Below are 46,148 nucleotides of genomic sequence, written 5' to 3'. Positions count from 1 at the left end.
TTCACCGGTGTGGTCAACGAATTCGCCCGCGGTGATTCTGGCCACCGCCGCACCCGCTACGAACTCATCATCCAGCCCCCGCTGTGGCGCCTGGGCCTGATGCACAACAGCCGCATCTTCCAGACCCAGACCACCGACGCCATCGTACGCACCCTGCTGGAAGAGCGGGGCATCGTCGATACCGTGTTCGATCTCAAGCGTAACCCGGAAGAACGGGAATACTGCGTCCAGCACCGGGAAAGCGACCTGGATTTTGTAGAGCGACTGGCCGCCGAGGAAGGCTGGCATTACCGCTACCACCACGGCTCGGTCGACGGCGAAGAACAGCCGGCCCTGATCATCGCCGATCACCACGGCGACGCCCCCAGGCTCGAGTCCGTGACTTACAACGGCAAAGCCGGCGGCAGCACCCAAACCCCCTGCGTGTTCCGTTTCGCCCATCAGGAGCGGGTCCGCGCCAGTGCCGTGGCCATGAAGGATTACACCTTCAGGAACCCGGCCTATGCCCTGATGCACGACAGTGCCGCGGGTGATGTCCAGCACCGCGAGGATTACCAGCACTACGACTACCCCGGCCGCTTCAAACAGGACGCCAGCGGCCAGCCCTTCACCGAAGCCCGGCTGGACGCCCTGAGAAACGACGCCAGCACCGCCAGTGGCAAGAGCAACCGCGCCGATTTCACCGCCGGCGCCAAAGTGGCCCTGACCGACCACGACAGCGAGACCCTGAACCGGGAATGGCTGCTGACCGCCATCACCCACACCGGCAAACAGCCCCAGGCGCTGGAAGAAGAGGGCGGTTCCGAACCCACCAGTTACAGCAACAGCTTCAATGCGATCCCCGCCGACCGCACCTGGCGCTCGCAAATCAAACGCCGTCCCAGAATGGACGGCCCGCAGATCGCCATCGTCACCGGTCCGGAAGGCGAAGAGATCCATTGCGACGAACACGGCCGGGTGAAAGTGCGCTTCCCGTGGGATCGCTACTCAAAGAATGACGAACACAGCAGCGCCTGGCTTCGAGTCAGCCAGGGCTGGGCCGGTGGCCAGTACGGTTTTATGGCATTGCCGCGAATCGGCCACGAAGTCATCGTCTCCTTCCTGGACGGCGACCCCGACCAGCCGATTATTACTGGCAGAACCTATCACGCGACCAATACACCGCCGTATGCGCTGCCGGAACACAAAACCCGAACCACATTGAAAACCCAGACCCACAAGGGCGAGGGCAGCAACGAACTGAGATTTGAGGACGAGGCAGACAAAGAGCAGATATACGTCCATGCCCAGAAAGACCTGGACCTGCTCACGGAAAACAACCGTACCGAAGTCATCAAGAACGACAGCCACCTGACCGTGGACAACCACCGTAAGGCCCACACCAAGGGCGATGACCACGCCACGGTGGATGGCGAAAAGCGGGAACAAACCGGCAAGGACCACAGCTTCAACGTCACCGGCACCCTGCACCTGAAAGCCGGCACCGCCTGGCTCAGCGACTCCGGCACCGAACTGCACATCAAGGCCGGCCAGAAAGCCGTGATCGAAGCGGGCGCCGAAATTACCCTCAAGGCCGGCGGCAGCTTCGTGAAAATCGACCCCAGCGGCGTTGCCATGGGTGGCGCGGCCATCAAGATGAACGCCGGCGGTGCTCCGGGCAAGGGCGGTGGGCAGAAGGTTCAGGTGCCTGAGATGCCTGGGTTGGTGGATAAGAATGGTGGGACTGTGTCGCCTGTGCAGATTGCGGAGGTTGGTCAGCGGGCGAATGCCGAACCGAAACCTGTGGTTGCTCACCGGCTGAAACAGGCGCGAATGAACCGGACGGCAGTGGTGGAGCAATGCCAGGAGCGGCCTGATGGTTCCTGCCCACTGAGTGACTGTCCTTGTGGAAAAGCCCAGAAGGCATAAAGGGAGGCCTTATGGCAAGACGATCAAAGCAGGGCGACGACACCCTTTATCTGATACTGGAAAGTGCGGGAAGTAAATCGTTGCTGCAATCGCTTTACGAGCAATGCGAAGCGCCAGTATGGCAGCTGCTATTCAGTGAAACGCAGTGGGCCCCCTATGAAGATGAGAGCCCGCTAGTCATCCAGACAACCCGGGACAGTGACCTATACCGGTGGGCTCTGAAAGGACTTGGAAAGACGGGTGAACTAAGTGGTTTGATTGTCGAGTCGGATGAAAACCTTGAGACATTGCTGCACTGGGCGAGAGAGCGTCTTACGGTGACGTTGGATGGAGTAAGAAAAGGCCTGTTGCGATTCTACGATCCATTGGTCTGGCATAGCCTTAAGCCTGGCGATATTGGCCAGCAAGGCATAGTAAGCTGTGTGGTTTACTTACACGGCAGCCCCGAAGAGGGTGAATGGCTGACCAACCAAAATCCGGAACCGGTAACCATGGCGGAAGTCCCCATGTTGGAGCCAGAGCAACTCCGTAACCTGAGTCTGGCCCGTGTTTAAGCATCAAAATAGCGGTTATAAAACTAAGGGATGACAAGGATGTCTGAAACAGAATCAACCCAAAATTCAGGAAGCTGCGGTCCCGCCTGTGAGGGTGACTCGCTCATAGTTGAAGTGCTGGGTAAGGGTCACCCTGAGGGCCAGCAACTCCGCATACTGCGCCATGGAGATTCAGCTCCTTACACCGCCGTTGATGACAAGCGGGGGAAAGAGGCCCTGGACTCTAGCGTCCTGCATGTCTGGTCCTGGGAAAATAGCCCGCAAGCGGATGTAGCACTGGAAATTGAAGCGGATGAAGGTGACAACCCGTTACGAGTGCCCCTATACAGCCTTCCCGAGGTAACTCCGCGGGAGTTGATTCGTCAGAGACTGATTCTTGCTCCGATTGTGCCGCTCACTTTAGTGGAGCGGGAGGAGCCAATAGCGGGAGTGCCGGCACAACAGATTGTCTCGGCAAGATCGGGTTATCTTTACCTGTTCCGGGATAACCGGTTGTGGCGTGAGATACATATATCCCAAGATGATGAAGGTCGCCTCCTTTTTCGGGACGTTGCGTTGAGTAATTACAGGGAAGCAGGGCAGCAACGTCTGACTGCGAACACGCGCCCGCCCACGTCGGTGCCCCTGGAAGAGATCTGGGTGCCCGTGAATTACTACCGTACAAGTGCCACCTATGCCAGTGATGTCAGGATGGCCTGGTCCGAGGTCCAGTGGTCTGCTGCCCGCATAGACTACCTGGAAAACGATGGATCAGCCTTTAGCGAGCGCACCCAGAGGATTGTGCAGCGGCCGGATGCCCGCTGGCACCCACGGTTCGCGGAACTGGTTTCACTGGATGAAGTGGAGCCTCAGCGTGGTCGGCAACCTCTACTAGAAGAACAGTTACCGTGTACTTTCGACTTTCTCACCAATCTTGACGGCGGGTATGGGCTGGATTGTTACAACCTGGCTGTCGAGGAACAGCAAAACTTCTTTGCCGGTGGCGAAAATGCCGAAAGTGCATGGCGTGAAAGCCAGTACCTAAACACAGACCTCGGTCCTACCGCAGCAATCCGGGATATGGTGCTTCGGGATCTGGATAGCAAGAAGGGTGAAAGCGAGGCTGCGGAGGATAGCAGCTGCACCGTGTGGGAGAACATTGGCGAATCGGCAGATATCTTTGAGGACTGCCGCACTCGGGGCATATTGGGAATCGTCGTTTACGATGAACTCTATGAAGTCCGTAAGGCCATGGCCCGAACCAATGCGGGACTGCAGTACCAAAAGAGCATCCGTGAGTGGGTTAGCCGCCAGCCCCATTACCAAAGCGCCGAGCTGGTGGAGCAAGCGGTAATGCCGGAGGTTCTTGGCGGGCAGCCAAACCCCCTGAACAAGCATACCGAACACCTCGACCTGTCCCTGACGGGTAAGCTCGAGCTCGCTCTGCACCGGGCCTACCGGGCCCACGGGATCAATGCCATCAAGGCTGCCCAGAGGAGGCTGCTGGCCCTGATGCAGGACACCCATAATCAGGCCCGACTGGCTGACCTATTCTCTCTGGAGGGCGGAGACTACCAGAGTGGCTTTGTGCTGGCAGGGCAGTTGTTCAACGCCCTGCAGCACGATGCTGAGACCGTTGACAAGCCCTGGCTGGCTGGCAGTAATCCTGATTGCGACACCCGATGCAGCGGCCGCCTGAGCGACCCGGACGATAGCCCGGCCCGGGAGGGCTCCCAGCTTGTCCTGGATATCGCCAGAGAGGGGTCGGGCCAACCATTGCACGCCATGCTTTTCCCGAAACACGACGCCGTGCCGCTGGACCAATCCTATGTCCCACCGGAGCCGGAAGCCAACCCCGGAGATGGCCTGTTCCGGCCCACGGCCTTTGCTGAACTGGACAAGGACAGCAAACTGCCCGCACAGGAGGACCTTCAAACCCTGGAGGTTGCCTCAATAGTTGCTTTGACCGAAGAGGGTGCCTTCGACTCCCTCAGCCACTTGAGGGCTGTAACCAAGGCCCTCGATGGGATCAGTGGCCAACTGATGGATCAGTTCGGCAAGGCTCAGCGGCGTATACTTGGTGAAATGATGCGCATCGACCTGGACATTCACGGCCCCATTGTCCGCGCCCTGAAGGCAATGAATCCCTCTTTGCTCGGCGAGATTCACCTCCTGCCCCAAGGGTCGCAGGGGCTGAAAATGGTCCTGCTGGGCGTGGAGGATCTCGAGATCGGGTTGCGCAATGGCCTGACGGAAGCGGAACGCGACTACTTTAACCGCAACAACCGTAGCGGCCGTTTTCTGGGAGAAATCGAGGATGGCGAAGGTCGCATCATCGGCAGCACCAACCCCAACCGGGTGCCCGGCGGGGTGGATGTAGAAGATTCTGGCCGGTTCTACGCCTTCATGGCACCCGCTGATTCGGAGTTGGTGAAGAACTACCGAGAGGTGCGGGAACAGTTAAGCCGGCAGCGTAGTCTGGGCAAAGCCCTGGATCGGCTTGGGTTGCCTTATGTGGTGTTGGGGTTTGAGTTTTGGAACATCATGAACGAAAACGCTCGGTATGATGAAGTTCTTCGGTCACGCGGACAGGTTCGTGCGAACGCAGGGGATTATTCTGCAAAAGCGGATCTTACAGTCGCTGTTATTGCAGTCGCGGAGCAACTGTCCAAGAAGCTAATGAACAGCACAGCCATTGCTCGCCAAATGAATCGGGTTGTGTTTGACCTTGAGAAGGCCGTAGCTGCTGGCCGAATCTCCCAGGCGTTTGGGAGTCGCTTGCCACGAGCGGTAACCCTGCGTATGGCGTCGGTTTCTGTATTGGCCATACTGGACGCTGGCATCCGCGCGGCAGATGCTATTCACTACCTGAGAACAGGGCAAACCGCTTCTGCGGTGGCTATGGGGGGCTCCAGTGTTGGCGCCCTGATGACGGGATGGGCCAGCGCGGCGTTGATGAGTCCCGGTACCGCTGCGGCTTCCAGTACCGGGGCGGTATTGGGGCTGAGTACCCCGGCGGGCTGGGTCATACTGGGTATCGGCCTAACACTGATCGTTGGCGGATCGCTGGCGGCCAGCTTACTGGAAGACGATGAACTGGAGTCCTGGCTCAAGAACGGGCCGTTCGGAGACTACCGCAACTCATCGTATGAGCACCTGTGGGGAGAGACTCCAGAAACAGATGCACTAGCCGAAGATGATGAGGAAACGGAATCCTCAGGTGGTTTCTGGTCCTGGCTCCCCTGGGTGGACGGTACCCCCGAGGATCCAGCACCCAAGCCAGTACCGGAGCGGGAGGCCTTCTACAGGCTTGCCAATATTCTTGCGGGTGTCCGGATCGAGGAATCGCTGCACCATGTAGATTCGGAGGAGGCGTACCGGTTGGCTGAAGCTCGCCTCAGAGACAGCGAGTCACCGCCTTCCCGGAAGGAGGTAGATGCTTTACATGAGGAGTTGATGAAGACCAATTTTCGGGTGGTGGTCAAAAGCAATTTGGTGAGTGTTTTGGGGGATGCCGCACTCAAGGTTTACATTCGTCGCCTTAAGGAAAAGCGCCGGCCCAACCCACCGGCGGGTGGCACCACCGTGGTCAGTCGTGAACTGCAGGAGTCCCCCGATGACGAATGGTGGCTCCACCAAAAGCCCTTGCCGGATGGTGTAGAATACTGGCTGCATACGCCCCAGGCGGAGGGGCTGGTGTACTACGAGTGGAAGATAAGGACGCGGATGGTCGCGAGTCTGGGCACGGACCGGGAGTACGTCTTCCCGGCCCCGCCAGTCAGCGACCCGCTCGTCTACCAGGCGGGCGAGCATGGGGATCACGATGCCCCGGATTTTGCCCAAGACGGCGCCCCTTTCTGGGCCAGCCTGACCACCAACCGGGTAGCCTTGAATATCCGGGCCTATCGTCACTTGAACACTGTGGAGGAAGCCTCCAATGGCTGAGAGTACCTACTACAGCCCTACCGCCTGGCAGCCCGGGCGGGATGGGAAGCCAGCCCGTCGAGGGCAACTAGACACTCGCTCCCGAAGCTTTCGATTCCAGTGGGCAGCGGGGGAAAAGTTGTCCAAGGGATATGTACCTGATTTGGTGCCAGGCGATTTTCTGGAAACCTGGCCGCCAGGACAAGACGAGGACTCTAACTGGTACATTGACAAAGGGCATGGCAAGGAGAAAAAGAAAGTACCGATTGCCTGGATCAATCAGGAGAGCATTCGCTGGGCCACGCTACCGAGTTCCTCATGGCGGTGGTTGATATCGAAGGCCTTTGCTAAGTTCATTTTACTTGGAGGTGGCGCCCTGTTGCTCCTTCAACTTTTAGAGGCAGTTTTTCTAAGTGATCGCAACCCAACTCCTTATATAAAGGAGTTTTTTATTCCTGCTTTAGTTTACGTTGGCGGACCATGTGCTGTGGTTTGGAGCGGAGTAAGTCTCATCGAACGCCTCTTCCCCGGCTGGATCTACAAGGACCCCAGGGGGCCCCAGTGGGAATTCAACCGCCGCACCGGGCTGATTACAGTGTTCCGTAATCCCAAGAAGAAAAGGGATGCTGGCCAGATAGCGTGGCAATCCCCGTTCTCGGAATTTGATGGCTATGTCCACAGCGGCCCTACTCACCAGGGCCTGCCACTGTATTACGGGGCAATGGTTCACCGCTTCCGGGAAGAAGCTTTGACCCTGACCGCTTTCCAGGCCGCCTCCGCCAATGATGAAGACCACAAGGCACAATGGAACTTCTGGCTGCAGTACATGGACAGCACGGCTCCGCTGCCGGACATTCCTCTGTTCGAGCCTCACCGGAGTAAAGACCCGGTGACCGCCGAGTACGATCGCAAGACCGAACGCAATCCCAGGTATTGGAGAGACATGGACGAGGCCACCTATAAGCAGAAGACCAAGGAAATGTACCAGCGCTGCCTGAAGGCGTTTGGTTAGGAACCCTACAATGGCTGAGAGTACCTACTACAGCCCCACCGCCTGGCAACCCGGACGGGACGAGAAGCCGCGCCGCCGAGGGCGGCTGGACGCTCGCTCCCGAAGCTTTCGGTTTCAATGGGCGGCGGGGAAGAAGCTGCTAAGTAGTTATTCAGCTAACCAGAATTCCATTTCACAATAAGGAGATAATGATGTCCGAAAGCCGCGATTACCTCGAACTGTCATTCAGATCCATTCAGTGCTTTGCCGACGACGGAAAGCTCGATGCAAAGGAGTTGGGCGAACTTGTTCGTATCGCTGAACGCGATGGCGTGATTGATGAGAACGAAATCCGGGTTCTTCGCAACATCATCTCGCGGATCAAGCCCGAGGAGGTTGATGACGCGATGATGCGCAGACTGTCGGAGCTTGAGAACAAATTGGTCACTGCCTGACGGCAGTCAAGAGCTAGTCACGGAAGATAATAGAGGCGTGCCAACGAGCAACTGAACCGCGCCTTTGAAAGCGGCATGACTGTCGCCCGAAAGGGTCCGTTGTCTCAGTGGCAGATACGGCGCCAGTCAACACAACAGCGGAAGCGAGGCGGGGCGACTCAGGGTAGCGCCCTACTGTAGTAGGTTTGTGGGGTTGAGGAGTAAATTGAATGGAGTCAATGTATAAGGATATGCCGGTCATCAGGACCCGAGTCTACCTGAAAGATAAGCCTTCAATTTACGTGACGGGCGTGATGTTTCTCGGGGTGGCAGGTTTGGCCGGTTACTTTATGTATGAGGATACATCCTTTGTTTTTGCGATGGGGTTTATGCTATTCGCGGGTCTATTCCTTTTCAGTATCTGGTATCGCGATTTCAGAGTTCGCAACAATGTTATTGAGATCACCCCGCAATTCCTGAGAATTGACGACTGTGAATTCAAAGAGATTCCGTGGTCGGACATTTCCCGCTTTGAAGTCGTTGATCACTTCAGCACGCGCCTTGGCCGCTTTGTGCATCTTGTTATCTATGCGAAAAACAATGATAAGTACATTAGTGCGAAACGGGGGCGCTTCTTCTGTCGGCAACGGGCTGATGGCGGTATATTTGCCACAGACCTCTACAACTACGCCGAGGATCACAAGAAGATTCGTAAGGATTTGTCTGATGCATTAGAAAATAGCCGGTTCATATCCTGGCCGGAATGATCTTCATGAGTTTACAAAGAGCACCATGAAATACTGAGGCGAACATGATGAACCCCCTGATTCTTTGAAACATCATCTCGCGGATCAAACTCGAAGAGATTGATGACGCAATGAAGTGCAGACTGTCGGAGATAGAGTGGAACCGGACCACAGCCCGAGGGTAGCCACCACGATAATTTCGAGAGATAATAGTCGCGTGCTAGTGAGCGCGGCCAGCATGGCCGCAGATTTCCGCTCTCAGGAACAGTAGAAACACAAGGAAGACAACAGGAGTAAAGGAATGGAATCCCCCTCTAAGCGTCAGCTCACAATAGCTGACCTGCCTTATCGTATTAAAGATTTCCCTCTCATCGAAAAGCTGGAATCCCGCCAGAAAGTTGGTGGTTTTTTTAATGTTGTTGGCATTGTCATTGCGATCATCGGTGGACTGATCATGATCGGCGGGCCGAGCTCTATCCGTGTCGGTTTGGGTGGACCCTCATTCGGTGAAATTCTACTGCTTAATCCGGGTCTGGTGGTTTCAATGGGGGTGCTTCTGATGTTTATCGGCAGCCAGATTGTGCCTCCGGTGATTCAGGAAATCGACACTTTTATCGCGGACAACTTCACCCTGGTTGATGATGAAGGCAACCCTTCGCTAGAGGGCGTGATTCATGGCCAGATCGAGGATGAAGGCCATTTGAAGTTGGTTTTCGTGCCCACTTCTGACAAACCACTGGTAGAGCAGGGTGTGTGATGGCGGGGCCGGATGTTGCTGGGCTTCGCAAAGCTCTGGATGAGAATGACAAGAAGCACTTGTTGGGCGTTTGGGCCGAGCAGCCCTTTTTTGCGTTGTTTTGCCCGGACCAAGACGGTGTTGAGCGGCCAATTTCGGTACTCTTTGGCGATGAAGTTGCCCTTCTTATAAGCCTGACCGAGGACCAGGCGACGAACCTGATTTCGTCGGTTGATTCAGGGGATTTCGGCAAGCCCACCGTGAAAGCAGTTCCACTTTGGGAGCTGGCCCGCCTGGCCTATTCGGATGGTGGCACACTGGCCCTCGTCAGTGAAAGCATACTGTTTCAGCGGTCAACACTATTGCTGCTTGGTTATACCGTTCTGCTAGAAAGCGGGAAGGGCGAACCGACTTATTGCCGCATTAAAACCATCTCTCTGGAAGGCGAGGCGGGTGTGGATATGGCGCCTGGCTGCGTCCAGCAATGGTCTTTCACATCCGGCACCAAAGCGGACAAAGCTCCCAGACTGATATTCGACGATTCTCTGGATTGGCATCAGAATCCATACCTGCCAAGGCTGCCGGGAGAGGCCGAACCCGCGTCGACCCTGTCTGCGCAGGAACGTGCTGTTTTTGATAGTAGGGCAAGACCAAGCTTCACGAACGTCTCTCCGCCAAAGAAAACCGCTAATGTTGGCGATGGCAGGGAGCCCGCAACCAATCAGGCGCTGCCAGACGAATACCTCAGCGGCCCAACGCAGATTTATTCGCTGGTGGAAGAGTACCTGTTCCCGGTTGCCAAGCGGCTCAAGCTTGAGGTTCGGCCAATCGGTACGGATCTGACCCAGTTTGATATTCAGTACCTTGATGAGGCCTACACGATTAACGGCATCAGAATTACGCCCGTCAGCCTCTATAAGGAATCCATCCGTATCGATCAGTTGGGTGATCTGCCCTGCCAGCTTCCTTCTGCACCAGGCCTCCATCCGGTTCCCGGAGCATTGAAAGGCCAGTTCAATCGCTATCTTGCCTGGGGAATGTTTGCTGAATCCCTACGATTTGACGGCAGCTTCAATTTTCTTGGCGGTCAGCTAAGAAACCTTCTCTGTGCCACACCGGACAATGGAGACACTCCGTTTTTCTGTAATCCCGAAGATCGTCGTTTCCCCTATCTGGCTCGCTTCAATTGCGCCGGAAAGGCGGTTCCTGTCATGGTTCTCGGCGCTCAGGGCGATCATTATGTCTGCAACCCTCTCGAATGCGCGGAGATTCCAGAAGAGCAGGTTCCGGTCGACATGCCCCGGCGTGAGGATCTGATTGTTAATGGCTTTATGAGGTTGTGGGAGCTTTCCGGTTCTGTTCTGTTGCCAACTGATTATCTGGACTGCCCGGAGCGTTTGTACAAAGGTGTGCATCTTTCGGCCCGATACATGTTGTCTGATGCCAGGACTGAAATTGCCATGCTGAGCCACGCCCTGAAGGGCGGGAGAGCGGCCTGAGTCAGGCATTCAAGCGATAGTCACGGCGCTCGAGCAGCCAGCTAACGGTCTGGGAGATTGCCCAGGCCGCCAGCAGGTATAGTTGGCAGGCAAAGAATAAGCCCCCGGTGCTGCTGACAAAGTGAATAATCGCCAGCGGGATGTTGATGAACACAAACAGCGCCATCAGAGAGCCGTCTTTGGCTTTTGTCGTGAAGTGTTCTTTGAGGCTGAGGGGCTGCCATTCGGGAATGTCGTTCGCCTCTTCCGGCTCCAGTTCCGAAATGGTTCTGGTGTCAGCTTCCAGGTGCCAGCCGGAATCCAGTGGCTCTTTCAGTTCCAGTGCATCGCCTTCGGCCCGTTGACGCAGTTCCAGTGCCAGCGATGTAGTCTGGCCGGAGTTCAGGTGGGTAATGGTGCGTTGAGCAAGGTCGACGTTGTACATGTGTCGCCCCGTGCCGGCAATCAGGGTGATAAGGGTCAGCATCAGCCAGGCTGCGGACCAAATGGCCAGAATCAGCAGCAGGTTGTTTTCTCCCCAGGCGGTAAAGGTGAAAGGCACCACGAATCCGTAACAAAGCACGGCAAACACGGGAAACCAGATAACCAGAAGGCTGGTGATGGCGCTGCTGTTTCCGGTCAGCAGGAACTGTGCGGTGTTATTCTGGCCATCCGGTACACGTTTCAGTGTGTTCAATGGGGTAGCCGCCTGGAGTGACGTTTCGGCAATGTCAGTTGTCATGATTTACAGATTCCTTTCAACAGGCAAAAACACCAGATTGTAATGCTGCCCGGAGCTGAGAAGTTGCGTGTCCTTGTGCGTCTCGTCCGGCGCGGTGTCTGAAAGCGCGATGGCATACTGCGAATTTTTCGTGGCCAGGGTGTGGAGCAAAAACATTGGCGCACCGGGTGGTTTGTAGGGATCCCATGAGCGCGTTGCGGTAACCGGCCGGATCAGGCCCTGGGCAAAGGGGGGCAGGGCGTCTTTTTCGGAGATTTTCTCCAGCAGGTCGCTGGTGCCGGCAAGGGAACCTGATTGCAGCAACAGTTTGCCTTCACGGCGAAGCCCAACCACTGCGTCCGGCCAGGTCAGCTGGCGCCATTGCTCAAGTCCGGCGAGGGAGATGTGCTCCTCCGCCGGCAGGTTCTCCCAGAAAGCCTTTAATTCGTCGATGCCAGACTCAGGCAGAAAAGTGAAGGCACGCTCATAAGGGCCGAGGGGATCGCCGTCATGCCAGATCGTTTTATATTCCACCTTTCGGGCAGAGTAACGGTTTAGGGAAGAGTCGACGTCCACGCCACGAATGGAGACGATCTGTCCGGTGTTCCAGCTGCCTTCGGTGTTTTCCCATGAAGTTACGGTCTGAACGCCAACCACCTGGAAGCTAATGAGCTGGGGCGATACGCAGCGAACCAGAAACCGGGGAGAGGGGTTTGCCTGGGCCGGTACCGGGCGGCTGCATTGCTCTGATTTTATTCCAACGTCCTCGTGGGTGAGCGGTTCGTCTTCGTTGGGCATAAGCCAGCGCAAGGATTCAGGTGCTTCCGTAAGCGTCTGGTGCAGGTCTTCGGCAAGTTGCTCCGTTGAGGTTTCCGCCTGTGCAGGTGCTGTGACAAAGCAGCCAATAACCAGTATCAGGCGAAGGTAAGTGCGTGTATGCATGGGTGGTCAGCTCCTTGCGGCCTGCATGGTTTGCTTGGCAGTCGCCCCAAAGCCACCCCGCCGGGTTGTGCCGGTGTAGGTTTTGCCGGTATTGGCCGCCAGCTGTGTACGTGCCCGGGTAACGGGGCCGCGAAGGTTCTTGTTGCCAAGATACTGCCCGTTGGCTGCTACATAGTGCCAATAAAAGGGAACGTGACTGTGATGTGAGGCGTTATCGTTGTCGCCGGTGTTGTTCAGGGTGTGGTCGGAAATGCCATACACGGGTTGCAGCTGGCTTCCATCCAGTGATTCCGGCGCAGGTTGTTCGCCCTCATAGGTGCCATCAATCACAGACTGGTCAACCAGGAACGATGTATAGGGTGGCCGGTAGTAACCGTCCCCAGTGCTCTCGCAGGTGGACAGGCTCTCCGTGCTGCACCAGCCACTCGCACAGGATTCTTCACCGGTGACATGGGCAAAATCTGCTTCACACTGATGTCGGGAGGTGTACCTGGGGGCCATTTCCGGGTGCCGGGATGCTGCTTCCGCGTCGAGGCTTTCACAGTAACCAGGGGCAGAGGAGAGTGCTGACTGGCAGGCTTGCAGGTTCTGAAAAACACGCACGTCGGTGTGCAGTGGATCAAGGCCGAGCACGGCGAATGGCGTGGCGCCCATGAGTACCAGAGTGGCAGCCTGGGAGCGTTTCTGACGACGGGTGCGGGGTTGCAGGGCGGCGCTCATCTCTTCCTGAGTGGCCATGGAGTATCCTTCTCCTGAGTGCGATTTTTGGCAGAAATTTATAGCAAGTGACAGGAAAGGTCAATCCGGGCGATAGCGCGCCGCTTCCCTGATGGCGTGATTCTGGTTAGACTCCCGCGCTTTTGGTTTGTATCGGATTGACACGCTCAGGGAGAAGGAAGCTCCATGAAACGCATTCAGATTGCCCCCCGCCCGGACTGGTGTTCCCAGGCAGAATCTTCCGGATTTCATTTCCACACCCTGGAAGGGGAGCCCTACTGGGACGAAACCGCCTGCTATCAGTTCACCCTCCGGGAGATTGAGGAAGACATCGAAGCGCCGACAGAGGCTCTTCATGCCATGTGCCTTGACCTGGTGGCAGAGGTTGTCTCCAGTGAACGCCTGATGAGGCGACTGGCGATCCCTGAGAAAGCCTGGGATTTGATTGCCGACAGCTGGAAGTTTTCAGAGCCTTCGCTCTATGGCCGCATGGACTTTTCTTACGATGGCCAGGGTCCGGCAAAATTCTACGAATACAACGCCGACACACCAACCTCACTGTACGAAACCGGCTTCTTTCAATGGCTTTGGCTGGAGCAGCAAATCGGACGGGGGCAGCTAGCCGCAGGGGCGGATCAGTTCAACCGCCTGCAGGAAGCCCTGATCGAGCGACTGGAAATGATTGGCCGCGCCGGGCAGCCGTTCCACCTGGCCTGTTGCCGGGACCACCCCGAGGACGCGGGCACCATCGAGTATCTCGCGGACTGCGCGGAGCAGGCCGGGCTCAAGCCTTCCACCCTGTTCGTTGATGAAATCGGCCTTGGCGCCGGCGAACGCTTTATTGGTCTTGATGATGCCCCTATTGATCAGCTGTTCAAGCTCTACCCCTGGGAATGGATGTGGCAGGAGGACTTTTCTTACCATGTTGCCACCGGCGGCGCCCAGTTCGTGGAGCCTCCCTGGAAGCTGATCCTCTCCAACAAGGGCATCCTGCCGCTGTTATGGGAACGACACAAAGGCCACCCGAATCTTCTGCCCGCATGGTTTGAGGGAGACAAAGTCTGTGATCCTGCACCGGAACGCTGGGTGCGCAAGCCTCTGTTCTCGAGAGAAGGCGCGAACATTTCGATTGAATCGGGAGCCGGCGTGGAAGCTCAGGTGGAGGGACCGTATGGGAGTGGGCCAACGATTCTCCAGAGCTGGTGCCCGCCTCCCCGATTTTCCGGGCATTACTGTCTGATCGGCAGCTGGGTGGTTGGCAGAGAAGCCGTTGGCATGGGAATCCGCGAAGACAACACGGCGATCACGCGGGATACCTCGCGGTTCGTGCCTCATTTCATTCTGGACTGAACGGTTTCCCATTCCGATAAATAGGTTTTGGCTCTGGCCTTGCCTCGGGAGTTGCCTGTCCTCGGGCCTACAAAAACGGCTTCAGCACGGTTAAACTTTCAGCTCTGGGAACAATCAACAATTTTCTTCAAGGATGGAAGATATGCTACCCAAAGAGCAGCAGCTCTGGCTCATGGCTTTGAGCAGCCCAATGGTTGCCCTCAATATCAAGGACGCCGCCTATAGTATTCCCTCCTTCTGGTCCGGTGATACCACAGATAAACAAAATAACTTGCTGAAGTCGTCCTGGGGCATTGAGAACCGGGAAGGGCTTTTGTCTACAGTAACCCGCATGATGGATCATGGCCATGCAGCGTCTATTGGTGGGCGTTACTGGGCTTGGCACCAATCCCTTCCGAGTGAGCGTGAGAGTGCGCGTGCGAACATGTCTGATATCGCCCGTTTGCAGGACGCCTTCCTGAATAAAACGGCAATGCTCACCGGTCGAGGAGGGATTCGGGCCTGGGATCTGGGGCGTATGGGATTCCTGCTACGCAACGGCTTGTACTTGGGCTACATCAGCGAGGGGGAGTTTGTATACCTGCAGTTGCAACTGGGCTTTCGTGCCTTGTACTGGCACCGTTCGTGGGAGCAGTATCTGCAGGCTTTCTTTTGTGGGCGCCTGCTGTGGATGACTCTGGGTATGGAGGACCCCGCCGAGGTGCAGGAGTTCCTGTTTGGAACCGCGCCGGGCTGGTTGCACCGCGTCTTCAACGAAGTCATGAACTCTTCCGACAACCCTGCAAACTACTTGCCCTGGAAGATCAGGCTCGACCATCTTGATCGGCCTGGCTCACTGGGTGAGGAGGGGGTATGAACGATCAGGTGTGGGGTGTTCTGGGAATCGAGGCGACGAATGATGAGCGGGCGATCAGGAAGGCCTACCTGGCACGTTTGCCTGAGGTTCATCCAGAGGAAGACCCCCAAGGCTTTAAGGCACTTCGGGAAGCCTATGAAACGGCTCTGGACAAGGCACAGCAAGGCTGTGCCCAAGACCATAGCGAGGTGTCCCCTGAGGTCAACACGCCTGAAGAAGATCCAGCGCTCAGCGAAGCCAGGGGCTGGATGGATAATCTGGTACAAATAGAAAGGGACCCAGCTCTGCGGTTTTTGGAGGAGCCTTATGAACAGCTTATCCAACAACTGGGAACCCTGTCCCTCTCTGCGCTGTACACCCTCACTCAGCCAACGTTGAACTGGGCCATGGATCATCGATACCTTCCCAACCGGGTGCTCAGGCATCTGCGGGATCGGTTGGAGTGGTCTGCTTTGTTGCCTCAATATCCAGCCGACCAGGCGCTTTACCTGGAGGATTTCCTGGTGGGGCTGGATGCTGAAGATGTCTTCGATCTTTCCACGCTAAAGCGTTGGCCGACTCCGCTGCAGGAGGCCACCTTGCGTTTCCTCACAATGCTGGCAGGCGAGTATGGCCGGGGTAATCTGGCGGCGGTTGAGATGCTGCTTAATGAACCTGGAGTGTTCCTGCTTCCGGAATGTCCCCGTGCCGCGATGCTGGTGCTGCGGTGTTACACCGCTGTAGAGCAACCAGTATCGGAAGAGTGGTTGCATTATGCCCAACGACTGCTGAAACATTTGTTCGACCAGCAGCCAGAGGACAGGTGCTGGCTGTTGGCGCAGCTCCACTCACATCGGGGAGATTATCTGAACGCCATGTCAGCGCTGCGCCCCTTGGTCACAGTCGACGCATCCCCGGAAATCAAGAGCTTTATTGTTGAGCTGCATCAGCGCTTCCGTCCGGAATGGGTGCCGCTTTGGGTGATGCTGCTGAAGCCTGGGCTGCAACAACCCCTTGATGCTGCAGAATGCATGGTAATGACCACGTCTCGACGGGCTTTGGCCAGGAGTGAGGGCCTTCTGCACGACAGTATCACGCGCCTGATAGACAGCGTTCTGGAATGTTCAAGCCCCTACGAATGTCCTGATCCGTTTTTCTTCGAGAGCCACGAGCCAAATTCTCTTGCTTCGCTATACGAATGGCTGAAGCAGCTTCTTGCCGGCCCACGGGTGTTTCATTGTCAGGAGGTTAATCCGGAGCACCTGAAGGCGGCCATGCCCGGACTTGAGCTTCCAATGCAACTGGCCGTTGAAATTCTGCTTGAGCATCAGTGCCTTCAGGAGCAGAGCTGGGCTGAGTTGGACAGGGTGGTTGATCAGGCAGGGAAAGGTTCCTTGCCGGCTGTCTCGCGCTCGATGTTATGGCGGGTTATCAGTTATTGCCCGGATGCTCCGCTGGAGACCTTGCAGCGCTTGGTCGAAGGAGCTGGTATTGAGGTTGGGGAACCAGAATTGGTCCGAATCCCCGCAGATATCATTGAGTGGGTGAAGGACCGTATCGGTCTTGGCAGTCAGCACTGGTTTGAAAAAGCGTCCTTTCCAGACAGTGCGGAGCGAGTCGATGACTGTATCCGGCTGGGCCTGTTGCTGGATTGCAAACCGGATCGGCTGCTCGACCCGGGCGCTCGTGGACTTCTCGAGAGAATCCTGGCTCATCCCGAGGACACGCCCTTCAAACTGCTGGCTGACCTGGTATTGAACATTGGTAATGGGGGCGGAGAGAGCTTCTTGCTCAATACCTTCTGCCAACGCCATGTAAACACTCTGGATAACTCCGGCCTGGGTAGGTCATTTGCACGACTGCTGAGAACACCCGGTATCATCCGGTATGTGATGCAACACTGGCCTGGGGATCATCGGTTGCCGGATGCTTCGTGGGTCCCGTTTTTGGCGGCGTTGTTGGGCGATAGTTCCGAAAATTCGATCGATAACCTGTTGTTCCTGTTCCTGGTAACGTTTGATGACGCCATGGCCGAATCGATGCCAGAACCGTTGACCGGGCGGCCCATGCCGCGCATGGAACGGATAAAAATGCCCTCGGGGGTCCGGTTGGCCGAAGCATTGACCATGCGCCCGGAAGCATTGAAGCCCATCAATGAGTGGAGCGCGGATTATCCGGAATACGTGGCAGCTTCCGTGGAGTTGTTGGCGCTCTTAAACCGGCGTTCGCCACAGGAATGGCCTGAGTTTTTGAGTATGAGCCGCCTTTACCGTGTCTATAAAGGTGAGGGACGAGAAAAGCAGATGGTTGACCGTCTCTTATCTGGTTTGCTTCTACGCAGTGTGGAAAAGCGGTTGGAGCACCTGCGAGAAGCAATAAAGCCAGAGCGGCACACCGCGTTTATTCCCTTCTGGTTTGGGGGGCTTCTGAGTCGTCGAGATTTCGCACTTCATCTGATGATTTTCCTGGGGGTTGTTTTCACTTGGTGGGCCAACCTGTCGTCGTTGTCCTTTGAAGTGTCACTTTTTACTATGGGGGCGTTGACCTTGGGGGTTATCAGCAGCCTTGCGCGCCGGATGAGGGACGCAGGTTTTGGATCCCCCCGCATCGTTCTTGGGATCGCTTTATCAATTGTGTTTCCTTTTGTTGGCCTCTTTGTTTTGGGGATCATGCTGATAAAGCCATCTGCCGCACAGCTCGATGATCACCCTTTTAATCAAGACACTTCTCTCACGGAAATGCTGGGCCAATATAGGGCCAGCCTCGATGCATAGAAAACAAGGACTGTTTCATGAAAGCTATACCAGTCGGCATAGATCTGGGGACCACCAATAGTCTGATCGCGGTCTGGCAGGATGGAAAAGCCCACCTTATACCCAACAGCCTGGGGCAGGTGCTGACTCCCTCTGCCGTGAGTGTGGATGAGGACGAAAGCTTGTTGGTGGGCGCTGCGGCGGCCGCCCGGCGCGTATCCCACCCGGAGCGAACTGCGGTTGCGTTCAAGCGTTTCATGGGGGCTGACCACCGCTTTGACCTTGCCGATGGGCACAGTTATACGCCAACGGAGTTCTCTTCATTTGTTTTAAGCAGTCTGAAACAGGACGCGGAAAGCTACCTCGGGCAGGAAATCAAAGATGTCGTCATCTCGGTACCGGCGTATTTCAATGACGAGCAGCGTAAACACACCGCTTTCGCGGCCGAGCTGGCTGGCCTTAATGCCGTGCGGTTGATCAACGAGCCAACCGCAGCGGCCATGGCCTATGGTTTGCACGAGGACGCAGACCGGCTGTCCCTGGTGTTTGATCTTGGCGGGGGCACGTTTGACGTTACCCTGCTGGAATATATCGGCCCCGTCATCGAAGTCCGTTCTTCAACGGGCGACAATTTTTTGGGTGGAGAGGATTTCACCGGGGCTATTGTGGACGCTTGCCTTGAAGACTGGGGGCTGGTGCGGGACTCGATAGATTCACCCTCTTTGGCAGTTCTGGTCGCTAAGGCAGAACAGATGAAATGTTTGTCGACGCATCAGCGCGATCAACTTGTCTGGAGCTGGAACGGCAAAACCTGGCAGTGGCCAGCTGCAGACGGCGTCGCCAAAGTATGGAAGCCGCTGCTGGACCGTTTGCGCCAACCTTTGGAGCGCGCGCTCCGGGATTCGAAAATCGACCCCCGCTCGCTCGACAGTATCGTGATGGTAGGCGGTGGCACCCGGCTTTGGGAAACCCAGCAACTGGTCAGTCAGTTATTCGGGAAAATGCCCCTGCGTAGCCTGGATCCGGATACTGTCGTGGCCCTTGGCGCAGCAGCCCAGGCAGCCTGCCGCCTCAGGGATGACGCGGTTCAGGAAATCATCATGACAGACGTCTGCCCCTATACGTTGGGTATTGCCATCTCGACCGACGTTAACGGCGAGCGTGTTGACGGCCTTATGTCACCGATTATCGAGCGCAATACCACCATACCTGCGTCCAGGGAACAGATCTATTCCACAAGCAGGGATGGCCAGGAAGCGGTGAGTGTCGTGATCTTTCAGGGTGAGCGGCCTCGGGTCAATGACAATGTGTTTATCGGTGATATCACAGTGCCGGTGCCACCCGCTCCGGCGGGTCGGGAAGGCATCGCGGTGCGCTTCAGCTATAACATTGATGGTTTGCTGGAGGTGGATGTAACCGTACTGTCGACAGGTGAAAAGACCGAACGGCTGATTGACCGCAGCCCCAACGGCCTCACCGAAGAAGAAAAGCGGGCATCCCAGGAACGGTTGAGCCGGGTGAAAATCCACCCCCGTGATGAGATGCCCAACCGCACCCTTCGGGCAAGGCTGGAAAGCGCCTACTCGCAGGCTCTAGGGCAGGAGCGTGAGCAGATTATGGGCTGGCTCAATGAATTCGAGGTGGCGTTATCCCGCCAGGATCCATCGGAGATAGCTCGGTTGAGAGAGACCCTGGATAATGCAATAAGGGAAATGTCGTGAAAGCTGAACCGGACTTCCTTGTAAGGGAGCGCTTTCATTTTCCTTCAAGCTCTGTGTGTTTTTGCAGTATTAGGGTTCCTGTGGCTCGGCGGCTTTATGTATCTTTGGGAAACTACTTTGGTGCGCTGCAGCAGAGCAAGGCGTTGGTATCCGGATTGGTTCAAGCGCCTTCTCGGGATATTTCCAGCTCCCGATTTGATGGGTGCGATGGTCTTTAACAGGCGGACTGGCACGGTGCGTCATTGCTCTTGGTATGTGTCTAATATCTATTGTTTTTCTGAAATCAGTGGGCGTATTAGGCCAAACTATAAAAAGTACGGAGCTGACTATTCAGTTGACCTGTGGCTCCCGGATCAAAACCTGCCCTTTGCGAGCCTGAACAGATTATTTGACCGCAGAGCCGATGCGCTCGAGTACTGGGAGTTTGTGAAAAGCTATATGGAACCCGGTACACCGCTGCCTGATTTGCCTTTTCTCGAGCAGTTCCAGAGAAAGGGTGCTGCGAATCGCCACAATGTCTCTTGAGTCAATACTGAATCAAAAAGACGATCTCAAGAGCGTCCGGATACGCCCCGCAAATAATCGCTGTGGTAACTTGCCACTTTGACGACAGAGGGGGAGACGCAATTGAGGCGCAGCGTCCAACAAAGCTCTGTTTGTTCACTTATCCCTCCCTGGACAAACTGATTGGGTATTTTGGGCACGGTTCAACGCCGCAAAACCGCCTCCGGCTGATTCAGCATCGCTATCAGCGGATTCTTCCGGTGCACATAGTCTTTGAGTAAATATCCCAATAACAGGCCCAGCGCGAATCCGCCAAGGTGTGCCGCCCAGGCAACACCGCCCTGGCCGGTAAACATGCCGAACAGGTTGATCAGGCTCCAGATCAGGAAGTACCAGTGGGGCGCCAGTTTCTTCTGGTACACCACGATCATGAACGTGAGGCTGGCATGGCGGAACCACATCAGGTAGAGGCCGAACAGTGCAGCGATGGAGCCGCTGGCGCCGACCAGCAGTAAAGGCCCCTGAGCGCTATCGAAAAACAGCAGTTCAGCCAGGGCGGCCATAACGCCGGCAAACAGGTACAGGGCGAGGAAGGCGCCATGGCCCAGGGCGTCCTCCAGGTTGTCACCGATGATCCAGAGGAAATACATATTGCCAGCCAAATGCATCAAGCCGCCATGGACAAACTGATAGGTGATCAGCTGCATCACGAAGTGGGTCGGTTCCTGGGTGTTCGAGTTCAGGCCGAGGTTTGTGAAAATCCACTCGTTGGCCGCTGGCGTGAGTATGCCGGCGAGATAAACCAGGCCGCAGATAACCAGCAAAGCGCGGGTCACCCAGGGAGTTCGGTGAGGCCGGATGTTGTATTCCACGGGCATTGCCGTGAAGAACTGGAACAGCCAGGATTTCCAGTTGACGCCTTTGTTCAGGTTGCCCAGCGCCTGCTTCAACCTCGGAGAGTGCATCACTTGATCCACTTCCGGTTTATCAAGCCATACGCCGTCGCAGCGTGGGCAGCAGTCGATTTCGGTGGTGTAGTTTTCCAGTAGCTGGTAGTGAATCATCGGAACGTTGCAGCGGCGGCACAAGCGGTCGCTGTTGCGCAGGGCGGGGCCCAGGTGCTGTTCGTGATCGTATTCGTCAATGTCCGTGTGCTTATTGGCAATGGCCCGGTTGAGGGCGCCATCCTCAAACCACAGGCCGTGACAGTGCCGGCAATCGAGTATTGAAGGGTTGCTGGTTGCCACCAAACCATCGGTGGTGCAGGCGGGGCAGCGCTTATAATGTGTTCTGGGCATGACGTCCCTTTCCTGTGCTAATGCTTATCCCTGGTACATTGCCCTGGTCGGCCAGAGCCCGGATTATTTGTCCGGTTCGGTCAGGTAGGAGCGGGCAAACGCCTGCAGCTCCTCCGCCACCCGCTGTCGGATGGCCGCCCGATCCTCGGGCGCGAGATTATATTTCCGGGCCAGTACGTCAAAATCCTCATCCCGGAGGGTGACCGTCAGCCGTGGCCGGGCCCGGTTCTTTCGGTAGGGCAGCTGCAGGACTTTGCGCACCATGTCAGCGGTGTTCATGTCCTGCAGCGCCGCAGAAACGCGGAAGGCCCGCTGAATATCGTTGGAGAGATCGAAGGCCATTTGCATGGCCTGAACCGCACGTTCCTCTTTTGACCAGTCCCGTGTCTTTGGCATTGGCTTAGCCTGGGTATTGCGCCCCCTGCTCATGGGGGCGCTGAATTTACTGCGCCGGATTACCTTTCAGGCGGGCAAGAACGTCGTTGACGGCGTCTTTCTCGCTGTCGATTCCGGCAGCTTTGAGCTTTTCATCCAGATCGGCGCCGGTGAGCTCTTTTTCGAGGCTGGCGCTGGCATTCTGGCGGTCTTCCTCCCGGGCCTGGCGATCACGGATGCGTTCCAGGGTTTCCTTGGCGGAGCTGAAGGAGGACTGGTTGCTGTTGATGTTGGTATCAATCTGGGCAGTGGTGCGCAACACCCGTTCATTGGTTTTGACCACCTGAAGTTCGCGGCGGTAGTCAGCCAGCTGTTTTTCTGCCCCTTTCACCCGCTCTTTCAGGCCGGTGATACGCTGTTGCAGCCGTTCGCGAGTCTGGGTCAGTTCCGCTGCGCGACGCTCATGGCCGACGATTCGTTCAGCCACTTCCCGGGCCAGCTCTTCCTGGCCGGCGGCCAGGGCTTTGCGGGTGTCTTGCTCGCGCTTGCTGGCGCTGTCCTGTTCGGAGCGGATCTGCCGGGCCAGGGAGGCGGACTCCGCCATCAGGCTCGCCAGCTCCTGCTTGGCCTGCTTCAGTTCCTGTTCGGCGTCCCGCAGTTCCTGTTCCAGAATACGGTTGCCCTGGCCATCTACAACGGCTTCGCCCAGTTCGTTAACACCACCGCGCATGGCGGTCAGAATTTTTTTCAGTACCGTTCTCATGTCTCACCCCTTGCTCAAGCCAGATAGTCTTCAAATGTCTGTAACAGGTCGATGGCATTCTCGGCGAGCGTGACCAGTTCCTGCATGATTTCCGCTGTGCCTGAAGTCGGGCTCAGGGCGCCGTACACCACGTAATGGTCGCCGGTTTTGCCCAGGGCGCTCAGGGGCATGGGCACGCTGATCCTCAGCATGTTTTCATGCAGGTCATTCATCTGCTCGGGGTTCAGTTCCTGTTTGTCAAAAAGATACGCGAGGCACAGAATCTGGGTGTCGGTTACGGTAACGTATACGGGCGTTTCTTCGGCACCGGAAACCGTGACCTGAAGCACCGGTTCGTCACCGGCAACGGGCAAAACATCGAAGGTGCGGCCGGCATGGGTAGCATCACCCAGGGCCAGGGTGAGAGATTGGGTATCCACGAATTGCTCCTTCCTGTGGCATTGAATCGGTTCGGCCGATCCGGACGAACCTTGTCCTGTGGCTTGACATTTTATGTCAATGAATCGAGTCTAAACCGCTCGATTAAATGTTTGCAAGAAATAGTTTGTTTGCGTTATAAACAACTTTCTTTTGACAAGAACTGTCAAATTTTGGATTTACCGGAACGGATATCTGGTCGCGTATGGAAACATTCTTCGCAGTTGCGTTCTCCTTCCCCACGGCGGTTTTTTCCGTTCTTCTCTGCGTTGCCATTATCTATTGGCTGATTTCACTGTCCGGTATGGGCGATGTGGATGCCGAGGGCGATATCGATGCGTCGGGTGATTTCAGCGGCCTCATGGTGACCCTGGGGCTGCAGGGAGTTCCCCTGCCGCTGGTGCTCACACTGCTGTTCCTGATCAGTTGGCTGACCAGTTATTTTATTGACCTGGCGTTTGGCGCGCTGGTGCCCGCAGGCCTGCTGCATTGGCTCTATGCGCTGGCCATCACCGCTGTCGCCCTGGTGGCTGGAGTGCTGGGCACCTCCCTTCTGGTGCGTCCGCTTCGACCGCTGTTTCGCCGCGCCTACCGGCAGCCACTGCAGAAGCGAATTATCGGTACACCCTGTGTAGTGATCTCATCCACGGTCACTGAAACGTCTGGCCGTGCGGACGCCATCCTTGATGGTGCTCACCTGGTGCTGCAGGTACGCAGCCACACGCCGCTATCCCATAGGGAACGGGCGGTTCTGATCGAACATATTCCGGATAACAACGCATGGTGGGTGGTGCCGGAATCCGAATTTCTGTCCACCGAATCCGCCGGATAACCCCGCGCTTACTTCCTATCAATCAATGCAGGAGAACGACTAAATGGATTTATCTTGGATTATGCCGGCCATAACCGCCGTCGGTGTATTGGTTCTGCTCATACTGGGTATTCTTACCCTGTTCAAGGCGTTCTACCGGAAGGTGGACCAGGGGCAGGCGTTGATCGTCAACGATCTGTCGCCCACGCCAAAGGTGTACTTCACCGGCGCCATGGTACTGCCGGTTATTCATCGATCCGAAACCATGAAGATTTCGGTGATCACCCTGGAGCTGAACCGTACCGGCAAGGAAGGGCTGATCTGTAAGGACAACCTGCGTGCGGACATCACCGTTGCCTTCTACCTGCGGGTGAATGAGACGGCGGAAGATGTGCTTCGGGTGGCCAAGTCGGTGGGCGTTGGCCGGGCTTCAGACCGGGAAGCGGTCAACCAGTTGTTCAATGCCAAGTTCAGCGAAGCGCTCAAGACGGTTGGTAAAAAGCTGGAGTTCATGCAGCTCTTCGAAGAGCGCCAGCGATTCCGGGATTCCATTGTCGAAACCATTGGTGAGGATCTCAACGGCTACGTGCTTGAAGACGTTGCCATTGATTACCTGGAGCAGACCCCGAAAACCTCGCTGGACCCGAACAACATTCTGGACTCCGAGGGCATCAAGCGGATTACTGAAATCACCGCGACGCATAACGTGGAGACCAACCGCCTGGAGCGTGACCAGGAGCTGGAAATCCAGCGCAAGAACGTGTCCGCCCGTGAGGCGTCACTGGAGCTTGAGCGCAGCCAGTCCGATGCGGAAGCCCGTCAGCGACGTGAGATTGAAACCCTGCAGGCCCGGGAAACGTCCGAAACCGAGCAGGTACGCGAGCAGGAACGCGCCCGTGCGGAGGCGGCTCGCATCAAGACGGATGAAGAGCTGGCCATCGCGGACGAGAACAAGCAGCGCCAGATTGAAATGGCCATGAAGGCCCGTGAGCGGGCGGTTCAGATTGAGGAAGTGCGGATTCGCCAGGCCCGTGAGCTGGAGGACGTAAACCGCGAACGCGCCGTGGAAATTGAACGCATCGGCATGGAGAAAGCGCTGGAAGAAGAGCGTAAGGAAATTGCCGACATTACCAGCCAGCGTATTGCCGTTGAGCGCAACGTGGCGGAAGAGGAAGAGAACATCAAGGATGTTCGCAACCAGTCTGAAGCGGATCGCCTGAAGGTCAAGAAAGTCGTTGCTGCCGAGGCGGAAGCGGAAGAGCTGAAATTGATGGATGTGAAGGCCGCCGAGGCGGCGTTCGAACGCTCCAAGCTGGAAGCCGAGCAGGTCCGCGTGAAGTCCCAGGCTGACCTGGACGCCGCCGAGAAGAAATCGGTGGCGGATGAGAAACTGGCCCGCGGTCGTCAGGCCATGGCTGCGGCCGATGGTCTTGCGGAGGCGCAGGTCAAGGAAGCCCAGGCGTCTGCTATCCGTGCTGACGGTCTGGCCCATGCCGAGGTCAAGTCTGCCACTGCCAAGGCGGATGAAGAAGCGGGTATGGCCGAGGTCCGCGTACTGGAACAGCGGCTTGAAACCGAAGCCATGGGTGAAGAGAAGCTGGGTGTTGCCAAGGCTGATGCCCGCAAGGCGATGGTGCTGGCTGATGCGGAAGGCGAGCAGCGTATGGGCCACGCCCGGGCCGACGCCCGCGAGGCCATGGCCAAGGCGGAGGCTGCAGGCCTGGTAGAGAAGTTGAAAGCCTACGACGTCATGTCTGAGGAATCACGCCACTTCGAAGAGTTCCGTATGAACCTGGAAGTTCATGAGAAGGAAGTGATGGCTCAGATCGAGGCACAGAAAGCCGGAATGCTGGAAAATGGCCGGGTAATGGCGGCAGCCCTCAAGGATGCCAAGTTCGAGATGATCGGCGGCGACGGCGGCATTTTCGAGAAGTTTGCCCAGGGTCTTGGCTACGGCAAGAGTGTTCAGGGCGTGTTGGACAAGTCTCCCTCCCTTCAGGCGGCCCTGTCGGGGCTCGCCGGGCGGGTGGCTGGTGACAAAACCAACCGGAACTCTGAAACCGCCTAAAGCCTCCGGTATCGCCGGCGCTTGAAGGGGCGCTGGCGATACCTTCTTCCATTCAGGTTTTTCCTCAGTTCAGGATGATTGGGTATGTCGACGGATCGCACCGGCCTCGAGAGCATTGTTCAGGAAGGCTCTGCCTTTGAAACCATTCAGCGACGGCTGAAAGACCAGGGCGGACAGCTCCGGGAGCGGGTTTCGGAGCTGAACCAGGCCCGGGAAGAAATCTTTGGTAGCGCCGGTATGAGCGTGCTGGGCCGCGCCCGGGCAAGAACCGAAAGCAATGCGGTTGCACGGGATGTGGTGCGCCTGGGCGACAAGCTGTTGTTCGGTTTCAATCTGCAGCTGGGGCTTCGTAAAACCCTGGCGATCGAGGATGTATTCAGGTTGTATCACCTGAACGATGGCGACAGCGGTTTCGAAATGACCGAAGCCGCCATTGAAGGTTCCTTCCTGACCAACGACCGCTTTATAACCGACTTCCGGGAACTGCAGCAGTACTACAACACAGCCACCCTGTCACAGCTGGTCATCCTCAACGGCATGCTGTTAATGGCATTCCGCATTGGTGACAAGCTGGACGACCTTCGGATATTCCGATGGGAGCTGAAACCCGACGGTGAAGTGGGCCGGTATATCGACAACCGTGGCGAGCGGGACCTTACCTTTCCGGATCGTTTCAGTTTTCCCTGGAAAACCGTGGGTCGGGACAGCCAGGTTCAGGGGCGTTCACCGCACCTCAACATTGCCGACACCCTGTTTGTGGATAACCTGCGGGGCGACATCACCTTCAAAGTCGAGAACAATACCGCGACGGGCGAGGGTATCTATTCAGACCCGGTAACGTCCGATTCACAGTCCCTGGACGACGCCTCATTCGACTACGCCGATCTCGGTGAAATCCTGCTGGTCAGGATCCTGCCCTTCAACGAGGAGCATTGGCGTTACTACCTGTTCAACCGCAGCCAGCGCAAGATAGAGCGCGTGGATGCCATGGCCGGCTCGGTGGCTTCACTGCCGGACAATCATGGCCTTATCTTCCCCTCCGGCTCGTACCTGACCACCGGTGAACTGAAAACCTTCCAGATTCCGGACGGAGATTTTCGTCTCAAGCGCACTCTGCGGGCGCCTAATGGCGAGGATATGCTCTACGTGTTTTACGAGCAGCTCACCGGGCAGGTCATTCTTTACCGCTATAACCTGATCCGCAAGCAGGTGGATGTGCCCCTCATCGGACACGGCTATGCCCTGTTCGAGAATGGTCATCTGGTGATCTTCAATGCGGATAACGAGCCCACCCTGGTGCACCCGCTGCAGGTATGGGAAACCCCGTTTACGTCAGAAACCTTTCATGCCGAGGCCGGCGTCGCTAACGACTCTGAGCTGGCGCGAATCGGCAACCCGGAACTGGTGCGTGGTATTGCCGAACTCAATACGATCATTGGGCTTGTGGATTCGGGGAGTGCCAGTGAACGCCATTTTACCGGCCTGATCCGCACCATTGATCGTATTATCGACCAGTTTTTCTGGTTGACCGGGCGGCAGGAAGAGCCGCCGTTTGCCGGGCTCCATCAGCAGCTGACCACCATTCGCGGTACGGCCGAACTGGTACTGGACGAGTACGAAAAAGTCCAGAGCATCCGCGCCCAGACCGAAACCGCCATCAAAGAAGTGGCGGATGAGCAGGCGGCCCTGATGAGGGACCTGAAACCCGATAGCTGGAAAGCCCCGGATCAGTTCGTCAGCTTCCTGGCCCGCCTGCGGGAACATCGGGGCCGGGTCCGCACCCTGAACGACCGTCGCTATGCCGACAAGGCCCGGATTGAAACGCTGGAGAGCGAGTTGTCCGAAGCGGAAGAGCGCCTGACCGAGCGCACCTTCCGCTTCCTGGCCTCGCCCGAGGCGCTGGATGGCTATCGTAAAACGTTGAACGAGCTTCAGACCGACCTGGCAGAAGCGGAGAACCGGGACAGCCTGGAGAAAATAGTCAAACGCTACCGGGAGCTGACGTCGGGCCTTGATATGATCCAGGGCATGCTGGCGTCCATGGCCGGTGACGATGCGGCACTGGAAACCGCGATTACCGATAACATTTCCGGTATCTACGCCACCATCAACCAGCAGCGCTCGGAAGCGGAAATCCGCCTGAAAGAGCAGGGCAGCGCAGAGGCCAGGGCCCAGTTCGCCGCTCGCCTGCGGCTATTCGAGCAAAGCCTTGCCAATGGTGTCAGCGCCCTCACGGATGTACGGGAATGTGACGGGCTGATGACCCGAATGCTCGATCAGCTTCAGGAGCTGGAAAGCCAGTTTGGTGAGTACGATGAGTTCCTGGCCGCCATTCTGGAGCAGCGTGAAAACGCCCACGAGAGCATCGAAGCCCGCCGTCAGCAGTTGCAGGATCAGCAGCAGCGCCGGACCACCACCTTGACGGATGCAGCCGAACGCATCCTGAAGAACGTCGGTCGCCGTACCGAGCGTTTTTCCAGCCCGGAGGAGTTACACGCCTTTTTTGCCTCGGACGCCATGGTGGCCCGGTTGCGCAGCATGGCCAAAGAGCTGCGTGAGCTGGGGGCGGCCATGGAGGCGGACGACTGTCTGGGCCAGTTGAAGGCCGCCCAGGATACCGCTCTTCGCAGTGTTCGTGACAGGGCCGATATCTTCGAGGATGGCGGTGCCGTTATCCGCCTGGGCAAGCACAAGTTCAGCGTAAATCAGCAGGAGCTGGACCTGACCCTGATCCCCCGGGATGACCATGTGCTGCTGCACCTGACCGGTACCCAGTATTACGAGAGGCTGGACGAGCCAGAGCTGGACCGCCTGCGGGGCTACTGGAACATGAGCCAGCCGTCGGAATCCGACAAGGTTTACCGGGGTGAATACCTGGCGGCGATGGTGATCGAAGAGTTCCAGAATGCACCCGATCTGCCGGTGAATGTGGCCGATCTGGAAGAACTGACCGGCCATATTCGAGCGTTTGCCTCTCCCCGTTATCGGGAGGGGTACGAAAAGGGCATCCACGATCACGATGCGGCGTTGATTGTCAGTACCCTCTGGCCAGCTATCCAGAGTGCAGGCCTGCTCCGGTTCAGCCCCCGGGCCCGGGCGTTGGCGATGTTGTTCTGGGCCAGGTTGAGTCAGCAGGAGGAGTTGGCGCAGCAAGTTCGGGCCCGTTGCCTGTCGGCCGGTATTCTCAGCCGCCTGATGCAATCGAATGAACTGCTGCAATCCCTGGAGCAGGAGCTTGGTCCCAGGCTTTCCGGATTCGTGGAAGAGCACGGCCTGTTGCTGGCGGACAAGGGCAGCGCCGAGCGCACGTTGATCGATTCCGCTGCCCAGTACCTTGTGCGGCAACTGGCGGAAGAAACCGATGCCTTTGAGATTACCCGCTATGCCAGTGAACTGGCCTCCGGTTTCAGCGAAGCCCTGAAACGGGACAACCAGTTCGCCCAGTACCAGGATGCCCTGAGGGTGGTGGCAGACCAGCCCGCAGCGCGCTGGACCATCACCAGCCACTGGCTGAAGGCCTGGATGAGCAAGGCAGACCAGCAACACCTTCTGCACTACCTGCCGGAAGTGGTGGCGATACTGAACGTGGGTGAGGCCCTGAAAACCAGTGTGCGTAGCGTGGAGCTGGCGTTCCATGTGGAGGGGCTGCTTGGTCAGCATTCCCGGATTGAAGAACGCACTCTCAGCCTGCAGCTGGATGAGTTTGATGAGCGCCTGCGCTATCACCGTCAGGAAATCATTCCCGGCTGGCAGCAATTGCAGGAGGTTCGCCACCAGGTACTGGAGCGTTGGCGCGACCAGCTTCGTCTGGAGGAGTTCCGCCCAAGGCCGCTGTCTTCTTTCGTGCGCAACAAACTGATCAGCGAGAGTTACCTGCCCATCATCGGTGACAACCTGGCCAAGCAGATGGGCACCGCTGGCGAAGACCGCCGAACCGACCAGTCCGGCCTGCTGATGATGATCTCGCCGCCGGGTTACGGTAAGACCACCCTGATGGAATACGTGGCCAACCGCCTGGGCCTGATTTTCATGAAGATCAATTGCCCGAGCCTGGGGCACGATGTCACGTCCCTTGATCCGGAGAAGGCGCCGCATTCCACTGCCGAGGCAGAGCTGATCAAGCTGAACCTGGCGCTGGAAATGGGCAATAACGTGATGCTGTATCTCGACGATATTCAGCACACCCATCCGGAATTCCTGCAGAAATTCATCTCTCTGTGCGACGGCACCCGGCGCATTGAAGGCGTATGGCGTGGCCGCACCCGCACCTACGACATGCGGGGCAAACGCTTCTGCGTGGTGATGGCCGGTAACCCCTACACCGAGAGTGGTGAAGTGTTCAAAGTGCCGGACATGCTGTCCAACCGGGCGGATATCTACAACCTGGGGGATGTGTTGTCAGGCATGGAACACGCCTTTGCTCTGTCGTACATTGAAAACAGCCTGAGCTCCAACCCGGTGCTTGCGCCGCTGGCCACCCGGGGCATGGCGGACTTCTACCGGTTCGCGGATCTGGCCGAAGGCAAAGCCGTGGCGGATTCGGATTTCGAGTACGATTACAGTGCGGCCGAGCGGGATGAAATTGTTTCCCTGCTCAAGAAAATGATCCGGGTGCGGGAGACCGTGCTCCGGGTAAACCAGGCTTATATTGCCTCCAGTGCCCAGGCGGAAGCCTACCGCACCGAGCCGACCTTCAAGCTCCAGGGCAGCTACCGCAACATGAACAAGCTGGCGGAGAAGCTCTCGCCGGTGATGAGTGATGCTGAGCTCGAAGCCCTGATTGACGACCACTACCAGGGCGAAGCCCAGTTGCTGACCCAGGGCGCGGAGGAGAACCTGCTCAAACTGAAGCAGATGCGCGGCACTCAGACTGATGCCGAAGCGGCCCGCTGGCAGTCGATCTGTGAGGAATACCGCCGCCGTCAGGAAGCTGGAGGCGATGAGGAAACGGGGGTGAAGGTGGTGCGGCAGCTTGGCCTCATTGCCGAGCACATGCAGCAGCTGGCACACCAGTTGGTTGCCGGAGCGGATAACCGCAACGAACAGACGCCAGATATCGAAAAGGCCCTGAGCCAACTGTCTCGATCCCTGGAAACCGGTCTGACCGAAGGCTTGCAGTCAGTCCAGCTTAACCCCGCCGTTACCGTTAACCTGGACAGCCCACCGCAGCTAGGCGATGCCCTGATGGCCTTTGCGCGGATCTTTGAGCAATCTGTCGTACCCCTGGTGAAAACCATGGATGGCAAGCTGAACCTGGACCTGAAAACCCAGAATGAAATGAGCCGGGTGTTACGAGTGGTTCGAGAGTTGCAAGAGCAGTTATTGCCTGACAATGGTTAAAAAAGGAGTTCAATATGCTGTTAAGAACATTACTGACATTATTGATCCTCTCACCCGCTGTCAGCGTGGCCGAGGTCTACCGCTGGGTAGACGAAGACGGCCGCACCCATTTTGGTGACCGGCCGCCGACGCAGGCAGCCAGCCAGGAGGTCAAAGTGGAATCCGCGCCAGCCAGGGTGGACAATTCCGCCCGTGACCGTCAGCAGAAGGTGAATGCCTTCCTGGAACAGAAACAGCAGGAGCGCGACCAGCAGCGTGCGGCGGACGCCAAGGCAGAAAAGCAGGCAGCGAAACGGGCGGAACAATGCTCCAAGCTTCGCGCACGCCTCAAGTACATGGACAGCGTTTCTACCTTCTATAACCTGAATGAGCAGGGTGAGCGGGTGTTCGTCAGTGAATCCGAAAATACCCGGATTCGGGAACGTTTCCGGAAGAAGGTAGAGGAAACCTGCGGTCATTGATCGCACGGAAATGAGTTTTTACGGGAGGCAGGAAGCCCCCCGTCCTGTCTGATGCAAGGGATTTGCTATGTTTTCACGTCTGTTCACGACGGCTTGTCGTGGTGTTCTGGTTTTTCAGATTCTGTTTGTCGGGGTTTCCGGGGCGTCAGAGCCGGGTGTGCCACTGGCGGATGTGTATCGGCAGGGGATACCTCTCGAGGGTTACTGGGTCAGCGAGAAATACGACGGTGTCAGGGCCTACTGGGATGGCTCCCGGCTGCTGTCCCGGCAGGGCAATGTGTTCCATGCACCCGACTGGTTCACCCGGGATCTGCCTGATCGGCCGCTGGATGGCGAGCTCTGGATGGGGCGTGAACGGTTCGCGGCGTTGTCGGGAGCCGTTCGGCGGCTGGAACCCCGTGACAGCGATTGGCGGGAGATTCGTTTCATGGTTTTTGATATGCCGTGGGGTGAGCGGCCATTCAACGAGCGTTTGCGGGCACTGAGGGCTGAGGTCAGCGATGCCGGGGTTGATCACCTGGTTCTGGTCGAACAGCGTGCGGCAACGGACCATGAACAGTTGATGCATCAGCTGGACGAAGTGATTGCCCGCGGTGGCGAGGGATTGATGCTCAAGCATGGCGACAGTCTGTACCGTGCCGGGCGATCCCGGGATCTCCTGAAAGTGAAGCGTTTTCAGGATGCCGAAGCGGTGGTCCTCGGGCATTTGCCGGGAAAGGGGCGATTGACGGGGAAAATGGGGGCGCTGTTGGTGGAGCTCGACAGCGGCCGGAAGCTTCGCATTGGTACTGGTTTCACGGATGAGGAGCGTGACGATCCACCTCCCGAAGGTGCCGTCATCACATTCCGGTACAGTGGCCATACGAGTACCGGTCTGCCAAGGTTCGCCAGCTATGTGCGAATTCGTGATGATGAGCCCGCCGTCCCGGTAATCGATTCTGATTAAGTATTGTCACACAAAGCGCGGGAGCCTGTGCTACGTTTAAAGGGGTCTCGTCTGAGTTTTCTGGTTCAGCGGGATCAATGTGAAGTCGTCATCGGAATGCCAACACGCAGTGTCAGACTGACAGGAGGCAAGAAATGGAAGCGAAATCCGCAAAAGACGATTACAACCGTGTCAAAGACGACCTTCAGGCGCTGAGGGAAGACCTCGCAAAGCTGACAAAAGCCGTTGCTGATGGGCAGAAAAACAATATCAGCAGTCTGAGGGACGAAGTTCTTCGCGAAAGCCGCGAAGCGCTGGATCATGTACGTAAGCGTGGTGACGAAGCCGTGAATCGCGCCCGTGATGCGGGAAGCAAGGCAGTTCATGATGTCGAGCACCAGATCGAGGAACGGCCTTTCCTCAGCATTCTCATCATGTTTCTTGCCGGGATTCTGGTCGGCCGTCTGCTTGATCGTTGATCATGCTTGATTCCCCGAAAGTTCAGAGTGCCGTGCGCAAGGCCGTTGCCGCTGTGCTGGGCTTTATGCTGGCGCTGGTTTTGCTCACTGCACTGCTGATTACCGGGTTCTACATGCTGGTCACCGCCGCCACACTGTCCCTGGCGCCTCTCATGGGGGAGTCGGCGGCCATGGCGGTGGTCGGCGTCAGCTGTTTCCTGATCCTTGCCCTGGTGTTCTATCGCCTGACACGCCCGGCCCGGAGCCTGTCGAAAGGAGCTTCTTCACAGACGGGTTCTGGCTCCCCTGTGCAGATGGTGCGTGAATTGATTCGACAAAACCCCCTGGAATCCGCGCTGGCGGCTTTTGCCCTTGGCATCGCCGAACAGGGTGATCCGCGTCTGAAGTCCTTGTTGTTGCAGGGGGGGATGGTGCTGATGAAAGAAGCGGAAGCCGAAGCGGAGCAGAATCGGCAGACTGCCGGGGAAACGTCAGCCGAAGGCAAGGCCGCCTGATCGCCAGTTGCCGCCACGCCTGTATCCGGTGAAGGTTCAGCCAATCGCCCGGTGGGTTATCCGGGTACACTGGTGAGACTACATCATCAGACGGTCACCTATGAGCATGAATTCAGACACCAGCCCGGTGTGGCAAAGGCACGCCTCGGCGATCCTGAGCGGGTTCCTGGGAGATTGGCTGGAGGAGCGCAATAACCCTCTGGCGGTACCCATGCAGGTTTTCCACGGCCCTGCATCGCTGGATTGCCGGGCTCCGCGCCTTGACGCCCCGGGCTCCACTCTCTGCCTGTCAATTCACGGGCTGATGGAGCTGGAATCCGTGTGGACATTTCCCGGGCAGAGCCGCTTGAGTTACGGCTCCCTGCTGACCAGTGCCTCCCGCGAAATCACCCCGCTGACGCTGCGCTACAACACGGGGCGACCCATTTACCGCAACGGTGAGGCGTTGGCGGCTTTACTGGAAACGCTGGTGTCCGCCTGGCCGGTGCCGGTGGAGCGCATCATCCTTATGGGCCATAGCATGGGGGGGCTGCTAATTCGTAGCGCCTGTCACCACGGTCAGGCTCTGAATCACAGCTGGGTTTCACGCCTGACCGATTGCGTGTATCTGGGGTCGCCCCACGATGGCTCCTGGCTCGCCAAGGGAGCAAAGGCGACGGCGGATCTGTTCAATCGCGCTCCCCGTGACTATCTGCGGGTCGTGGGTGAAGTGATAGATCTGCGCAGTGAAGGTATCCGCAATCTGTCCCGTGGTGACGTTGTGCCAGCGGAGCAGGGGGAACCTCCCCTGGTTCCCGGGGGGCGGCATTTTGTGGTCTGTGGATTGTTGGCCCGTTCCCGTACGCATCCGGTGAATGCCCTGTTCGGGGATGCACTGGTTCATGAGGCCAGTGCCCGTGGAGAGGAGCGTACCGGGTGGAAGCTTGCCGGCATGGCGAGTTTTCCGGGAGTGGATCATATTCGCCTGGCGCATCATCCCGATGTGGCCCGGCAGTTGGTGGAGTGGTTGCTATGAAAACCGGAAAGGAACAGGGCCATGAGTGGTGGCTGGGGCTTGCGGATATCGTCACTCACGGAGTGGCGCAGGGGGTTTACAAACTTGAGCGGGTGCATCTGTCCATAGCCGACGAAACCTTTAACGTGCTCGACCGTGTTCCCGTCACGCGACCCTGGAGCCAGGCAATACGGTTCACTCATCACAACCTGTCACGGCTTTCCTACCGCAGCGTTGCGGCAGTGGCTACCGGCGCAGGGCAGCTGCTTCCCCCTCCGGAAGGGCGTCGTTAAGTCGGGTTACACAGACAGCAGGCCTCCTTGCCTGCTGTCGATGCCTTGAGCGTTACTGAACGTTTTCCTGCTCGCCAAACTGATCTGCAAACAGCGCGGACGACAGGTAACGTTCCGCCGAGTCCGGCAGCACCACGACGATATTCTTGCCCTTGTTTTCCGGCTGTTTACTGACCCTGATCGCCGCAACCACGGCCGCGCCGCAGGATATCCCGCACAGAATCCCCTCTTCCTGAATCAGCCTGTGTGCCATGGCAATGGCATCGTCGTTACTGACGGTTTCCACCTGGTCGACCAGATCCAGATCGAGGTTTTTGGGCACAAAACCGGCGCCGATACCCTGGATTTTGTGAGGGGAGGGTTTTGGCTCCTCGCCGGCCATTACCTGGCTAATGATCGGGGAGTCCGTGGGCTCAACAGCCACGGAGGTGATGTCCTTGCCCCGGGTCTGCTTGATGTACCGTGATACCCCGGTCAGCGTGCCGCCGGTGCCAACGCCGGCGACGAAGATATCAACGGCTCCATCGGTATCGTCCCAGATTTCCGGGCCGGTGGTGTCCTCGTGAATGCGGGGGTTGGCCGGGTTATCGAACTGCTGCGGCATGAAGTGGTGCTCGGGATCGGTGGCCACGATCTCCTCTGCCTTGGCAATGGCACCCGGCATACCCTTGGCCGGCTCGGTCAGGACCAGTTCCGCGCCAAGGGCCTTGAGCACTTTGCGACGCTCCAGGCTCATGGACGAAGGCATGGTCAGGATCAGTTTATAGCCCCGGGCGGCTGCCACGAACGCCAGCGCGATGCCGGTATTGCCACTGGTGGGCTCGACGATGGTGGTGCCCGGTTTCAGGACGCCCCGTTTTTCGGCATCCCAGATCATCGCTGCGCCAATGCGGCATTTCACCGAATACGCCGGATTCCGACCCTCGATCTTGGCCCAGATGGTGGCACCGTCATTGACCCGGTTGAGCTTGATCAATGGGGTGTTGCCGATCGACAGAGAGTTATCTTCGTAGATGTTCGCCATGGGATTCTCCTTGTGGTTGTTTCCTGAAAGATGTGACGACTATTTTGAGACCGTTTGGACCTCCAGGCGGTTCCGGCCATTTTGTTTGGCAAGATACAGTGCCTGATCCGCCTGCCGGAGGAATTCATCCGGCTCGGTCGTGGTATCGGGAGTGCCAATGGCAAGCCCGATGCTGATGGTGAGCTGGATATCCGGATGGTCACTGATGGTAAGGCTGTGACCGACCGCCGCGCGGAAGTCGTCAAGCCGTTTGATCATTTCGCCCCGATCCTGGTACGTAGTGAAGATCACAAACTCTTCGCCGCCAAAGCGGGCTATACGGTCGGTGTCGCGCCGGAAATGGGCGCGCATGCTGTCAGCCAGTGCCTTCAGGCACAGATCGCCAGCCTCATGACCATAGGTGTCATTGATCCTCTTGAAGTGATCGGCGTCTACCATGGCCACGGCGAAACCCGCGCGGTGGCGCAGGCACCACTGGAAGCTCTGGTTGAATTCACGATCAAAATAACTGCGATTGCCCAGCTGCGTCAGATCGTCCGTAACGCTCAGATGCTGCAGGGTGGCGTTGGCGATTGCAAGTTTCCGGTTCAGGCGGCCGAGCTTCCGGTTCCAATAGAACAACAGACCAAGGATAACGGTTGCAATCACCATCAGTTGCCACAGCAGAGTATAGTCCACGGTTTGTTTCAGCTGCACCGTACGCCACTGGTTGTCCAAATGTTGCCTTTCTTCGGCGCTCAGGCTGGCTACCAGCTTTTGCATAATGCTCAGCAGGATGGGCTCATCGTTGCGGGTGGCAACGGACAGCGTCCAGTCAGCAGGGATACGCCCGATCACCTTCAGATCGGCCAGTCCCCTTTCCTGCATGTGGTGACTGGCCGTAGCCAGCGTTGCAATACAGCCATCCAGGTCGCCCTGTTGCACCAGTCGCAGCCCGGCACTTTCACTGGCAACCTCCACCAGGTGGATGCCAGGCTGCCTTTGCCGTATCAGTTCAGAAAAGGCGTAGCCTTCGACAATACCGATGCGTTTACCCTCCAGGTCTTTCAGGCGTTCCATGAACGGCGCTTCGATCCGGCCAATCACCACATTCGGGACCTGGAGGTACGGGGCCGTGAAATCCAGGAAGCGGGTTCGTTGCGGGGTATCCATCGCCAGGGGCAGAATGTCGCAGCGATGTTCCCTGACTGCCTGCACAGTCGCCTGCCAGCTGCTGCTGGGCAGGATGTCGAAATCAATACCGGAACGCTCGGCGAACAGCCGGAAAACCTCGGCTGACAGCCCGATGTGCCGGCCCTGTTCGCTGAGACCCTCAAGGGGCATCCAGTCCGGGTCAACACACAGAGTCAGTTGATGCTCACGCGCTTCAAGCCATGCCTGTTCCTGGTCAGTGAGGGTAACCGTGCCAGGAGCGTTCACAGGACGGTTGGGGGCGGCGCCGAGCCAGCGGTCTTCGATGGTTCGCATCTCGGTCGCGCTTATGGCGGCGAGGGCTGTGTCCATGGCCTCCGCCAGCGGCGTCAGTGTGGAGCGGATCCCGAACCGCAGATCTTCCCCCGGAATATTCTCAAGGGGCAGCTCACCGGCGATGCGCACGCCGGGTATACCCAGCTCACGCACCCAATAATTGCCGTTGGGCAGCGCCGCGAGGACCACGTCCACGCCACCGTCGGCGAGCGACTGGAACATGGCCTGCTGGGAGGTGAATGTGCGGACGTTCTCACCGAGCCGATCCTTCACTGCCTGTTCGTAGTAGATGCCGGAGCCGAGGGCGACGGTGAGGTCCGCCAGTTCGTCCAGACGGTCAAAATACAGGTCATCTCTGAGGGTGAAGGCGACGTTGGGAATGACATGGTAGGGTTCGGTGAAACGTGTAAAGGCCTTCCGCTCGGCATTGAGGGACATGTTGGCCATGACGTCAATTTCGCCCTTGCGGAACATTTCGAAAAGTTCTGACCACTGCCCGCCGACAGGGATCACTTGCAAGCCGGTCAGATCGGCGATGCGATTGAGGACGTCCACTGTGAGTCCCTGCAGGCGTCCGTCGTCCTCGAAACTGAACGGGGCATAGTCCCGCATGATGCCAACCCGCACCGGCCCGATCCGCCGGAGGAACAGTTGGTCAGCGGTGCTGATGCTGAACTCCCGGGCTTCGTTGAGGCGCGCGCCGCCATACTCTTGCCAGCGTTCCAGCAGGGTGTCGATCCGCTCCTGGGGCACGGCTTCCAGGCCAGCCTGAATCTGGTCGAACAGGGCCTGGTTGCTCTTCAGCACGCCGATGCGGAAATCTTCCTGGGAGAGAGGGCCAAGCGGCGCCGGGCCGGCAACATCCAGGAAACGGAAGCCTAACTGGTTGGCGGAGTATTTCAGGGTCAGCGCCGGTCCGATAATGGCATCCACCCAGCCAAACGCCAGGGCCCGTATCTGGCTGGCAAGGGAGTCATAGGTTTTCACATTGATGTCGTTGTCCAGCAGCAGATCCCGGTAGTAGACATCCCGGACCACACCAATCGTGAGGGCTTTCAGATCCTGCAGGGAGCTGACCTGATCGATGGGTTTTTCCGTGTCATGCATCAGGTAGGTCTGGCGGACGTGGTAGGGGTCAGTGAACAGGATGTCTTTCGCACGCTCCCGGCTGAATGAAATGCCGTCGATGGCGTCCAGTTCGCCTCTCATGAAGGCTGAGTAGAGCTCCGGCCAGCTGCCGGCACGATATTCGAAGGTGAGTCCGGAGTGGTGCTCCACTTCCTTCAAAATATCAATGGAAAAACCGGAGGCCTCGCGACCGGATATGGAAGAATAAGGCTGATTGTCCGATACGATGCCAATGGATACCGGGGGCGCCGCCCTGACAGGTGTTGTGACAAGAAGCGCCAGCAGCACAACACAATACAGCGGATACCACGCCCTCCGGGGGCGAGAGAGCGGAATGGAGAGGGCGCTCATCAGGTCGTTTACAATCCTTTACATACTGAATGGACAGTGTAGACCTCCACCTGCGGTTTTTCCTGCCCTGTCGTCAGCCAGTGGGCACAAATGTACCCGATCCGGAAGTGTCCGGTGGTAGCATGGCCATTTTGGACATCTATCTATTGGAAGCTGCGTATGGGCCTTATGTTTGAAGAAATCGACAGCCAACCCTCATTGCTGGGGGAGATAACCCTACGGCGCCGGCGGATTCCCGCCCTGGGCGAGCGGGATATCTATGAAGTGAAGCTGGGCGATGAATTCCTGATGTCCAGCATGTTCGTGGACGCCGAGGTGGCCCTTGCCGACCTTGGGCTGGAGATGACCGAAGGGCAGGCGCTGAAGGTGGTGGTTGGCGGCCTGGGCCTGGGATACACCGCGGAAGCCGCACTCCAGCACGACCGGGTGGAGGAACTGCTGGTGGTCGATGCCCTGGATACCGTGATCCGCTGGCACGAACAGGAAAAAGTCCCCCTGGGCAAAGTACTCAACGCGGATGACCGCTGCCGCTATGTGCTTGGCAGTTTCTTTGACCTGGCGGTGTCCGAAGCCGGATTTGATCCCGAGCAGCCGGGGAAGGTGTTCGATGCCATCCTGCTGGACATCGACCATTCACCGCGAGCGCTGCTGCACGACTCCAACGCCAGTTTCTACACCGGAGAAAGCCTTGGCAAAATGGCGGCCCACCTGCGCCCGGGCGGGGTATTCGCCATGTGGTCCAATGACCCGCCGGATGAGGCGTTCATGGCCACCTTGCGAACCCTGTTCACCGATGTGGACGCTCGGGTGGTGTCGTTTTTCAATCCGTTCCAGAACCGGGAGTCCACCAACACGGTGTTCCTTGCCCGTAAACCGCTCAGCTGACTTTGCGGCCGGTGTAGTCGGAAAAGTCCGGCTTGAGGGGGTGGTGCCGGTCATCGGTCATGTAGGCGGATGTGAGAATGAACTCCGCCGTGGCACGGTTGCAGGCCACCGGAATGTTCCACAGGGCGGCGATGCGCAGCAGGGCCTTGATGTCCGGATCGTGGGGCTGGGGTTCCAGGGGATCCCAGAAAAACACCAGCAGGTCAATTTCGCCCTCGGCAATTTTCGCCCCGATCTGCTGGTCACCGCCCAGCGGGCCGCTAAGCAGGCAACGGATGTCATCACGCCTGAGGTTCTCAGCGAGTAACCGGCCTGTGGTGCCGGTGGCGTAAAGGGACAGTTGTGCAAAGCGGGTCTCGTTCTCGGACACCCACTCAACCAGTTCTTTCTTCTTGTTGTCGTGCGCCACCAGGGCAACGGATTTCACAGCCATTTGCGGTAAAGTCTCCTTGATTTGCGATCAATCTGTCGACCAGTGTTTCATAACCGGACGACATGCGGAATAGGACAGAGGTGTGATGAAGACAACGACCATAGATTGGGCGACCACTCCGGCTGCCGTCTGGCGCCGCCACCGATCCGGCCTCCGGGTCATCCGGCGGCTGGATCCGGTACAGTGGCAGGCGCTGACCGGCATCGAGCGTCAGCAACAGGCGCTGGCGCGGAATACCGAACGCTTCCTCGCCGGAGAGCCATCCAACAACGCGTTACTCTGGGGTTCCAGGGGAACCGGCAAGTCGTCCCTGATCAAGGCACTGCTGAACCGTTACCGGGATCGGGGATTGCGGATGATCGAGGTGGACAAGGACGACCTGGTGACCCTGCCGGAGATTGTGGATGATATCTGCGACTTGCCGTTCCGCTTCGTGATCTTCTGCGATGACCTGTCGTTTGACGTGGGCGAGTCCGGCTACAAGGCCCTCAAGAGCGTGCTGGAAGGTTCGCTGGAACTGCCGCCGGAAAACGTGCGGGTTTATGCCACCTCCAACCGTCGACACCTGATGCCGGAGTTCATGTCCGACAACCTGAAAAGCGAGATGCGCGATGGCGAGCTGCATCCGGCGGAGGCCATCGAGGAGCAGGTGTCCCTGGCGGACCGGTTCGGCTTGCAGCTGTCGTTCTATCCGTTTTCCCAGGACGTCTATCTGCAGGCTGTGGACGCCCTGTTTCCGGAGGTGGCAGACCGGGATGAGTTGCACCGGGAGGCGATCCGCTTTGCCACCGCCAAGGGCGTGCGCAATGGTCGCACCGCCCAGCAGTTCTACCGGCAGTTTGCCGGGGACGACCAGTCGAACCAGTAAAGGGGCCCTGGCTATTGCCGTTTTGCCATGCGGATGAAGCGATGGTGTACCACCCGGACGCCCGTGTACACCAGAACCATTACCACGGGAATGGCGATGCCCAGTACCAGTGACTTGTTGATATCGAACCCGGCTTCGTACACGGAATCCAGTCCCAGTTTGAGCAGGCCGATCAGGTAATAGGTGATGGCCACCACCGAGAAGCCTTCCACGGTGTGCTGCATCATCAACTGGATCTTGGAGCGCCGGTCCATGGAGCTCAGTAGCTGCTGGTTCTGGTTCTGGATCGCCAGATCCACCCGGGTGCGCATCATTTCCGAGGCACGGTCAACCCGGCGGGACAGGTCTTCCAGCCGCTCACTGACGGCTTTGCAGGTTTCCACCGCCGGGGTCAGTCGCCGGGTCATGAACTCGGTGATGGTCAGGTGTCCGGACAGCTCATCCTCACGGAGCGCGTCCAGTCTTGTCAGCACCAGCCGGTGGTAAGCCCGGGTCGCCGAGAACCGGAAGGTGGAATGGGCCCTGAAGGCCTCGATGCGGGCCGCGATGGCGGTCAGCTGGGCCAACAGTGCGGGCTCATCAACGTCGTCATTGTCCGCCAGGGACTGGGTGATCACCGCCAGTTTCTGGTCCATGTCGTTGAGGGACGGGGAGGTTTCCCTGGCCAGCGGCAGCGCCAGCAGGGACATCAGGCGGTAGGTTTCGATTTCGATCAGGCGCTGGGTCAGGCGGCCAAGCTGGCTGTCGGACATGTGGTGGTTCATCACCAGGAAACGGCCAAAACCGTCACTGTGAAGCTGGAACGTGCCCCATACCCGGGCCGCCCCGCTCTGGGGGCTGCTGCCCACCAACCTGCGCCCTTCAAAGTGCTGGCGGACGTAATCCAGATCTTCCATCCCTTGCCCGGCCTGTGCCTGCAGGTGGACATGAAACGCGGCAATCACGGTACCTGTCAACTTATCCAGCCAACCCTCCGGAAGCAGGCTGATGCCGGTTTCCGCAAAGGGCGCGCCAGCTTCTGTGGGATCCAGGTTGATGAAGGTGTAGGACGCAAATTCCATGTGCATTTCGCGCCGTACCCTGAGGTTGCCAAAGGTTTTCTCGAAGCAACTGACTTCCTGTTCGGGTTCCGGCTCGCCCAGCAGGCGATGCAGTTCCTGTAGGTGCCGGAACTGGGCTTCGCGCTGCCCGGGGGTGGTGAGGACGGCAATGTGGGTCACCCGGGCAGGCGTTGGCAGTACCTGGAACGGGCGGGAATGCAGCTCGTTATACAGATCGTCCCGTAACGGGTGAATGGCAAGGGCTGAAAGGCTTGATCCCACGCTGGCTGGTCTCCACTGTGTCAGTTGGCTTGAATCCCGGATAGGTCACAAGGTTAGGGTAAAGTTGGTTGGGGGGAAATACGACCAGTGGCTTGCCTGCATCGTCTGAAAGTCGCTCACTGCGCTGGTACGGGGGTGTGCGTGGGCAGGCTGACGGTGAACAGCACGCCGTTGGCCTCATTGCCTGCGGTCGCCGATCCGCCGTGGTGTTCGGCAATCAGTTTCACGATCAGCAGGCCTTGCCCCAGGTGTCCTTCCTGCGTGCCTTTTCGTATGGATACAAACGGGTTGAAAATGTCGGAGCTCAGGTGCTCCGGCAGCGGTGGCCCCTGATTAAACACGCCCAGTTCAAGGCTCTTGCCCTTTGGTGAAAGGCGGATTTCGATCAGGTCTCCTGTGGCGGTGAAGTCCCGGGCATTGTCCACCAACTTGTCCAGCAACTGGACGATCAGCTCCGGTGACCCGTTCAGGGTGCAGCCACCGGCAGGCCCCTGATAGACAATCCGGTGATCCGCATCCAGCTGTTGATAGGCGCGGGTGGTCTGATCCATTACCTCCGCCAGATCGAAGCGTTCCTTCTCGGCGTGGTCGAAACTCTGTTCCAGCCTGGCGGCTTCGCTCATGCCGTTAAGAATCTGGCTGAGCCGATCGGTGGCGGTGGTTGCACGGTCGATGTAGCTGGTGCGCTCACTGTCGGAGTCGGCGTGGCGCAGATTTTCCAGGGAAGAACGTACTACGGCCACCGGCGTTTTCAGCTCATGGGACAGCCGGCGGGAGAAGCTTTCCAGGTATTCGTTGTAGCCGTGCAGCCGGTCGACCATCTGGCCAAAATGCTGGTGCAGTTGTCCCAGTTCGTCGCGGGCCCGTGTCTCCGGCAAGGTACCGATGATGCGGCCGTCGTCGTCAACGCTGGCACTGACCGCTCGCTGTAACCGGGTGATTCGCCAGGACAGCCAGCTGACATAGCCCAGCAGCACCAGCATCAGCCCCACCACCAGCAGGGTGCTGCGGGCGATCACCGAGCCCAGGGTGTTCCCGGACAGTGCCAGCAACTGATCCATCGACTGCTCCAGAACCAGGGTGCGGCCACTGAACACCGGCTGGGTGACCATCAGGAAGCTGTCGCCATCGCGGTGACGCACCAGCCCCTGATCTGGCAGGGTTTGCGGATCAGAGCGGATGGCGGTGTCGTCAATTGGCCGGGGATCTGGCTGATAGAACCGCACCAGCGCTCGCAGGCCACTGAGGGCAATCTGCTCCACGACTTCCAGCGGGCTGAGGGAGTCAAACGCTGGCCGGTCGTGTTTGTCCGCAACGGCCTGACTGGCGATCACCCAGCCTCCGGCTTCCAGTATGCGCACTTGCTGACCGCTGGCCATCTGGTTTGATAGCTGTTGCTCCAGCAGGGGCAGGCGCGTCACCAGCACCGGGGGCGGGCTTAGGGGAGTGCCAGCGGATTCGGTGCCGTCCGCGCCTGGCCATTCGGCAACAAGACCGAGGCGACTGCCTTGCGGAGGCAGCGGCAGCTTCAATTCCAGTTGGTAGCCCTGGCCGACGGTTTCCCACTGCCCGGTTATGCGGTAATCCCGCTCGTTGCTTTGATCCGGGATTATGGCGGTGACGCCCCCCGGAGCCGGGGTGCGGATCAGCCGTTCAGCCTGTTCCCCGTTATAGAACTGAATCAAGCGCAGGCGATCGTGGGGTTGGTCGGGTGAGCCGGGGTCGAAATAACGGATGTCGGGGCGCGATACCCGCACAAGCAGGTACAGGTGCCGTTGATCGGTTGCAGCTTGCCAGCGCAGCGGTGAAGGGGCGTTTGCCTGGTGTGGCTCCTGCCATTGCTGTTGCGATTGCTCTTCGTCGTATCCCGGCCAGTCTCCGCCATAGCCGTCCACATGGAGCTGCCTTTGAACCGGGTGGGCATAGATCACCGGTGCATCCGCTGGCACCACAGAGTTGCCGATCAGGCGATCCCCGGCGGTTTCCGCCATGCGCCTGGCTTGTTCATGCAACTGCCCCGTGGCCTGCTCCCGCAGCGCTTCGTCCAGCTCCAGCACGAACTGTAGGCCGGCCCATGGAATCAACAGCATCAGCAGGCTGGCAACGAACAACTGGCGCTTGAGGCTCAAGGCTTACACCTCATGGGCATTCCAGCGATACCCCATGCCGTAGGCGGTCTGAATGCCATCAAAGTGGCTGTCGATCTGCATGAACTTACGGCGGATGCGTTTGATGTGGGACGTCACGGTGTTGTCGTCCAGCACCGTACTGGCGGCCTCCATCAACTGATCGCGGCTGCGTACATGTCCCGGATGCTGGACCAGGGAGTGAAGCATCCAGAATTCGGTGACAGTGAGATCGACTGGCAGGTTTTCCCAGTCGGCCGTCATGCGGTCCACGTTCAGGGTCAGCTTGCCCCGCTGCAGCACTTCGTCGGGTTTTTTAAGCGCCTCCGCCCAGGCATCGGCCCGGCGGAGCAGGGCGGTAACGCGCGCCAGCAGGTGATCGAGGCTCATGTCCTTGGTGACATAGTCGTCCGCCCCCAGGCGCAGGCCATGGACCGAATCAATGTCGCTGTCCCGCGCGGTGAGGAAAATGATCGGTACTGTCGCCGACAGGTTTCTCAGGTCCTGACACAGGGTGAAGCCGCCTTCGGGTTCATCCCCCAAACCCACGTCGATGATGGCCAGGTCCGGCAGGGCTGAGCGTAGCGCCTGGAAGGCGTTTTTGCGGTCACCGTAAGCCGATACGCGATACCCGCGGCGTTCAAAAGCGTCCCGGTAGTTCTCACGAATGGCGGGCTCGTCTTCAATCAGGGCGATATGTCGTTTCATGGATAACTGGGGTTCGGTGAATGACAGGCTCTATTTAACCATGCTGCCGGGTCAGAACAAGGTAAACCGGCGGGTTTGCCACAATTCATCATTTTCTCTCCGTCTGAATGCCAGATTCCGCCACGTGAGCGTCGTTTCTTTGCGCTGAAATACCCGCATTCAATACAACCCGGCGCCGCCGGCCCCGAAAAAGAAAGGATGCACCATGATGCTACCGACGACTCTGCTAAGGCTGGAACTCAACAAACCCGAACTGAACACTGCTCGCGTCAAACGCTGTTGCGAAGGCATATCCCTGTGGCTGGCGGTGATGCTGCTGTTGTTCGTTCACCCCCTGTATGCGGAAGCCTACCAGGCACCGGGGGCCACCGGAGAAGGCGCCGGCATGCTGGAATTTGTGGACACCAACGGGCGGCGACAGGGACAGGCCACCTTGCTGACCACCGACTACCGTGTTCGGATCAGCGGGTTGATTGCCGATACCCGATTGACCCAGAGCTTCAAAAATACCAGCCAGCAATGGCGTGAAGGTGTGTTTGTTTTCCCTTTACCCGAAAAGGCCAGCGTCTATGGCATGACCATGCGTGTGGGAGAGCGGAAGGTCGTTGGTGAGATCCGGGAAAAGCAGGAAGCCAAAAAGCGCTACGAAGACGCAAAAAAGGCTGGTAAGAACGCCGCACGGGTCGAACAGCAGCGGCCGAACCTCTTCACCACTCATCTGGCTAATATTCCGCCGGGTGAAACCGTGACCGTGGAACTCAACTATCAGCAGGCGGTTCGCTACCAGTCCGGGGAATTCGAGCTTCGTTTGCCTACCACACTGAC

General features: G+C 58.0%; 38 protein-coding genes (1 of these 38 cut by a window edge). 25 read left to right on the top strand and 13 right to left on the bottom strand.

Features of this window, described 5'->3' with window-relative positions:
* The 8 genes from ACJO3M_RS19240 to ACJO3M_RS19205 all read left to right on the top strand — a co-directional run.
* A partial coding sequence (locus ACJO3M_RS19240) for a type VI secretion system Vgr family protein (protein ID WP_407002998.1) occupies window positions 1–1,908 on the top strand: 1,908 nt, incomplete at its 5' end.
* Between the two features lie 11 nt (window positions 1,909–1,919).
* A complete protein-coding gene (locus tag ACJO3M_RS19235; RefSeq protein WP_407002997.1) occupies window positions 1,920–2,462 on the top strand; it encodes a DUF4123 domain-containing protein in 543 nt (180 codons plus the stop codon).
* 39 nt (window positions 2,463–2,501) lie between these two features.
* Window positions 2,502–6,386: a hypothetical protein gene (locus ACJO3M_RS19230; RefSeq protein ID WP_407002996.1), complete on the top strand. Its 3,885-nt coding sequence runs from the start codon at window positions 2,502–2,504 to the stop codon at window positions 6,384–6,386.
* Window positions 6,387–6,852: 466 nt separating this feature from the next.
* On the top strand, window positions 6,853–7,377 hold the full coding sequence (locus ACJO3M_RS19225) for a hypothetical protein (RefSeq protein WP_407002995.1): 525 nt from the start codon (window positions 6,853–6,855) through the stop codon (window positions 7,375–7,377).
* Between the two features lie 191 nt (window positions 7,378–7,568).
* Window positions 7,569–7,811, top strand: coding sequence for a hypothetical protein (locus tag ACJO3M_RS19220; protein ID WP_407002994.1), 243 nt, complete (start codon window positions 7,569–7,571; stop codon window positions 7,809–7,811).
* 209 nt (window positions 7,812–8,020) lie between these two features.
* Complete coding sequence (locus tag ACJO3M_RS19215) at window positions 8,021–8,557, top strand: hypothetical protein (protein WP_407002993.1); 537 nt, start codon at window positions 8,021–8,023, stop codon at window positions 8,555–8,557.
* A gap of 280 nt (window positions 8,558–8,837) precedes the next feature.
* Entirely contained in the window at window positions 8,838–9,293 is a 456-nt protein-coding gene (locus tag ACJO3M_RS19210; RefSeq protein WP_406989081.1) for a hypothetical protein, read from the top strand.
* Complete coding sequence (locus ACJO3M_RS19205; protein WP_407002992.1) at window positions 9,293–10,771, top strand: hypothetical protein; 1,479 nt, start codon at window positions 9,293–9,295, stop codon at window positions 10,769–10,771. Before ACJO3M_RS19210 ends, ACJO3M_RS19205 begins: the two co-directional genes overlap by 1 nt.
* Window position 10,772: 1 nt before the next feature.
* Here the strand turns inward: ACJO3M_RS19205 and ACJO3M_RS19200 are convergent, their stop codons facing one another.
* The 3 genes from ACJO3M_RS19200 to ACJO3M_RS19190 are packed head-to-tail and all read right to left on the bottom strand — an operon-like array spanning window position 10,773 to window position 13,151.
* Window positions 10,773–11,492, bottom strand: a complete 720-nt coding sequence (locus tag ACJO3M_RS19200) for a hypothetical protein (protein WP_407002991.1) — start codon at window positions 11,490–11,492, stop codon at window positions 10,773–10,775.
* Window positions 11,493–11,495: 3 nt separating this feature from the next.
* Window positions 11,496–12,413, bottom strand: coding sequence for a hypothetical protein (locus tag ACJO3M_RS19195; RefSeq protein WP_407002990.1), 918 nt, complete (start codon window positions 12,411–12,413; stop codon window positions 11,496–11,498).
* A 6-nt stretch (window positions 12,414–12,419) separates the two neighbouring features.
* Entirely contained in the window at window positions 12,420–13,151 is a 732-nt protein-coding gene (locus tag ACJO3M_RS19190; protein ID WP_407002989.1) for a DUF1190 domain-containing protein, read from the bottom strand.
* A gap of 165 nt (window positions 13,152–13,316) precedes the next feature.
* On the opposite strand from ACJO3M_RS19190, the gene ACJO3M_RS19185 reads away from it, so the two are divergent.
* From ACJO3M_RS19185 to ACJO3M_RS19165, 5 genes are all read left to right on the top strand, one after another.
* Window positions 13,317–14,480 carry a glutathionylspermidine synthase family protein gene (locus ACJO3M_RS19185; protein WP_407002988.1) on the top strand — a complete coding sequence of 388 codons (1,164 nt, stop codon included), beginning with the start codon at window positions 13,317–13,319 and terminating at the stop codon, window positions 14,478–14,480.
* A 142-nt stretch (window positions 14,481–14,622) separates the two neighbouring features.
* Window positions 14,623–15,336, top strand: a complete 714-nt coding sequence (locus ACJO3M_RS19180) for a DUF1266 domain-containing protein (RefSeq protein ID WP_407002987.1) — start codon at window positions 14,623–14,625, stop codon at window positions 15,334–15,336.
* The gene (locus ACJO3M_RS19175; protein ID WP_407002986.1) at window positions 15,333–18,089 is read left to right on the top strand and encodes a hypothetical protein; all 2,757 of its coding nucleotides are present in this window, start codon (window positions 15,333–15,335) and stop codon (window positions 18,087–18,089) included. Before ACJO3M_RS19180 ends, ACJO3M_RS19175 begins: the two co-directional genes overlap by 4 nt.
* Window positions 18,090–18,106: 17 nt before the next feature.
* Window positions 18,107–19,789 (top strand): Hsp70 family protein, encoded by a 1,683-nt coding sequence (locus tag ACJO3M_RS19170; RefSeq protein WP_407002985.1) that lies wholly within the window; start codon window positions 18,107–18,109, stop codon window positions 19,787–19,789.
* Window positions 19,790–19,885: 96 nt separating this feature from the next.
* Window positions 19,886–20,314, top strand: coding sequence for a hypothetical protein (locus ACJO3M_RS19165; protein ID WP_407002984.1), 429 nt, complete (start codon window positions 19,886–19,888; stop codon window positions 20,312–20,314).
* A 182-nt stretch (window positions 20,315–20,496) separates the two neighbouring features.
* Here the strand turns inward: ACJO3M_RS19165 and ACJO3M_RS19160 are convergent, their stop codons facing one another.
* The 4 genes from ACJO3M_RS19160 to ACJO3M_RS19145 form a co-directional block, all read right to left on the bottom strand.
* Window positions 20,497–21,591 carry a rhomboid family intramembrane serine protease gene (locus ACJO3M_RS19160; RefSeq protein WP_407002983.1) on the bottom strand — a complete coding sequence of 365 codons (1,095 nt, stop codon included), beginning with the start codon at window positions 21,589–21,591 and terminating at the stop codon, window positions 20,497–20,499.
* 63 nt (window positions 21,592–21,654) lie between these two features.
* A complete protein-coding gene (locus tag ACJO3M_RS19155; protein WP_407002982.1) occupies window positions 21,655–21,987 on the bottom strand; it encodes a hypothetical protein in 333 nt (110 codons plus the stop codon).
* 46 nt (window positions 21,988–22,033) lie between these two features.
* Complete coding sequence (locus ACJO3M_RS19150; RefSeq protein ID WP_407002981.1) at window positions 22,034–22,729, bottom strand: PspA/IM30 family protein; 696 nt, start codon at window positions 22,727–22,729, stop codon at window positions 22,034–22,036.
* A 14-nt stretch (window positions 22,730–22,743) separates the two neighbouring features.
* Window positions 22,744–23,148: a YjfI family protein gene (locus tag ACJO3M_RS19145; protein ID WP_407002980.1), complete on the bottom strand. Its 405-nt coding sequence runs from the start codon at window positions 23,146–23,148 to the stop codon at window positions 22,744–22,746.
* Window positions 23,149–23,351: 203 nt separating this feature from the next.
* Between ACJO3M_RS19145 and ACJO3M_RS19140 the strand changes: the two genes are divergently transcribed.
* The 9 genes from ACJO3M_RS19140 (at window position 23,352) to ACJO3M_RS19100 (ending at window position 35,011) form a co-directional block, all read left to right on the top strand.
* Window positions 23,352–23,978, top strand: a complete 627-nt coding sequence (locus ACJO3M_RS19140; protein WP_407002979.1) for a hypothetical protein — start codon at window positions 23,352–23,354, stop codon at window positions 23,976–23,978.
* Window positions 23,979–24,021: 43 nt separating this feature from the next.
* Complete coding sequence (locus ACJO3M_RS19135) at window positions 24,022–26,025, top strand: flotillin family protein (RefSeq protein ID WP_407002978.1); 2,004 nt, start codon at window positions 24,022–24,024, stop codon at window positions 26,023–26,025.
* A gap of 84 nt (window positions 26,026–26,109) precedes the next feature.
* Window positions 26,110–31,365 (top strand): DNA repair ATPase, encoded by a 5,256-nt coding sequence (locus ACJO3M_RS19130; RefSeq protein ID WP_407002977.1) that lies wholly within the window; start codon window positions 26,110–26,112, stop codon window positions 31,363–31,365.
* Window positions 31,366–31,379: 14 nt separating this feature from the next.
* Complete coding sequence (locus ACJO3M_RS19125) at window positions 31,380–31,826, top strand: DUF4124 domain-containing protein (RefSeq protein WP_407002976.1); 447 nt, start codon at window positions 31,380–31,382, stop codon at window positions 31,824–31,826.
* Window positions 31,827–31,893: 67 nt separating this feature from the next.
* Complete coding sequence (locus tag ACJO3M_RS19120; protein WP_407002975.1) at window positions 31,894–32,772, top strand: DNA ligase; 879 nt, start codon at window positions 31,894–31,896, stop codon at window positions 32,770–32,772.
* A gap of 134 nt (window positions 32,773–32,906) precedes the next feature.
* A complete protein-coding gene (locus tag ACJO3M_RS19115) occupies window positions 32,907–33,230 on the top strand; it encodes an ElaB/YgaM/YqjD family protein (protein WP_407002974.1) in 324 nt (107 codons plus the stop codon).
* Window positions 33,231–33,232: 2 nt separating this feature from the next.
* Window positions 33,233–33,724 carry a hypothetical protein gene (locus ACJO3M_RS19110; protein ID WP_407002973.1) on the top strand — a complete coding sequence of 164 codons (492 nt, stop codon included), beginning with the start codon at window positions 33,233–33,235 and terminating at the stop codon, window positions 33,722–33,724.
* A 100-nt stretch (window positions 33,725–33,824) separates the two neighbouring features.
* Window positions 33,825–34,739: an esterase/lipase family protein gene (locus ACJO3M_RS19105; RefSeq protein ID WP_407002972.1), complete on the top strand. Its 915-nt coding sequence runs from the start codon at window positions 33,825–33,827 to the stop codon at window positions 34,737–34,739.
* Window positions 34,736–35,011: a hypothetical protein gene (locus ACJO3M_RS19100; RefSeq protein WP_407002971.1), complete on the top strand. Its 276-nt coding sequence runs from the start codon at window positions 34,736–34,738 to the stop codon at window positions 35,009–35,011. Before ACJO3M_RS19105 ends, ACJO3M_RS19100 begins: the two co-directional genes overlap by 4 nt.
* Window positions 35,012–35,063: 52 nt before the next feature.
* Here ACJO3M_RS19100 and cysK read toward each other — a convergent pair whose 3' ends face one another.
* A complete protein-coding gene (gene cysK, locus ACJO3M_RS19095; protein WP_407002970.1) occupies window positions 35,064–36,035 on the bottom strand; it encodes a cysteine synthase A in 972 nt (323 codons plus the stop codon).
* A gap of 39 nt (window positions 36,036–36,074) precedes the next feature.
* Entirely contained in the window at window positions 36,075–38,981 is a 2,907-nt protein-coding gene (locus ACJO3M_RS19090; protein WP_407002969.1) for a transporter substrate-binding domain-containing protein, read from the bottom strand.
* Window positions 38,982–39,140: 159 nt separating this feature from the next.
* Between ACJO3M_RS19090 and ACJO3M_RS19085 the strand changes: the two genes are divergently transcribed.
* Complete coding sequence (locus tag ACJO3M_RS19085; RefSeq protein WP_407002968.1) at window positions 39,141–39,866, top strand: polyamine aminopropyltransferase; 726 nt, start codon at window positions 39,141–39,143, stop codon at window positions 39,864–39,866.
* Here ACJO3M_RS19085 and ACJO3M_RS19080 read toward each other — a convergent pair.
* On the bottom strand, window positions 39,859–40,299 hold the full coding sequence (locus ACJO3M_RS19080) for a methylglyoxal synthase (RefSeq protein WP_406989049.1): 441 nt from the start codon (window positions 40,297–40,299) through the stop codon (window positions 39,859–39,861). The genes ACJO3M_RS19085 and ACJO3M_RS19080 overlap by 8 nt on opposite strands.
* 85 nt (window positions 40,300–40,384) lie before the next feature.
* Here ACJO3M_RS19080 and ACJO3M_RS19075 point away from each other — a divergent pair, with 85 nt between their 5' ends.
* Complete coding sequence (locus ACJO3M_RS19075) at window positions 40,385–41,167, top strand: ATP-binding protein (RefSeq protein WP_407002967.1); 783 nt, start codon at window positions 40,385–40,387, stop codon at window positions 41,165–41,167.
* A gap of 11 nt (window positions 41,168–41,178) precedes the next feature.
* On the opposite strand, the gene ACJO3M_RS19070 is transcribed toward ACJO3M_RS19075, so the two are convergent.
* The 3 genes from ACJO3M_RS19070 to pdsR all read right to left on the bottom strand — a co-directional run bounded on the left by ACJO3M_RS19070 (window position 41,179) and on the right by pdsR (window position 45,323).
* The gene (locus ACJO3M_RS19070) at window positions 41,179–42,489 is read right to left on the bottom strand and encodes a DUF3422 family protein (protein WP_407002966.1); all 1,311 of its coding nucleotides are present in this window, start codon (window positions 42,487–42,489) and stop codon (window positions 41,179–41,181) included.
* Window positions 42,490–42,605: 116 nt separating this feature from the next.
* Window positions 42,606–44,618 (bottom strand): ATP-binding protein, encoded by a 2,013-nt coding sequence (locus tag ACJO3M_RS19065; protein ID WP_407002965.1) that lies wholly within the window; start codon window positions 44,616–44,618, stop codon window positions 42,606–42,608.
* 3 nt (window positions 44,619–44,621) lie between these two features.
* A complete protein-coding gene (pdsR, locus tag ACJO3M_RS19060; RefSeq protein WP_407002964.1) occupies window positions 44,622–45,323 on the bottom strand; it encodes a proteobacterial dedicated sortase system response regulator in 702 nt (233 codons plus the stop codon).
* Between the two features lie 205 nt (window positions 45,324–45,528).
* Here pdsR and ACJO3M_RS19055 point away from each other — a divergent pair, with 205 nt between their 5' ends.
* Window positions 45,529–46,148 carry the beginning of a marine proteobacterial sortase target protein gene (locus ACJO3M_RS19055; protein ID WP_407002963.1) on the top strand. 1,513 nt of this gene lie beyond the right edge of the window, so 620 of the gene's 2,133 nt are visible here — the first part of the coding sequence; its start codon is at window positions 45,529–45,531; the stop codon falls past the right edge of the window.

It is taken from the genome of Marinobacter alkalisoli, assembly GCF_045449795.1.
GTDB lineage: Bacteria > Pseudomonadota > Gammaproteobacteria > Pseudomonadales > Oleiphilaceae > Marinobacter.
Note: the sequence above shows the minus strand (reverse complement) of the source record. Positions and strands in the feature narration are given on the sequence as shown.

What these genes read in the sequence shown, in the direction of transcription:
- ACJO3M_RS19235 (WP_407002997.1), top strand. Translation starts at nt 1,920, where the DNA reads ATGGCAAGACGATCAAAGCAGGGCGACGACACCCTTTATCTGATACTG.
- ACJO3M_RS19230 (WP_407002996.1), top strand. Translation starts at nt 2,502, where the DNA reads ATGTCTGAAACAGAATCAACCCAAAATTCAGGAAGCTGCGGTCCCGCC.
- ACJO3M_RS19220 (WP_407002994.1), top strand. Translation starts at nt 7,569, where the DNA reads ATGTCCGAAAGCCGCGATTACCTCGAACTGTCATTCAGATCCATTCAG.
- ACJO3M_RS19215 (WP_407002993.1), top strand. Translation starts at nt 8,021, where the DNA reads ATGGAGTCAATGTATAAGGATATGCCGGTCATCAGGACCCGAGTCTAC.
- ACJO3M_RS19210 (WP_406989081.1), top strand. Translation starts at nt 8,838, where the DNA reads ATGGAATCCCCCTCTAAGCGTCAGCTCACAATAGCTGACCTGCCTTAT.
- ACJO3M_RS19205 (WP_407002992.1), top strand. Translation starts at nt 9,293, where the DNA reads ATGGCGGGGCCGGATGTTGCTGGGCTTCGCAAAGCTCTGGATGAGAAT.
- ACJO3M_RS19200 (WP_407002991.1), bottom strand. Translation starts at nt 11,492, where the DNA reads ATGACAACTGACATTGCCGAAACGTCACTCCAGGCGGCTACCCCATTG.
- ACJO3M_RS19195 (WP_407002990.1), bottom strand. Translation starts at nt 12,413, where the DNA reads ATGCATACACGCACTTACCTTCGCCTGATACTGGTTATTGGCTGCTTT.
- ACJO3M_RS19190 (WP_407002989.1), bottom strand. Translation starts at nt 13,151, where the DNA reads ATGGCCACTCAGGAAGAGATGAGCGCCGCCCTGCAACCCCGCACCCGT.
- ACJO3M_RS19185 (WP_407002988.1), top strand. Translation starts at nt 13,317, where the DNA reads ATGAAACGCATTCAGATTGCCCCCCGCCCGGACTGGTGTTCCCAGGCA.
- ACJO3M_RS19180 (WP_407002987.1), top strand. Translation starts at nt 14,623, where the DNA reads ATGCTACCCAAAGAGCAGCAGCTCTGGCTCATGGCTTTGAGCAGCCCA.
- ACJO3M_RS19175 (WP_407002986.1), top strand. Translation starts at nt 15,333, where the DNA reads ATGAACGATCAGGTGTGGGGTGTTCTGGGAATCGAGGCGACGAATGAT.
- ACJO3M_RS19170 (WP_407002985.1), top strand. Translation starts at nt 18,107, where the DNA reads ATGAAAGCTATACCAGTCGGCATAGATCTGGGGACCACCAATAGTCTG.
- ACJO3M_RS19165 (WP_407002984.1), top strand. Translation starts at nt 19,886, where the DNA reads ATGTATCTTTGGGAAACTACTTTGGTGCGCTGCAGCAGAGCAAGGCGT.
- ACJO3M_RS19160 (WP_407002983.1), bottom strand. Translation starts at nt 21,591, where the DNA reads ATGCCCAGAACACATTATAAGCGCTGCCCCGCCTGCACCACCGATGGT.
- ACJO3M_RS19155 (WP_407002982.1), bottom strand. Translation starts at nt 21,987, where the DNA reads ATGCCAAAGACACGGGACTGGTCAAAAGAGGAACGTGCGGTTCAGGCC.
- ACJO3M_RS19150 (WP_407002981.1), bottom strand. Translation starts at nt 22,729, where the DNA reads ATGAGAACGGTACTGAAAAAAATTCTGACCGCCATGCGCGGTGGTGTT.
- ACJO3M_RS19140 (WP_407002979.1), top strand. Translation starts at nt 23,352, where the DNA reads ATGGAAACATTCTTCGCAGTTGCGTTCTCCTTCCCCACGGCGGTTTTT.
- ACJO3M_RS19135 (WP_407002978.1), top strand. Translation starts at nt 24,022, where the DNA reads ATGGATTTATCTTGGATTATGCCGGCCATAACCGCCGTCGGTGTATTG.
- ACJO3M_RS19130 (WP_407002977.1), top strand. Translation starts at nt 26,110, where the DNA reads ATGTCGACGGATCGCACCGGCCTCGAGAGCATTGTTCAGGAAGGCTCT.
- ACJO3M_RS19125 (WP_407002976.1), top strand. Translation starts at nt 31,380, where the DNA reads ATGCTGTTAAGAACATTACTGACATTATTGATCCTCTCACCCGCTGTC.
- ACJO3M_RS19120 (WP_407002975.1), top strand. Translation starts at nt 31,894, where the DNA reads ATGTTTTCACGTCTGTTCACGACGGCTTGTCGTGGTGTTCTGGTTTTT.
- ACJO3M_RS19115 (WP_407002974.1), top strand. Translation starts at nt 32,907, where the DNA reads ATGGAAGCGAAATCCGCAAAAGACGATTACAACCGTGTCAAAGACGAC.
- ACJO3M_RS19110 (WP_407002973.1), top strand. Translation starts at nt 33,233, where the DNA reads ATGCTTGATTCCCCGAAAGTTCAGAGTGCCGTGCGCAAGGCCGTTGCC.
- ACJO3M_RS19105 (WP_407002972.1), top strand. Translation starts at nt 33,825, where the DNA reads ATGAGCATGAATTCAGACACCAGCCCGGTGTGGCAAAGGCACGCCTCG.
- ACJO3M_RS19100 (WP_407002971.1), top strand. Translation starts at nt 34,736, where the DNA reads ATGAAAACCGGAAAGGAACAGGGCCATGAGTGGTGGCTGGGGCTTGCG.
- cysK (WP_407002970.1), bottom strand. Translation starts at nt 36,035, where the DNA reads ATGGCGAACATCTACGAAGATAACTCTCTGTCGATCGGCAACACCCCA.
- ACJO3M_RS19090 (WP_407002969.1), bottom strand. Translation starts at nt 38,981, where the DNA reads ATGAGCGCCCTCTCCATTCCGCTCTCTCGCCCCCGGAGGGCGTGGTAT.
- ACJO3M_RS19085 (WP_407002968.1), top strand. Translation starts at nt 39,141, where the DNA reads ATGGGCCTTATGTTTGAAGAAATCGACAGCCAACCCTCATTGCTGGGG.
- ACJO3M_RS19080 (WP_406989049.1), bottom strand. Translation starts at nt 40,299, where the DNA reads ATGGCTGTGAAATCCGTTGCCCTGGTGGCGCACGACAACAAGAAGAAA.
- ACJO3M_RS19075 (WP_407002967.1), top strand. Translation starts at nt 40,385, where the DNA reads ATGAAGACAACGACCATAGATTGGGCGACCACTCCGGCTGCCGTCTGG.
- pdsR (WP_407002964.1), bottom strand. Translation starts at nt 45,323, where the DNA reads ATGAAACGACATATCGCCCTGATTGAAGACGAGCCCGCCATTCGTGAG.